The organism is Streptomyces sp. NPDC111516, assembly GCF_055635345.1.
The window spans coordinates 1-57671 of record NZ_JBVKBV010000023.1 but is presented as its reverse complement, the minus strand read 5'-3'; the positions used below and the strand labels follow the sequence as shown (position 1 = coordinate 57671).

Here is a 57671-nt window from a genome sequence, read left to right as displayed (position 1 = left end):
AGGCGATGGTGAACCGCTTCCAGGCGGGCGATGCCCCGGTCTTCCTGCTGTCCCTGAAAGCGGCCGGCACCGGACTCAACCTCACCAGGGCAGGCCATGTCGTGCACTTCGACCGGTGGTGGAACCCGGCGGTGGAGGCGCAGGCCACCGACCGCGCGTACCGGATCGGGCAGACCCAGCCGGTGCAGGTGCACCGGCTCATCGCCGAGGGCACCATCGAGGACCGGATCGCCGCCATGCTGGACCGCAAGCAGGGACTGGCGGACGCGGTGCTCGGCTCCGGCGAGGCGGCACTGACCGAACTGACGGATGCGGAACTGGCCGATCTGGTGGAGCTGCGAGGGGGCACGCGATGAACGACGCATACGACAGTGACGGGTACGCGTCCACGACCGCCGACGGAGGTGACGTTCCGGCTCCGGTGCAGGAACGTACCTTCGCCGCGCTGCCGCCCGCGCGCGGCCGAGGCTTCGCGGAGACCTGGTGGGGCCGGGCATGGCTGAAGGCCCTGGAGGACACCGCTCTGGACGGCGGACAGCTCAAGAAGGGGCGCAGGTTCGCCCGCGAGGGCCAGGTCGGAGCGGTTACCGTGCGGCCCGGCCGGATCACCGCGGTCGTCCGGGACCGTGACTCGTCCACGTACCGCAGTGATGTGCTCCTCCAGGAGCTGAGCGAGGAGGACTGGGAACGGTTCCTGGTCATGGCCGCCGGCCGGGCCGGGTACATCGCGGCGCTCCTCGACCGCGAGATGCCGCCACACCTGGTGGAGGACGCTTCAGCGGCCGGTGTGGAACTGCTCCCAGGGATCGGCGACCTGGACCCGGAGTGCACCTGCGAGACCTGGGACCACTGCCCGCACACCGCCGCCCTCTGTTATCAGGTGGCGCGGCTGCTGGACCAGGATCCGTTCGTCCTGTTGCTCATGCGGGGGCGCGGCGAGCGGTGGCTCCTGGACGAGCTCCAGGAACGCATCGCGGCCCGTGCCGAGGGGCGGGCGCCGGCCGGGCCGGCCGTCTCCTCCGACGGGTCCGGTGCCTCGGCCGCGAAGGCGAAGGACCGCGGTGTGCGGGCGGACGAGGCTTTCGCCGCGCGGGACATCCTGCCCCCGCTGCCCGCTCCCCCGCCGCTGCCCGCGGAACCGGGCCCCGCGCCGTCGCTGGACGCGGAGACGGAACCGGAACCCGGAGTTGATCCGGCGGTCCTGGAGTTGCTGGCGAGGGACGGTGCGGCACGCGCCCACCGGATGCTGGTGGACGCCCTCTCCCCCGGCCATGAACGGCAGCCGCCGCGACCCGGGTTGACGCCGCAGCAGGACGCCGTGCGGCTGGTCGCGGACGCCCGGCCCGAGCCCTGGATCGCGACGCGGCTGGCCGCCGGATCCGGACGGTCGCGGGCCGGACTCGACGCGGCGGTGCGTGCCTGGCAGTACGGCGGGGTGGCCGCGCTCACCGTGCTCGACGAGGAGTGGACGCCGGATCCGGAATCGCTGGCCAGGGCCCGGGCCCGGCTCGCCGCGGCGTGGGAGGAGGGCGAGCAGCCACGGCTCCGGTCCGCGGGCAATCGCTGGACCGCCGTGGAAGTCGGTGTGCAGCTCAGGTACGGGCGGGACGGACGCTGGTGGCCCTACCGCAAGGAGAACGGGCACTGGGTTCCGGCAGGCCCGGCGGACGACGATCCGGCAGCGGCACTGGGAGGTTCGAGCGGGTCGGACGACTGAGGTCGTCACGCGACCGCGGTCATCCGTGAACAGGGCCGCTCGATGGCCGACGGGCGGGGGCCGGACAGGACGTCCTGGCCTCCGCCCGTCGTGTTCCGCCCCGGTGTTCAACTCGATGTCACCGCGCGTCGAGGGTAGGGGCGAAACCTGACGGGCAGCCGAGCTGATCGCACCTCAGGAGACCTCATTTCCAGGCAAATTGTCCGCCCTTCTCTTGCCATCGGGCTGCCGCTCGCCCTGCTCGGAACGGTGTGTGCCGCCGGAACGGCGACGAGAGCGCAGGCCCCCGCGACGAGGCCCCGTACACACATACGACGCGAAGACGCCGCTCCCTCCCCGCCCCACGCAACCGTTTCGGCTCCTGCCGTCTTCCGTCGCCCGCGCGACGCCCGTACGGTAGGGCGAACGCGAGACGCTCGGCCGTACATCGGACAACGCCTTCCGATTGTCGGACAGAGGGGGCCACGAGGTGTCGGGGGATTCGGGCAGCGGACTGCAGAAGGGTGTCACGACACCGTGGCCGCGCATCGAGTCCGACACGCATCTGATGTCGACCGGCTCCGCGCGTCCGCACGAAGACGCCTTCCGCATCTCCCAGTTGGACCGGGTGCAGTGCCTGGCGCGTGACTACGGTCTGTCGGAACTGGACGCTCATCAGCTGATCGGCCAGGCCGGCGATGCACCGTTGGCCAACGCGTGCGACACCAACTACACCTGTGTGGCCGAGATCCGCAAGGAGTGACTGCCCGCAGGCGATCCTTGTCGCGGACTCCACCACCATCTGCGAGAGACCGCGACGTTGCTGTCCAGTCCCTGATCCCACCCCCCACAGGAGTGTTCATGCACCGCAGAAGGATTCTTCAGGGCGCCGCCGTGACGGCGGCCGCCGCGCTGCTCCCCGCCTCGGCCCGCGCCGCGGCTTCCGCGGCGGCGGGCGAGACGGACTATCCGCTCGCCCACTGGACGCCCGCCTCCACGTCCAACTTCACGGCGTCGACCCGTCCTTCGGCCTATCCGATCCAGTACGTGGTCATCCATGTCACCCAGGAGACGTTCTCGAACACGATCGGGATCTTCCAGAATCCGGCGAAGCAGGTCTCCGCGCACTACGTGGTGCGCTCGGCGGACGGCTACGTCGCCCAGTGCGTCCGGGAGCAGAACATCGCCTGGCACGCGGGCAACTGGGACTACAACACGCGCAGTGTCGGCATCGAGCACGAGGGCTGGGTGGACCAGCCGTCCTACTTCACCCACACCATGTACGAGAAGTCGGCGCTCCTGACCGCGTCGGTCTGTGACCGTCACGGCATCCCCAAGGACCGTGCGCACATCCTCGGCCATGCCCAGGTCCCGGGCACCGACCACACCGATCCCGGCCCGAACTGGGACTGGGTGCGCTACATCCGTCTCGTCAATCTCTACTCGGCCGGCTGACCCGCCCGCACCTCCGGTCGCTCTCCGCAGCACGGTTGTCACAGACGTTCGCGGCGGCCACGATGGGTGTGCACGACGCCCCTGGACGGGAGGGTGAGTTGACGGACCCCTGGGTGGCTCTCACGGCCGACGCGGACCCCGGTGAACGGCTCGGCCAACTCCGGCATGCGCACGAGGTGTTCACCACCGCCGGACGGTTGGAGCGGCCGGTGCGTCCGATGGTCGGCGAGTCGTGGCGGCGCTCGGCACAGGCCCGGGTCAGCCCGGACGGTACCGCCCTGGTCGAGCTGGGCGCGGACGACCTCGGGCCGTACCGGGACGGGCACCCCCTGGCCCCCGCCATGCCGGTGATCCGTGAGCTGATGAGCGCGTACGCGACGGACGGCGAACACCTTCTCGCCGTGTGCGACGCGCTCGGCAGGCTGCTGTGGGTCGAAGGACACGCGACGACCCGGCGGGTCGCGGGCCGGATGAATTTCGTGGAGGGCGCCCGCTGGGCCGAGTCCGTGGCCGGCACGAACGCGCCGGGTACGGCCATCGCCGTGGACCGGCCGGTGCAGGTCTTCGCCGCGGAGCACTTCCTGCGGCCGGTCCAACAGTGGACCTGCGCGGCGGCGCCGCTCCACGACCCGCACACGGGCCGGGTCCTGGGCGCAGTGGACATCACCGGCGGGAACCGGCTCGCGCATCCGCACAGCCTGGCGTTCGTGCAGGCGGTGGCACGCGCCGCCGAGTCACAGCTGGCGCTCCTCGCGCCCGCGCCCGCGCCCGCCGGAGAGACCGCGCGGCTCAGTGCACTGGGCCGGGACGAGGCGCTGCTCGTTGCCGGAGGCCGCAAGATCCGGCTCAGCAGGCGGCACAGCGAGCTCCTGGTGAGCCTGGCACGCCATCCCGAGGGGCTCTGTGGCGACGAACTCCTCGTCGAACTGTACGAGGACGAGTCGGTGACCCCGGTGACGCTGCGGGCCGAACTCTCCCGGCTGCGACGACTGCTCGGCCCCGAACTGCTCCTCTCCCGCCCCTACCGTCTCTCCGCGCCGGTCGACGCCGACTTCGACACGGTGGCGCGCAGACTGGCGTCCGGCGCGGTGGCGGCGGCGCTCAGCGCCTACGCGGGTCCGCTGCTGCCCGGCTCGCAGGCGCCGTCCGTCGTCCGCCTGCGGGGCCGGCTCGACGAGCAACTGCGGGCCGCACTGATCGCGCGCGGTGACCCGGGCCTGCTGGCCGACTGGGCGTACAGCCCCTGGGGCGAGGACGACCTCCCGATCTGGCGGGCGCTCGCCGCGGCCGTCCCCGCAGGTCGGCGCCCGGCACTGCTCGCCAGGGTCCGGACGCTGGAGACCGAACAGGGATAACGGTGTTCCCCGTGCAACGGGGTTGCAACGTGCCGCTGTCTACCCTCGTCGCGAGGGCCGTCCAACGGCGGGCGGCACCGGATCCGGGAGGCCACAGAGATGACCCGTTACGCTGCGCCGGGGACCGAGGGCGCCATCGTCTCGTACGAGTCCCGCTACAACCACTGGATCGGCGGCGCGTACGTCCCGCCCGCCCGTGGCCAGTACTTCGAGAACCCCAGTCCCGTCAACGGCCGCCCCTTCACCGAGATCGCCCGCGGCAGTGCCGAGGACGTCGAACGGGCCCTGGACGCGGCACACGCCGCGGCCCCCGCGTGGGGAGCGACCGCGGCGGGCGAGCGCGCCTCGGTCCTCAACCGGATCGCCGACCGGATGGAAGCTCATCTGGAGGAGCTGGCGGTCGCCGAGAGCTGGGACAACGGTAAGCCGGTACGGGAGACCCTGGCCGCGGACATCCCCCTGGCCATCGACCACTTCCGCTACTTCGCCGGTGCGCTGCGCGCCCAGGAGGGGTCGCTCAGCGAGATCGACGACGACACGGTCGCGTACCACTTCCACGAGCCGCTGGGCGTCGTCGCGCAGATCATCCCGTGGAACTTCCCGATCCTGATGGCGACGTGGAAGCTGGCCCCGGCACTCGCTGCGGGCAACGCGGTGGTCCTCAAACCGGCCGAACAGACCCCGGCCTCCATCCACGTATGGCTGAAGCTGGTGGCCGACCTCCTGCCGCCGGGCGTCGTCAACATCGTCAACGGCTTCGGCGCGGAGGCCGGCAAGCCCCTCGCCTCCAGCCCGCGCGTCGCGAAGATCGCCTTCACCGGTGAGACCACCACGGGGCGGCTGATCATGCAGTACGCCTCCGAGAACATCAAGCCGGTGACGCTGGAGCTGGGCGGCAAGTCGCCGAACATCTTCTTCGACGACGTGTGGAACGCGGACGACGACTTCCGCGACAAGGCCCTTGAGGGGTTCACCATGTTCGCCCTCAATCAGGGCGAGGTCTGCACCTGTCCCTCGCGCGCGCTGATCCAGCGCGGCCACTACAGCGAATTCCTGGAGGCGGGCATCACCCGCACGGAGAAGATCGTGCCGGGGCACCCGTTGGACACGGACACGATGATCGGCGCCCAAGCCTCCAACGACCAGCTGCAGAAGATCCTTTCGTACCTGGACATCGGCCAGCAGGAGGGCGCGAAGGTCCTCACGGGTGGTCAGCGGATCGAGTACGACGGGGAGCTGGCGGGCGGCTACTACGTCCAGCCGACCATCTTCGAGGGCGACAACCGGATGCGGGTCTTCCAGGAGGAGATCTTCGGCCCGGTCGTGGCGGTCACGTCCTTCTCCGATTTCGACGACGCGATCGCCACGGCGAACGACACCCTGTACGGCCTCGGCGCGGGCGTGTGGACCCGCGACATCAACACCGCGTACCGGGCGGGCCGCGCCATCCAGGCCGGCCGGGTCTGGACGAACTGCTACCACGCGTACCCGGCCCACGCCGCTTTCGGCGGGTACAAGCAGTCAGGGATCGGCCGCGAGAACCATAAGATGATGCTGGAGCACTACCAGCAGACGAAGAATCTTCTGGTGTCGTACTCGGCACAGAAGCTCGGCTTCTTCTAAGGGTACGAGAAAAGGCGCCTGACCTGGGCTTTTGTACGCCAGGCGCCTTCCGCTCGACCCACTCAGACCTGAGCCTGATTTGTGTCGTGACTCCCAATTCATCACGCTGGTATCCCACGCCTGACCAGCCGTTCCGGACCAGTCGCGGACGGCGGATCACGCTGCCCGGCGCCTCCGTTTAGCCGCTCCGATACTCCCCAGCTGAGATGCCTTGACTGGTGCGCGGCGAGGCGTCACATCATGACGAGGCAAACGTTGCCTGATACGGCACTGGACTCCAGCAACTCGACTCCACGTAAGCCGGGGCACATCAGTCCGGGCGAGCAAGGTGCTGGCGGCTGAGGCATGGCGGGATTGCGGACGGTCGCTTCAGCTTGAGGGCATGGCTGGCACACGACGTCGTGTGTCAGGGTTGCGGGTATGGATTGGCAGTCTGAGAGCCCGGAACTCTGGGCGTTCCTGGAGTCCCTGCACCGCGGCGACATCCTGTCCGGCACCGTCGCGGCGATCGAACGGTTCGGGGTCTTCGTGGCCCTGGACGACGGGCCTGGCCACCCCACCCTGCCCGGTGTCGGGTTCCTCGGTATTCCCGAACTGTCCTGGCGGCGCTTCGATGATCCCAGCGATGTTGTTCAGGTAGGGCAGCGTGTCTCGTGCGAGTTCCTTGGGTCCGACACCTACAACGCTGAGGCCAGACTCTCTTTGAAGGCACTGGAGCCGGACCCCCTCCAGGCTTTCGCCGACCGCACAGTGGTGGGCCAGGAACTCCGCGGGACAGTTGAGAAGGAGCTTCCCATCGGCATCTTGGTCGACCTCGGGGATGGGGTTTTCGGACTGGTCCCCTTCAGAGAGGTCGACGGCCGCCCTGCGGCGAGTCCGGCAGAAGACTTCGAGGTCGGAGAGGAGATTGCCGTCGTCGTCGTGGAAATCGAGCTGCCACGCCGCCGGGTGTTCCTCTCCAGGCCAGAGAGCGGCCAGTACGCGGGTGTCGTGCTGCCTACGTGACGGCCGCCGTGCCCGAATCGTTGAGGTGAGCATGGGGCGGGGCGATCTAACGGATGCCGAGAGGGCACGGCTGTGGCCGTTCCTGCCGGTCAGCAAAGGGCGTTGTGGCAGGTGGCGGGATCACCGGCAGGTGATCGACGGGATTCTGCACCGGGTGCGGACCGGGGTGCAGTGGCGTGATCTGCCCGAGAGGTTCGGACCGTGGAAGACCGTCTATGAACGCCACCGTCTGTGGTCGGCCGACGGGACTTGGGAGCGTCTGCTCCAGCAGGTCCAGGCCGAGGCCGACGCGGTCGGGGAGATCGACTGGGACATCTCTGTCGACTCCACCGTCGTGCGTGCGCATCAGCATGCGGCCGGCGCCCGCACCGACCAGCCGCCAGCCCCCGCTTCAAAGGGGGCCGCGAAGGCAGAACATCAGGACGAGACGCCGTGGCAGGGCCTTCACGGCCGCCTGGTGGAGGTGGTGCTGGAGACAAGAGCTTGGGCCGCTCGCGGGGCGGTTTCACCAGCAAAATCCACCTGAGTGCGGATGGCCGCTGCCGTCCGCTGTCCCTGGTCGTCACGCCAGGGCAGCGGGCGGACTGCACCCAGTTCATCGCGGTCGAAGTGGGCGAGCTTCTCGATCAGCCACAGGTCCTGCAGCAGCAGCGGGCCCCTGGAGCCGGCGCTCATGCTGTTCTCGTTGTCGACGACCGGTGCTCCGTGGTCAGCGGTGTGGTGTTCTCCTCGAAGGCCATCGTCCCTTCCTCTGCTGCAGGTGACGGTGCGGGTGGATCGGGGTGGGTGTGCTGTGAGCCGCCTTCGCGGTCGCAGCCTCACTCCGGCCAAGGGTTGTTCCGGATGATCTCGACGAAGTCCTTCCGGCGGAACGAGGCATCGAAGTGGGCCAGCACGTCGTCGTTCATGGTTCCGAAGGTGGTGTCGGGGCGGTCGGCCATGCCCTCGTAGAACGCCTTCAGGATGCGGTTCTTGAAGTCGGGGCGCGGGTGCGTGGCCACGACCTCGGCCCGCTGCTGCTCGGTGATCTCGGTGAGGTCGAGGCCGAGGACGTCGGTCTCGACACCGAGGCTTACCACGGCGACCTCCGGCGGCAGCTGGTGCGGCACCTCGGGGGTGGTGTGCAGGGCGATGGCGAGCCAGACGTTGCGGGCGTCCTGCTCGGTGCGGCCGTGGTCGAGCAGGAAGGAGCGTGCGGCCTCGGCGCCGTCGAGCTCGAAACGCCGGTCCTTGGTGGCGTAGGTCGGGGTCAGGCCGAGATCGTGGAAGAGGCCGCCCACATAGGCGAGTTCGGGGTCGACCTCGAGCCCGCGCGCGGCCGCCTTGAGTGATCCCCACAGGTAGACGCGCCGCGAGTGGTTGAAGATCGTCTCGTCGGCGGCGCCACGGACGAGGTCAGTGGCCTCGCGGACCAGCCGGGTGTCGGGAATGGCGATCCCCGCGATGTTCTCCGACATGAGCTCTCCTTGACTGGGTGTGGAGTGGACTGCTTTCCAGCCTTCCTCCCGATCGCTGTCCGGCCCACCGCCCAAACTGCCGGGTATCCCACAGATCCGGACCCGATCGGATCCGGACCGCGGCCGTGCGAGGGTTCAGCGGGCGCGGGCTGCAACGTCGTCCTCGCCAGCGCGCCGGGCGGTGGCGAACCGGGCCCGGTAGCCGCTCGGCGCAACACCCAGACGGGCCACGAAGGTACGTCGCATCGACTCCGAGCTGCCGAATCCGGCGGCTCGCGCCGCCTCGGCCACCCCACAGCCCGAATCGAGCAGCGCTTTCGCATGGTCGAGACGGATCTCCTCGACAAACTTCGCCGGAGTGGTGTCCATCTCGGCGTGGAACATCCGCGCCAGGTGGCGCGGGCTGACGCCGATCAGGGCGGCCAGCGAGCCGGCGGTGTGAGGGAGCCCAGGCTGCGCCGCTACCAGGTCGACCACAGAACGCAGGGCAGGTGTGCGGGGAGGGCGTACCTCCAGGGGCGCCGAGAACTGGGACTGGCCCCCGGGGCGCTGCATGAACACCACGAGGTTGCGGGCGACGTTCCGCGCCAGGTCTCCACCGTGGTCCTGCTCCACCAGAGCCAGGGCCAGATCGATGCCAGCCGAGACGCCTGCCGAGGTGACGATGCCACCGTCCTCGACGAACAGGGCGTCGGGCTGCACCTGGACATCCCGGTATGTGCGGGCGAGCAGCTGGGCGTGCCGCCAGTGGGTGGTGGCACGCCGCCCGTCCAGCACCCCGGCGCCGGCAAGGACGAACGTGCCGGTGCAGATCGACACCAGCCGCCGGGCGCGGGGCTGCAGGACTCGGATCGCTTGGGTCAGATCGGCCGGGATGGCCCGGGTGACCAAGGCGTCGCCGCCGGAAACGACGACCGTGTCCGCCTCGGCCACGTCGGCCGCTGCCCCGTCTACCGGCAGACGCAGGCCCACGGAGGTGACGACCGGTTCTCCGGACGGCGAGGCATAGCTGAGCGCGTAGCGGGCGCCGAACAGGTTGGCCTCAGCGAACACCTCCGCCGGGCCCGCCACATCGAGCATCTTGATGCCATCAAACACGACGAACACGATGTGCCGCCTGGGTTCCATGACTGCTCGCCTTTCACGCGCCGTGCCACCAACCGCATTCCGGGAAGCCGGGCCGCGGAATCTGACTGTCTCCCATCGTGTGCGGCAGTTGCCGGGCCGCGCCCATGAGCGACGGGACAAATCTCCCACAGGTTCGGACACCAGGCGGCCACCCGCCTGAGCCGCATAGGCCGTGCAAAGGCGCTCGGCATCCACCGGTCCGTGTGCCGGGTTCTGCCCCCAGGGGCGTTCGGCGGAATGTCCCCCAGTTGTGAGGCCACTCGAATTGTGCGGTATCGAGCTACCGGCTCAAGAACTGTCTCCAGGCCATCGAGCGTGAGCAGGAACTGCACGTCCTTCAGCTCCGCTCTCGGTGAGGCGCTCCAGCCCGGAGTCTGGGGAGTACCCGGGAAGCGACCTCGTTCGCCCGGGCGGGCGTGCCGTCAGTCGGTACCGGCCGTGACCGGTGCCCAGCGGGCGTACTCGTCCATCAACTCGGCGAAACGGTTACGCACGGCTGGATGCCCGCCCCTGGGCCGACCGCACCGCCGCGGAACTGCGGGCGGCGGGAGCCCTGGCGGAGACGGCCTCGAGTCCGGCGAGCGAACTCACCCCGCAGGAACGGCAGATCGCCGAACTGGCCGCACAGGGCCTGACCAACCGCGACATCGCGGCCCGCCTCTACCTCTCGCCCCGGACCGTCGGCTACCACCTGCACAAGGTCTTCCCTAAGCTCGGCATACGCACCAGAGCCCAACTCCGCGACGCGCTCTCGCAGGATCCGGAGCAGTGACCGTACGCGAGGGGCAGGGGCGGCGGGTTCGGCCGTCCGCCGGGTGAGGCGGCCGGTTCGACGCGTGCGGGTGGTCAGCCCAGTTCGGTCCGCAGCCAGCTCAGGACCTCGGGGGTCACCCGGTCGGTGATGTCGGCGAAATCCTCGTGCTTCTTCAGGAACTTGGCCACGTACGGGCAGACCGGCACGATCCGCTTGCCGGCGGCGCGTACGTCGGTGAGCGCCTGCTGGACCAGGGTGGAGGCGAGGCCCTGTCCGGCGAAGGCGTCGTCGATCTCGGTGTGGTAGAAGACGCGCTGGTCACCGCGGTCGCGGTAGGCGGTCAGTCCGGCGCGCTTGCCGTCGACCAGGATCTCGTAGTGGTTCTTGGTGTCGACGCGCTCGACAGTGGGCGCGGCGGCGGGCTGGCTCATGGGATGCCTTTCGGAGGAAGGTCGGTGACGTGTCGGAAGGGTTAGGAGCGCGGGGGATTCCTGCGCGGCGTGATGACGGCGTTGGGCAGGGCGGGGGCGGGCAGGCGGTCTCCCGGATATCCCTCGACGGCACCGAAGCGATCGGTGGCGTTCTGCCACTCCTCCCGGGCCTTGACGATGTCCTCGTGGCTGCGCCCGATGAAATTCCACCACATGACGATCTCTTCCTCGAACGGGGTTCCGCCGAGCAGGACCGTGCGTGCGACGTCGTCCGTCTCGTTCGTCAGGGTCAGGGTGTCGACGCCTGGGTGGGCGTAGCCCAACTCCGCGCGGCCCACCAGGGTCTCGCCCAGGCACACTTCGCCCTGGTCCACGAGGAGGCCGTGCTCGAAGGCGGGGTCCACGGCGAGCGTGAGAGTCGCGCGCGGCTGGAGGAGGATCTCGGCGCCGAGGAGGGGAGTGAAGGTCCGCACCGGAGAGTCCTGGCCGGCGAGGGAGCCCAGGAAGACCCTGATCTCGGCAGCGTCGATCTGCGCGGCTTCGGGTGCGTAGTGCTGGAAGTCCCGTTCGGTGTCACGGTGCTCCTGCGGCAGCGCCACCCACAGCTGGACACCGTGCAGAATCGTGGTCCGCGGGGTGGAGACCTCCGAGTGGCAGATCCCGTACCCGCCCGTCATGAGGTTCAGCTCTCCGGGCCGTACGTAGGCGTGGCTGCCCAGGCTGTCCCGGTGCTCGATCTCCCCGCTGAACAGCCAGCTCACCGTCTGCAGCCCGGTGTGCGGGTGCGGGGCGACGTCCATGCCTCCGGAGACCGAGACGTCGTCGGGGCCGTAGTGGTCGGCGAAGCACCAGGCGCCGATCAGGGTCCGGGAGCGCTGTGGCAGCGTGCGCCGCACGGTCATGGCCCGGGGCCCGCCGAGGGGGACGTCACGCGCGGTCAGTACGTCGACCCGCGCGGCCCCGGTCGAGTGCTCCCCGTCCGCCGGTGCGCCGCACCGCATCTCCGTGGGCTTCGTCTCGACGTTGCTCATCGTGGACCACCTCCGCAAGACATTGAGATATTGTTTTATATTCAACCACCGTGTCGCGATAATAGATCCGCGACACTGCCAGGTACACACCGCACACATGTACACGCCACACGACAAGGGAGCCGCACCGGCCCCCGGAGGAGTCCCAGGTTGAGCACGCACACGACCGGATCCGCGCCGCAGCGGATCTACATCGACAAGCAGAGCCCCGCCGCGTACCAAGCCCTGATACAGACCTCGGAAGCGGTCCGCACGGTCGCCGCCGAGGCGGGGCTCGACCGCAGGCTCGTGGAACTGGTCGATCTGCGCGTGTCCCAGATCAACGGCTGCGCCTACTGCCTCCACGTCCACACCAGGGCCGCCGTGCGTGCTGGTGAGACCACGCAGCGGCTCGGCGTGCTGGCGGCCTGGCGGGACACCGAGGTGTTCACCCCCGACGAGCGCGCGGCCCTCGCGCTCGCGGAGGCGACGACGAACCCCGCCGACGCGGCCCTGCAGGAGGCCGCCTACGACGCGGCCCGCGAGGTGCTCACCGACGACCAGATATCCGCCGTGATCTGGGTGGCGATCACCATCAATGCGTTCAACCGCGTCTCGATCATGAGCAAGCATCCGGTCCGGCCGCAGTAGACGGTGTGGGCGATGCGCGTCGGCATCTTGGCCCTCGTCGGAGCCGCCGGCGCGGCCGTGGCCCCGCTGGCCGGACGCTGGGGCGACCGCAGGCTGACCCGGTCCATGACCGGCGCCTCGTTCGCCCTCGCCGCGCTGGCCTTCGTCCTCGCCGGTCTCGGCCGGCACCACATCGTCCTGATCGCCCTCGCCGCCATCCTGATCGACGTGGCCGTCCAGGCCACCCTCATCCTCGGCCAGCACACCATCTACCAGCTCGACCCCCACGCCCGCGCCCGCCTCAACAGCGCCTCCATCGCCACCTTCTTCCTCGGCGGCGCGGTCGGCTCCCAACTCGGCTCGCTCACCTACCACTCCGGCGGCTGGACGGCCGTGACCACCCTGGGCGGCGGCCCTGCCCGTCCTCGCACTCCTGTACTGGCTCAGCGAGCACCGCAAAAGGCGAACCGTCACGCCACCCGTGACGCCGCGTAGGAGCCCACCCGCCGCCGCCACTGTCGCACGTCGCCGTGGTACGGCGGTGGTCGCGTTCCCTCGCCGACAACACGTCCTGCACTCGTCGGCAACCCACGCCCCCCGTCCCGCCCTACGGTCATCAGCGACACGGAACCGTCGGCGTCCGGCCCGTCGAGCGAAACCACACGCCACGGTCGCTGACAGGGGGCGGCATGCGACATCCTCTTCCACCACTTCCACCGCCCGGTGCCACGGGTGCGGGGTCGATCGTCTTCAGGACGGAGATCCGTGTGACCGTGACCGGCGAACTGCCGGTACGGCTGCCCGCCGAGCTCCGGTACACGAGGACCGATCCGTACGCCGTGTGCCTGTCCCTGGGCGCCCCGGCGGCCCGCCCCGTCGACTGAGTCTTCGCCCGCTCACTCCTCGCGGAGGGACTGCGCCGGACCGCAGGGCACGGGAACGTGGTGGTGTTCCCGCGGCACGGGTGCCGTCCGGACTCGATGCTCATCCTTCTGCGGACACGGCACGGGGCGGCGGTCCTCGAGGCCGCGCCCGCCGCCGTCACGGCCTTTCTGCGCCGGACCGACGCGCTGGTGCCGCCGGGCACCGAGCACGGCCAGGGCCTGGGTGATGATCGCGTCGCTGAGCGCGTAGGCCAGGTCCTGACGCGGGAGCATGGCGTGCACCTCGCCGGCGAGGCCAACCGGAAGGCTCTCACGCTGGGTTCCGAAGATGTCGGTGCCAGTGCCCGCCTGGGCCAGCGCCACCTCCGTGCCTTTCCGTGAGGCGATGCCGTTCGAGGTGTGCAAGGCGATGGCGTCCCGGGTGAGGCTCGTGTCGGGGAGGTCGGCCGCTCGAAGACGGACACGTGTGCGTCGGTGGTCATGATGTGTCTCCTACATTTGGACCCCGGTTCGGGGCAGTTCGGTACGGTGGCCTGGCGGTGCGCTCACGCATGCTGTGTACGGGGGGCGCGGCTGCACGGCACGTGGAGCGACGGCCGATCGCCCCACGGGGGGATGTGCGGCTTGAGTGCTGTGAGGGCTTACAGCTGGGCGACGAATGCGCCGATGTGCACGGCCACTTGGTCGGGCGCCTCAAGGGGCGAGAGGTGGCCGGTGTTGCAGGTGGTCGGCGAGCACAGTCGGCGGGTCGACCTTGTCGTGGCTGCCCGCGAGGACCAGCACCGGCACCTCGAGGGCTGACAGATCTAGCCGGGCCAGGCGTCCGTCTCCCAGCCGTGCTCCGTCATGTCGGGCCACACGCCGGTGGCGATGTCATGGTCAACGGCCCGGACAACGTCGACGTGCACCCCCTGTGCGCCCATGATGGCGGTGCTGCGGTCGATCAGGCCCTGGGTGTTGCTCGTATCCGGCGAGCGCTTGAGGGTGCAGTTGATCACGAGAGCACGTAGGTCGTCGTACCGGGCCGGCGGAGCCTCAGTGGCGGGCAACGAATGGGTCACACGGTCCTCCCGGAGTCCTGCCGCCGCCCTTGCACGGCGACCCGTCCACATGGCCCAGCATGCGGACCGACCGCGGCAACCGCCAACACAACGCCGCCGAATGGCGCCGTCGGTCCGCGCCCCGGTCGGCGGCCGAAGAGTGGCTGGCGCAGGAGGGCGTGCCTACGTTCGTCGCATGGGTAACGAGGACGCGACGGAGTCGCGCAGCACGACGGTGGTGGAGGATGTCGCGCATCTCTTGGTGCGCTGTCTGCGTGCCGAGGGCGTGGAGTATGTCTTCGGGATTCCCGGTGAGGAGAACATCCGGTTCGTCGACGCGCTGAACGGCTCCGGGATCCGGTACGTCCTGGTGCGCCACGAGCAGGCTGCCTCGTTCATGGCGGAGATCTACGGGCGGCTGACCGGCCGGGCCGGGGTGTGCTCGGCCACGCTGGGGCCCGGCGCGATCAATCTGCTGCTCGGCACTGCGGACGCCATGACCAACAGCGCGCCGATGGTGGCCTTGGCGGCCCAGGGTTCGCTGCGCCGTATCCATAAGGAGTCGCACCAGGTCATCGACCTGGTGACCATGTTCGCTCCCGTCACTCAGTGGTCTGCCCGCATCGAGTGTCCGGACGCGGTGCCTGAGATGACACGCAAGGCGTTCAAGACCGCCCAGAGTGAGCGGCCCGGCGCCGTGTTCCTGGCGGTGCCGGAGGACATCGAAGCGGAGCATCCCGCCGAGCCGCTGGCACCCTTGCAGATCGACAGAGTGCGCGCCGACGCGCCGTCACCCTCCCAGATCGCACGAACCGTCGAGGTGCTCTCGGCCGCCCGGCACCCGGTGGTGCTGGCAGGCCACGGTGCCGTGAGAGCCGGGGCCTCGGCCGCCCTGGTGCGGTTCGCAGAACGACTGAACCTCCCGGTCGCGACCACCTTCCACGGCAAAGGAGTCTTCCCCGACGACCACCCCAACGCGCTCGGAGCGGTCGGCTTCATGCGCCACGACTACAGCAACTTCGGCTTCGACGCGGCCGACGTACTGATCTGCGTGGGCTACGAAATCCAGGAGTTCGACCCCACCAAGATCAACCCGAACGGCGACAAGCGGATCGTCCACATCCATCGCTTCCCCGCCGAGGTCGACGCCCACTACCCAGTCACCGTGGGCGTCGAAGGCGACCCCTCGCAGGCACTCGACGCACTGGCGGCGGCGCTGCCCGAGGGACTCACCTACGGCTCGGGAAGCAGCGAGAAGATCCGCACCCTGCTCGACGAAGAGCTCCGGTACGGACGCGACAACGACGCGTTCCCCCTGGTTCCCCAGCGCGTGGTGTCCGACGTCCGCACCGCACTGGACCGCCAGGACATTGTGCTCGCCGACACCGGTGCCGGCAAAATGTGGATGTCCCGCCTCTACCCGACCTACGAGCCGGACACCTGCCTGGTCTCCAACGGCCTGTCCACCATGGGTTTCGCGCTACCGGGCGCCATCGCCGCCAAACTGGCCCGACCGGACCGACGCGTCCTGGCCATGATGGGCGACGGCTCCTTCCTGATGAACTCCCAGGAACTGGAGACCGCCGTCCGCGAACGTATTCCCCTGATCGTCCTCGTCCTCGTGGATGAGGAATACGGCCTGATCACCTGGAAGATGCAACTCGAACTCGGCCGCCACAGCCACACCCGGTTCACCAACCCGGACCTGGTCGCCTACGCCGAGAGCTTCGGCGCACGCGGCGACCGGGTCGAGTCCGCCGGCCAGCTGCTGCCTGCACTGCGCCGCGCCCTCGACGACGAAGGCGTCTCCGTGATCGCCTGCCCCGTCGACTACTCCGAGAACCTGCGCCTGACCGACAGACTCGGCGCTCTCCACGGCCCCTTCTGACCTGACGGCCCCGAACTGGCGCAGCGAGCTCCGTGCCTTCTGTCGAGCGCCCACGCCGCCAAGATCCGGACCACGCGCGGGCCAAACCACGGCTCCCGTACCGAACGCAGGCTCTTCCCCCTGATCAGGGCGGTACTCACCGCTGCACCACCAGCAGACGAAGAATCTACTGGTGTCGTACTCACCGAAGAAGCTGGGCTTCTTCTAGACGCATGCGAAAAGGCTCCTGACGTGGGTTTTCACCCGTCAGGCACCTTTCGCTCAGCCCGCTCTCGACCGAGCCCGGCTTGCGCGCTAAGTCCCAATTCATCCCACGATCGTACCCCTCCTGACCAGTGCTTCCGGACCGGTCACGGACCAAACCCCCGGTTCAGCCCTCCGGTCCTTCACCTTGGCTGACGCGCTGCCACTCGTTCACGGACTGCTCGATGAGGCGGTTCGCCTGCTCTCGAAGGCCGTCGAGGGCGGGCACCCGCCGAGACCGGCACGCCAATCCGGTGGAGAGGCCGCGCTTACGCTGTGCGGCCGTTGCCATCGTTTCGCACGCTGACAAGCCGCGTCTCCGCTCTGTCCAGGAGCGTGTCCAGCACGACCGGATAGGCGCTGAGATTCATCCGGTCCGCCAGCAGGTGTGCTGTGGCGGCGATGTGTGGATGGGTCTCGGCGGGCAGCCGGGCGTAGGTGGATGTCCACATTTCCTCGTCCACCTCCCTGGCCTCGTCCTTGATGGCCAGTGCACCCGCGTCCAGGGCGGCGAAGGCAAGCGCCAGGTCGATGAAGGCGTGGTATGTACCGACGGCGTCCACGTCACCGAAGCCCGCGCCGCGAAGGATGCCGAGAATCGTCTCATCCACCTCGATTTCCCGGGGGCGCCCGGTGACTCGGCTGGCGGTCAGCAGGGCAGCCTGGGGGTGGGCGAGATAGGAGGCGTGGATGGCCAGGCCGAGAGCGTGCAGGTCGGCACGCCACTTCCCGGTGGCTGTCCAGCGATCCAGGGCACGCCCCATCAACTCCTCGCCGATGGCCCGGGTCAGATCGTCCAGGCCGGCAAAGTATCGGTAAAGGGTGCTCGGGTCGGCGCCGAGGGCACTGCCCAGGCGGCGGGCGGTCAGTCCGGCACTCCCGTGCTCGCGCAGCATACGCAGCGCCGTCTGCACGATCAGCTTCTCCGACAGCACGGTGCCCTGCCGGGTCGGCCGCCGCCTGCGTCGTTCCGCCTCCGGAACCACCTTCTTGGGCATCGCGCCCTCCCTGCTCCTTATGCCAACGCCGTAGACCTTAACTGCCGGGATCGTGTTGCATCGAGGCGTCCTGGGGCACTCGCCGGGACCGTCTCAACGAAATGGTGTGTGACATGCGTGTACTTCTCGTGGGTGCGGGCGGCGTCGGAACCGCCGTCACCCGTATCGCCGCCCGCCGTGACTTCCTGACCCACATGGTCGTCGCGGACTACGACCTGGCCCGTGCCGAGGCGGCCGTCGCCGCGCACAAGGACCACGAGGGCCGGTTCAGCGCGCGCCGCCTGGACGCCTCCGACGAGGTCGCGGTAGGCCGCGTCCTCCGCGAGGAACGCTGCGACGTGCTGCTGAACGCGACCGACCCGCGGTTCGTGATGCCGCTGTTCAACGCGGCACTCGCCGCGGGCGCGCACTATCTGGACATGGCGATGTCGTTGTCCGCGCCGCACGCGACCGCCCCGCACGAACAGTGCGGGGTCAAGCTCGGCGACGAGCAGTTCGCCCAGGTCGCGGCCTGGGAGCGGGCAGGCCGCCTTGCACTGGTCGGCATGGGTGTGGAGCCGGGCCTGTCGGACGTCTTTGCCCGGTATGCGGCCGATGAACTCTTCGACGAGATCGAGGAGATCGGAGTCCGCGACGGCTCGAACCTCAGCGTCGAGGGCTACGGCTTCGCGCCTTCCTTCAGTATCTGGACCACCATCGAGGAGTGTCTCAACCCGCCTGTGGTCTACGAGAAGGACCGCGGATGGTTCACCACGGCGCCGTTCAGTGAGCCGGAAGTGTTCGACTTCCCCGACGGCATCGGCCCGGTGGAGTGCGTGAACGTCGAGCACGAGGAGGTGCTGCTGATACCCCGCTGGGTGGACGCGCGCCGGGTGACGTTCAAGTACGGTCTCGGTGACGACTTCATCGCCAAACTGAAGACCCTGCACGACCTGGGGCTCGACTCCACGGAGAAGGTCACCGTCCCGAGCGCGGACGGGCCGGTCGAGGTATCCCCGCGCGACGTGGTCGCCGCGTGTCTGCCTGACCCCGCTACGTTGGGAGACCGGATGAAGGGCAAGACCTGCGCGGGCACCTGGGTCAAGGGAACGAAGGATGGTGTCGCGCGCGAGGTGTACCTGTACCACGTCGTCGACAACGAGTGGTCGATGCGCGAGTACGGCTCCCAGGCCGTGGTCTGGCAGACGGCCGTCAACCCAGTGATCGCTCTCGAACTGATCGCAGACGGCACGTGGAAGGGCAGCGGAGTCCTCGGGCCCGAGGCCCTGCCGCCCCGGCCGTTCCTCGACCTGCTCACCGCATACGGCTCTCCGTGGGGGCTGCGCGAGGAGCTCTGACACGCTTGTCGGGGGCGCAGCACGGGCCGCGGCCGGCAGTGACAGAGGTTGCAGCGGACGGCGGATCTGCTGCGGGCGTGGGCGCGGCCAGGGCCGGGACGGCGAGTTTCACCGCGTGGCGATGCTTCGTTGCCTTCACGTCCACGAAGGGCGGCGAGCCGGCGCCCGTGCCGGCCTCTGCTCTCAGTACCTGACGCTGTGGGGAATCTTGATTCCCGCGCTCCTTCCATTCGGCGCCGGCGGACCCGTCACCGAATCCGGCCGATCGTTACGACGGGCCGGGTCAGCCGACGGCTGTCCTGACCACGCCACTGGGCACCGGCCGATGAGCACCATGGCGCGGGTGGCGGTCGGGCCGCCAAGTGGTGACGAGGGCTGCAGCAAGGAAAAGTTCGGCGATATCGCCGCCGTAGTACATGATCTCCGCGCCGCCTTGAACCTGGTCGATGGGTGCGTGAACGTTGATGAGGAAGCCGCCGTAGATCAGCTGGGAGATCGTGGCATGCGCCGCGACGGCGACCCCGAGGACGACGAGCCGGGTGGGGACGCCGGGTCGGGTCGGGGCGGGGTCGGGGCCGGCGATGATCCAGGCGAACAGGCAGCCGGACAAGAGGAAGTGGGCGTGCATCAGCCAGTGCAGTACGGGCTGGTTCATGGTCGCGTTGTACAGCGGTGTGAAGTACAGGAACGCGAGGATGCCGGTGCTCAGGACCAGGGCGGTGAACGGGTGCGCGAGCACTCTGGCCGGGCGGCTGTGCAGAACGCCCATCAGCGCGCGGGCGCGGGCGGCGGGCAGGGTGCGCAGCAGCAGGGTGACCGGCGTGCCGAGCACCAGGGCCAGGGGTGCGTACATGCCGATGAGCATGTGCTGGGCCATGTGCCCGCGGAAGTCGCCGTGGGCGAAGGGGGCCAGCGGTGGCAGCAGTGCTCCGGCAAGCAGGGTGCATCCGGTCAGGAAACTCGCCGTCCGCCGGCGTCCCCAGCCCTGGACGGGGTTGCGGTGCCGGGCCCGGTGTGCGAGGAGAAGGTAGGCGGCGGCGAGCAGGATGACTGCGGCTGGGGGCAGCAGCGTCTCCCACAGACCGCTACCTGCGCCGTGGTCGTGCATGTGGCGATGCATGTCGACGTCCATCAGGCGGGCCGCTCGGAGGTGTCGGGGTCGAAGGTCCGGCCGCTGCGCTGGAGCAGGTAGCCGCCAATGAGCAGGAGGAGGCCCAGGAGCAGGAAGCCCATGTCCCACCAGATCTGGTGGGGACCGCCGTGGACGTGGTGGATGCCGAGGATCTGATGGTCCAGGAGACCCTCGACGATGTTGAACAGGCCCCACCCGACCAGGATCCACCCCCACAGCACCCGGGAGGTCCACACCCGGCGACGCTGGTGAGTGACCCGGGAGTACAGGATGCCCAGGCCCAAGATGACCGCGACCCAGCAGATGGCGTGGAAGATGCCGTCCCACACGGTGTTCATCTCCAGACCGGAGACCGTGTTCGCGGGGTAGTACTTCACGCCGATGCGGTCGTGGTTGGTGCTGGTGAGCATGTGGTGCCACTGGAGGAGCTGATGGAGCAGGATGCCATCGACGAATCCGCCGAGCCCCACTCCCAGCACGATTCCTGGCAGCTGGATGCTCTTGGGCAGCGTGCCCTCTCGTGTCTGACCAGTGGTGGTGGTGGCCATCGCCTGTCCCGTCTGATCTGTCCTTCGGATACGTGAGCCTGAGCCAATACGTCTTCCCGCTCTGATCCGCCCATCACGATCGGGCGTCCTTTCGGCCGAATGACACCGCCATTCGAGGAACGGCGCGCTCGGGTCATGCTTATGGGCGAGGCCGGTGGCGCCCGAGTATCCGGTCCCGGCCTCGGCCCGTGAGCTTCGCCGTGCGCTCGGGATGGGCGGCACCGACGTACGGCGTGGTCCGCTATTGAGGCCCCGCCGTGCTGGCCTGGCGGGTGGCTGGTAGTTGATCAGAGGGTGTCTCGCCGGGCGAGCACCAGTACGGTGCTCAGCTTGCGGTGGGTTGGCCGGTGAGGGGAGCGGTCCGAGACCAGCGAGGCGATCGCGCGATTGGTTTCGACGTAGTCCTCGCATCGGGTGATGTGGCGCTGGAGAGGGCGCCACTGGCGCAGTCCGGCGTTGGTGTGCTCGACGCAGATCCGGGCCGAGGACCGCCGCCGGCGCATTTCCCGCCGTGCGTAGTGCTCGCCGAGCGGCGCGTCGTCCTTCGGCTTCTTCGGCGGGGCGCTGACCTGGTCGGGGAATGCATCGGCCAGTCCCGGTAGCCCTCGGCCTGCACCTCCGGTCTGCGTATCTGTCAGCGACTGACCGTGACCGGACGACAATTCCACCCCCTTCGGGGAAGGGGGCGGAATCGAGTGTCCGGCGACGCATGCCCTCGCTGTACGGGGTGAGTCGGGAGTCCGCCTCTGGCGCGCGGGCCTCCGCCTCGTTGGATGCGGGGGTGCCTGGTGTCGTCGGTGACCAGCGGGCAGGCGGCCTGTGTCACCTGTAATGCCGAAACACCGCCTGTCACTTCCGGTCGAAGGAGAGCCATGTACCGGCGAGGTCCTGCTGCCCCACCCCGGGCCTGGACCAGTCGCAGACACCGTCCCGGAAGATCGCCTTCAGATCCTTGAACTGGCCTTCGGTCACTGACACTCGGTAGTCCGAGCGGATCACGGGACGCTTACCGCACTTGATGATGTCGTTGGCCACATCGGCTCCGGCGACCATCCGCGGCGATGTCCACACCGGGTAGAGGGTGTTGCACTCGGTGTTGTTGATGCCCTCAACCTGGGGCTCCGTGATCTTCTTCGCACCGATGCCACGGGTCCAGCAGGAGTCCGTGAGACCCTGCGGCTTGTGGCGGACGATCTTCTCGATGGGGGTGTCGTTGCCGGAGTCTCCCTTGATGCCGGAGAGCCAATGGTCCATGTCGGACAGCATCCCGGCGAGAGTGAATCCGTGCCCGTCGGCGCGGGTGAGCATGACCTGGTTGGCGTGGGTGCCGTTGGCCTTGTCCAAGCGCGCCCGGGTGGAGAAGGAGTGGAAGCGCATGTGCATGTCGCCGGCCGGCGCGTCGTCCGTGTAGTCGCGGTAGTCGATGATCGGAACGTCGGCGAGGCCGGCACCGCCGTTCAGCATGCGGCCCGTGCGGTAGGCCGTCCGTACCGCCTTGAGATCGGCGACGGTGCGCTCCGCGGCGGGCTTGGCGTCGTCGTCGAGGCCGCCGATACGCCGGTTCAGGTCGATGAACTGGTCCATGCCGATGGCCCCCTTGTTCAGGGCCTCAAGTCCGTACTGGATACCCGTGTTGTCGAGCGGCCTGCGTGCCTTCCCGGTCTCCGGTACTTTGCCGTAGACGTTCACGGTGTGGCTGTAGACGTCACAGCGGGCACCGTCCGGGTTGGTGTCGGGGTCGTAGCGCTGTCCCTCGGGCAGCTGGGGCGGGCAGAACACCGTAGGGTCGATACGGCCGCCGGCCCTGGCCAGGCTGCCGATGCTCTCCCACTTGCCGAACCCGGAGACCGCCCTCTGCTGGTCCTTGGTGAAAGCGTCCGGCGCGACTTCCTTGAAGTAGTGGTTCAGGAGCTGGGCGTCGCTGAGCGTCTGAATCGTCCCGAAGCCGACGTCGGGGAAGCTGCAGCCGGAGAGGATGCCGTCCAGCAGACCCGGGTAGTTGTCGGCGATCTGGTGGGTCTGGTACGAGCCGCCGGAGCAGCCGTTTCCGATGGTGAAGGCCGGGTCGCCGTACGTCTCCACGAAGCGTTCCTTGACCATGCTCATGGTCTCGGCGGCCAGCAGGTCGTTGCAGTTGTTGCCGAAGACGTTCAGCGTGGACGATGCGACGCCGTAGCCCTTGCTCAGATACGTGTCGTTCATGATGCCGACGGTGTTGCGGCCCTGGACGTACCAGCCGCTGTTACAGCCCCCGCCGAAGCCGTACACGAGGCGCCCGTTCCAGCCCGGCCCACGCTGCAGCGGGTCGGGGGTGCCGGACATCGGGTCGTGCAGCACGGCCGTCTCGTAGATGCCGCGGTTGATGGTGCCGGTCTCTACGCGGACGATGTACGGCACCTTCCTGCCCGCGCTCGTCGTGGCGGTCGCCAGGTCGGCGGGACGGACGTTCTCGTCGGGCAGCGGAGCGAACTTTCCGGCTGTGGTGCGATACATGTAATCGACGCGGGTCTTGACCGAGCAGTCCTTGTCGATCGGCTGCCCTAGGGTGCCGCCGGTGACCGTCTTGAACTCGGCGGTGTCACAGACGAACGGCTGCTCGTGCGGCCCGGCGAACACCGGCCCCGTGATGGGGTGGTTCTTCAGGGTCAGTTGTCCGGCGTCCGCGCCCTGAGCCCTGGCAGTGAGCCTGTTGTCGCCCTTGGACAGCTCCTTCACCACGCCCATGAGCGCGTTGTCGCCGAAGGGCCGGAAACTCGAGGTCACGTCCCGGCCTTCCACCTCGACCCGGACATTGTCGGCCGCTATGGAGGCGGGCACCTCGACACGTATCAGGGCGTCGTCTCCCGACACCGTGCCGGGCCGCGACGACACGGCCGTCACCTGGAGCTTCTCGCGTTCCTGGCTGCCGGCCGGCGTCGCCGACGCGCCTACCAGCACGCCCATGAACGCTATGCCGACAAGGCCCAGTTCGACCGGCCTCGCGGCTCCTCTGAACGACACGACGGAACTCGCCTCACTTCCTGAATTCGGAGATCGTGGTCAGTGTGCAGACGCGGGCTGTGGGCCCGCCGGGACAGTGATACGAATGTCCCGTTGTCATGGTGTGCGGCTTCCCAGCCAGTAGCCGGAAGAGGCCCGCTCCCTGTCCGGTACCGGATGGGACAAGAGTTGTACGCTGTCGATTCCGCGGGCGCGGGCCCGCGCGGCCGACCGACCCTGCCCGGCTACCAGTTGGTGAACGCCCCGTCCGCCGTGCGCAAGTGCGGGCGCTCGGCCGCCGCGGCCTGGTACCGGCGCGCCGCCTCCCGGTCGATGTCGACGCCGATGCCGGGCAGTTCGCACAGCTCCACCCGCCCCGGCGAGATCGTCGGCCGCGCGGTGAAGAGGGCGGCGATGGCCGGCTCGGGGTCTGTCTGATGCTCCTGGATCGCCACATTGGGGCAGGCCAGGTTGAGTTGGAGCGAGGAGGCGGCGGTGACCGGGCCGAGCGGGTTGTGGGTAGCGAGCTTGATGTGGTGGGTCTCCGCCATTGCCGCGATCTTCTTCACCTCGGTCAGGCCCGCGGCCACCCCGACGTCCACGCGCGCGTAATCGATGAGGTCGTCCTCGATGAGTGTCCTGAACTCCCATTTGGAGCCGTACTGCTCACCTGCGGCCAGCGGTACGCCGGTGCGGGCCCGCAGCATGCGGTAGCTGTCCGGGTTCTCACAACGCAGTGGGTCCTCGACGAAGTACGGGCGGGCCGCCTCGATCTCCCGGCACAGGGTCAGCGCCTCCGGCGGATCCAGGCGCGTATGGACGTCGAGGATCAACTCCACCTCGTCGCCGACCGCGTCCCGCACCTGATGGAAGAGGTCGACCGAGTCGCGTAGGCAACGACGGGCGTCGAGCGTGCCGTCGGCGTCCTGCGGCGAGGCGAACCGCAGATGGCGCCAGCCCTGGGCGACCAGGTCGCGGCAACGGTCCAGGAACCACGCGCGGTCGTGGTAGCCGTCACCGACATGCACATAGGCGGGTACGTGATCACGCACCCGACCACCGAGGAGTTCATGCACCGGTACGCCGAGCGCCTTGCCGCGGATGTCCCAAAGGGCCACGTCCACCGCTGCGATGGCGGCGCCGAGTATGCGGTCGGCGGGGAAGAACCCGCGCCGGAACATCACCTGCCAGAGGTGCTCGATCCGTCGCGGGTCCTCGCCGACGATCAGCTCCGCGAGGTGCTCGAGACCGCCCGCGACCGCCCGTTGGCGCGACCTGATGCCGACCTCGCCCAGGCCGTGGATGCCCTCGTCGGTGTCGACCACGACCAGCATCATGCTGTCGCCGTGGTCGGGGAGAGTCAGCACTTCCAGGCCGGTGATCTTCATGCCGCTCCTCTATGAAAACGTTCCCGTGATTTCAGTGCAGTTCTTGAGAACACATCATCGGCAGCAGCCGAAGAAAAGCGCAAGACCCGTGCATTCAGAGGGTTTTACTCGACGTAACAGTCTTGACGAGCGTCTTGACACGCCTGGGAACGTTCGCAAACATCAACCGCATTCGCAGGATCCAGGTGCGAGACGACCGGGGTTCCCCGGCTCAAGACGACGAGGAGGCCGTCCGTGGCAGTCACGATCCGGGAGGTGGCGAGCGCTGCGGGCGTCTCGGTGTCGACGGTGTCCCGTGCGTTCACCGCACCCGACCAGGTGCAGCCGACGACCCGGCAGCGCATCCTCGACGCCGCAGCCAAGCTCGGCTACTCCCCCAACCCGGCGGCCCGTTCACTGCGCGGCGGCGGCACCGGAACTCTCGGGCTGATCGTCCCGGACATCGCCAACCCGTTCTTCCCGCCGATCATCAAGGCGATGCAGGCCCGGGCCCGGCGCCTGGGCTACACGGTCCTGGTCGCCGACAGCGACGAGCGCGAGGCGGACGAGCTGGCCGCCATCGCGGCCGTATCGAAGCGGGTCGACGGCCTGATCCTGTGGGCCTCCACCCTCACCGAGCTCCGGCTCCATGAACTCGCTGGTCAGATGCCGCTGGTGGTGGTGAACCGGCATGTGCCGGGCATCCCCGAGGTCCGAATCTCACTGTCCGCCGGCATCGCGCAGGCCGCCGAGCTGTTGAAGGCGTACGGCCATCGGCGCTGCGTCTTCATCAACGCGTCCCGCGCCGAGCTGAGCCGCGGCAAGTCCATCCAGGAGTCCTTCGAAGCGCTCGACCTCTCGCTGTCCGAACTCGGACCGTACGAGCCGCGATTCGAGACGGGCGTGCACGCCGCCACCCTCGTCGCCGCCCACGACGCGACGGCCGTGATCGCCCACAACGACCTGGTCGCCCTCGGCGTGCTGCACCAGATGGCCCACCTCGGCGTCAGCGTGCCGCGCGACGTCAGCGTCATCGGCATCGACGACACGCTGCTCGCCTCCGTCTCCACCCCCAACCTCACCACGATCAGGATCGACCCCGAGGAAATCGCCACGCGTGCGGGGGACCTCCTGATCGAGACGATCGCGAGAACAACAGACCGTGCTGGACGGGGACTCGAAGTCAGCTCCCCCTTCGTGGAGATCGGCTCCCGCCTGATCCCCCGCGCTTCGACGGGCCCCGCACCCGCCCACTGATCCACGACGCACACCACCACAACGAGCAAGGCGCCGCACCGAGCCTACTCCTGCCCTTCTTGGAGCCGATATGCCCAGAAACTCCCGCTGTACGGCCATACTTGGCTGCATGGCGCTGACCGCGACCCTCGCGGGCTGTTCCTCCCTCACCCCGAGCAGCGCCGGCGGGAACGGCGATCTCGTGCTGCGGGTGCAGGGCATGCCGCCGGCCACCGACAAGCCCGGGGTCGCCCTGTTCAAGAAGCAGGTGGCCGACTTCGAGAAGGCCAACCCGGGCATCAAGGTCAAGGGTTCGACCACGGTCTTCGACCCGCTGACGTTCTCCGCGAAGCTGTCCGGCGGCAATGTCGAGGACGTCATCAAGGTGCCGCTGACCGAGCCGCAGCGGCTCATCCGGCAGAAACAGGTCCAGCCGATCACCGGGCAGCTCAAGGAGTGGAAGCACTTCAAGGAGTTCAACCCTCAGGTCCTCCAGCCGCTGACCGACAGCGCCGACGACGTGTACGGCGTTCCGCAGAATCCGTACGCCCAGGGCCTGGTCTACAACCGCGAGCTCTTCGAGAAGGCCGGCCTCGACCCCGACAGACCGCCGACCACCTGGGCGGAAGTCCGCACCGCCGCCAAGAGGATCAGCGACAGGACCGGCAAGGCGGGCTTCGTCCACGAGTCCAAGGACAACCAGGGCGGCTGGCAGCTGACGATGCTGTCCTACGCCTTCGGTGGCGAGCTGGAGAAGGAGCAGGGTGGCAAGTACACCGCTACGCTCACCGGGGAGCCGACGAAGAAGGGGTTGCGGCTGCTCAAGGACATGCGCTGGAAGGACGATTCGCTCGGCAAGACCCTGCTCAACAACCAGAACGACGTGATCAAGCAGTTCGCGGCCGGGCAGGTCGGCATGTTCATGGGCAGCCCGGGGACGTACCGACTGGCGAAGATGCAGTTCGGCATGGAGAACACCGACGCCTTCGGAGTGGCCCCGATGCCGCAGTCCGGCGGCGACGCGACACTCACGGGCGGCGACATCTACATGGTCCCGAAGTCCGCCGACAAGAAGCACACGGCAGCCGCCGTCGAGTGGCTGACCTTCGCCTACGCCAAGCCGCAGTACAGCACCGACATTGCCGCCGAACAGGCCAAGGCGCTCTCTGCCGACCCGAAGTCCGCGGTGGGCGTGCCGACGCTGCCGGTCTTCGACAAGAAGCGGCAGACCGAAATCGACGCCGCGATCAAGCCGTACATCAATGTGAAGCTGCAGAACTTCAAGCCGTACATCGACGGTCTCTCCACGCTGAAGCTGAAGCCGGAGCCGCCGTACCAGGCGCAGAAGGTGTACACCGCGCTCGACCCGGTGGTCCAGGCGGTGCTCACCAAGCGCGACGCCGACATCGACTCCCTGCTGGCCTCGGCCGAGAAGGACGTCAATGCCAAGCTCGCCGCGGACCAGAAGTAGCCGCCCCATGGCCCTGCTCACTCCGTCCCGGCGCCCGGCCGCTGTATCCAATGAGCCCGCGCCGCGAACCCTGCCGCACCGGCGGCGTGGCACCGGCGCCCGCAAACAGCTCACGGCCTGGCTGTTCCTCGTCCCCGCCCTGCTGGTCTTCGGGCTCTTCGCCTGGTGGCCGATCGTCCGCAGCCTGCTGCTCAGCTTCCAGAAGACCAACCTGGTCGAGCCCGCGGTCTGGGTCGGCCTGGACAACTTCCGTACCCTGTTCGACGATCCGCTGCTCGGAACCGCCGTCGGGAACACCCTGTTCTTCGTGGTCCTCGGCCTGCTGATCGGCTTCCCGGCGCCGCTGATCCTGGCCGCGATCATGTCGACGGTGCGGCGCGGCGCGGGCGTCTTCCGCTTCCTGGTGTATCTGCCCGTGGTCATCCCGCCAGTAGTGGCGATCCTGCTCTGGAAGTGGTTCTACGATCCTGGGAGCGGGCTCTTCAACAATGTCCTCGGAAAGGTCGGGCTCGGCCCGTACTCGTGGCTGGAGTCCTCCGACAGCGCAATGCTCTCGCTGGTCCTGGAGGCCACCTGGGCGGGCATGGGCGGCGCCGTCCTGATCTACCTCGCGGCGATGGTCGGCATCCCCGGCGAACTCTATGAGGCCGCCGAGGCGGACGGCGCCGGGATCTGGCGGCGGATCTGGCATGTGATGCTGCCCCAACTCCGTACTGTCATCGGCCTGTTGCTTCTCGTCCAGCTGATCAACACGGTGCAGGTCTTCACCGAGCCGTACGTCTTCACCGGCGGCGGACCCGAAAACTCCACCCTCACGGTCCTGCTGTTGATCTTCCGGTACGCCTTCCAGGACGGCGAGTACGGCCAGGCCGCCGCGCTCTCCTTCCTGATGGTGCTCGCCCTCGCCCTGCTCTCCGCGGTCTATCTGCGGGCCACCCGCAGTTGGAGCACGTCATGACCACGCTCAGCACCTTCGTCTCCACCAACGACCGCCAACGCCCCGGCGTACGCGCCGCAGTGCGCTCCATCCAGGTGTTCACCCTGATCCTGCTGCTGCTCATCGGCATCGGACCGCTGTACTGGATGGTCAAGGGCGCGGTCTCACCGCCCACCGAGCTCACCACTCAGCCCCTGGCCCTCTGGCCCGACCGGCCGGCCCTGGGCAACTTCTCGGCGGCGTACACCGATCTGAGTGTCGGCCGCTATCTGATGAACACGTTCCTGGTGGTCGGGGGATCGTGGTTCGTGCAGCTCTTCGTCTCGGCCACGGCGGGCTTCGCCCTTTCGGTGCTCAGGCCGAGGTTCGGCAAGGCCGTCTACGGGGCGATCCTCGCCACGATGTTCGTGCCGTACACAGTGAACATGGTCAGCCTCTTCATGACCGTGATCGATGTGCCGTTCCTGCACCTCAACCTGGGCGACACCTACTGGGCGATCTGGCTGCCGGCCGGCACGAACGCCTTCACGGTGCTACTCGCCAAGCAGTTCTTCGACGCCCTGCCGAAGGAGCTGTTCGACGCGGCGCGGGTCGACGGGGCGAGTACCTGGCAACTGCTCACCAAGATCGTGCTGCCCATGAGCAAGCCGGTGCTCGCCGTGATCAGTCTGCTCGCGGTGATGCACTCCTGGAAGGACTTCATCTGGCCGCTGGTGGCCATCACCGACCCCGAGAAGCAGCCAATCAGCGTCGCTCTCGCCCAGCTCGCCACGCAGGCTCCGCAGGACCAGCTGATCGCCGCGATGGTGCTCGCCGTCGCCCCGCCGGTGCTCGTCTTCGTCGTCTGCCAGAAGCACATCGTCGCCGGGCTCGGCTTCACCGGAGTCAAGGGCTGAGTTCCACCGGAGCCAACGGCCGAGCCCTCAACTCCCCCACCACGCCTTCCGCTTCGGACCATTCGGAGCATCCGGAACACCCCGACCAAGAGAAGGGCACCTCCATGTCAGTCGCCCGCCGCAGATTCATCCAGGGCACGGCCGTCGCCACCGGCGCCGCACTGCTGCCGACCGCTCCCGCGTACGCCGCGGACCCGGTCACCATCGAGGCCGACGGCATCACCCTGGTCGGCCGTAGCGACGGCAGCGTCCTCGTGCAGGACGGTGCGGGCACCGACCGCATCCTGCTCAGCCACTTCATGATCAAGGACACCACGCTCGGCCAGCAGCGCACCTTCGGCGGTACGCCCGCCCGGATCACGCTCCCCGACGGGCGGCCCGCGATTCAGGTCACGTACACGATGGCGAGCGGCACGTCCGGAGTCACAGTACGCGGCACCTTCGACGTCACCCCTCACAAGGCACACATGAAGTGGGAGGTCGGCGGCTCCAGCACGCTCACACCGGCCGGCTTCATGTTCTCCCGCACGGTGTACGGGGCAAGCGCGGCGGAGTCGTACGAAGCGCTGACCGTCTGGGAGCGGGACGCCCGAGGTGGCATTCCGTACGAGGTGAACGCGGGCGGCGCGTACGTGGAGACGTGGGCGGGATCGAAGGGCTTCTTCTGCCTCTCGTCCACCAACCCCGCGAGTACGAACGCCACATGGGTCCATTCCCCCGGCACCTCGACCGGCGCGAGCACCGCGGTCACCGAGGCTGATCTGGTCCTCGGCGATCTGCGGCCGCGCGGGGCGGGAGCGCTCGCTGCCAAGAGGCCCCTCGGCGTGGAGGTGTGGACCGACCAGCCGTTCAACCTCTACGAGGCGGCCGGGCAGACGATGACGCTCAAGGCGCAGGTCGTCAACGGCTCCGCCGCGGCCAGGACGGTGACGCTCACCTGGTGGGCGCGGGACTTCGGCGGCAAGAAGATCGCCGGTGGAATGCTCTCCAAGAACCTGGCGGCGGGCGCCGCCTGGAACGCCTCCTTTCCCCTCACCTCGCCCTCGCAGAACATCGTGTTCACCGAGGTGGAGGCGGTCAGCGGCAGCAACAAGGCGCTGGCCCGCACGAATCTGAGCGTGCTCCCGGAGTTCACGTACAAGGCGGGCAAGGAGTCGATGTTCGGCCTCGCCAACTACCCCTGGCTGCTCGAGCCCGGCAGGGACGCCGTACTCGGGCTGGTCAGGACGCTCGGCATCAAGTGGATCCGCATCGCCTACGCAGACGCCCCGGGCATCGACATCGCGACTCTGGACGCGAACGGCATCGGGCACAACGTGGAGCTGAGCGGCATCCCCGTGGGCGGTGGTCCGGAGCAGATCGCGGCCTGGGCCGACACGAATGTCGCCAAGGCCCTGGACGCCGAGGCCGCGTACTTCGAGGTGAGCAACGAGGTCAACCAGCCCTGGATGTCGGGCCGCGGCGCCGACTCCTACGTCCGGGACGGTCTGCGCCAGGTCACCACGCGCCTCGACGCGGCGGGCTCGCGGATGAGGGTCATGAACGCCGGCCTCGGCGGCATGGACTACGTATGGACCAAGAACTTCCATGACGCGGGCGGCTGGGACCTCATCGACGCCTTCGCCTTCCACCCCGGTCGCGGCAACTTCACGCCCGACTTCGCGCCGCCGCCCGAGGAATGGACACAAGGGTCGTCCGGCTCGTACTGGAACTTCCTCGGCGCGCTGCGCAAGGCGAACCAGGTCCTGGAGGAGTACGGCGGCGACAAGGAGCTGTGGCTCACCGAGGCATACGCCCCGACCCGGCCCAACGCGTGGTGGAGCGACACCTACCGTCACGCCGCCGAGAACACGCTGCTCACGCTCGCTCTCGCAAAGTCCGAGAAGGTGCGCGCCGTCAACTGGTACCAGCTGCACGACTCGACGATCCACCACCCCCGGGAGGCCGACCCGTCCAACCCCGAGTACCACTACGGCCTGATGAACCGCGACACCAGCGCCAAGCCCTCACTCCTCGCCTTCGCGACCGCCGCCCGGGTCCTGGACGAGGCCGAGTTCGTCCGGCATCTCGCCTTCGCGGACCAGGACATCAAGGGGCTCCTCTTCACCACTCCCGACGGACCGGTGTCGATCATCTGGAGCCGCAAGGACGGGTACATCCTCAACTCCGAGCACGGCGAGGATCCTTGGTACGCATCGCCCGAGCCCTGGATCGACACCTGGACGACCAAGACCGCGGTTGTCGCCCACTCGGGGACGGTCGACGGCACGGTGCGGGAGCTGAACTGCATCGGCCAGGAGCGCTCTCTGAAAGCCTCCCGCGGCAAGATCACCCTCACCCTCGACGGTGCTCCGCGCGTCTACTACGGTCTCGCCGCCAATCCCGACTGGAAGTAGGTGACGTACGACATGAGGAATGAAACCGCACGGCACGACATCACCGTCGTCGGCGGCGGCCTGGCCGGGGTCTGCGCGGCGATCGCCGCAGCCCGGCTCGGCCGGAGCGTCGCGCTGATCAACAACAGGCCGGTGCTCGGCGGCAACGCGAGCAGCGAGGTCCGGGTCTGGGTGTGCGGCGCGACCGGCCACGGCAAGAATCACCATGCCCGTGAGGGCGGCATCATGGGCGAGTTGCTCGTGGAGAACCAGTTCCGCAACCCGGACGGGAACCCCTACTACTGGGACGCCGTGGTCCTGGACGCCGTGCGCGCCGAGCCCGGAATCACGCTCTACCTCAACACCGACGTGCGCGAGGTCGACGCCGAAGGTCCCGACGAGGCCCGGCGGATCACCTCGGTCACCGGCTGGATGATGGGCTCGGAGCGGCGGATACGCTTCGAGAGCTCCCTCTTCCTCGACTGCACGGGAGACGGCCTGATCGGCCACCTGGCGGGCGCCCACCACCGCATCGGCCGGGAAGCCCGTGCCGAGTACGACGAGGCATGGGCTCCGGAGACGGCCGACGACATCACCCTGGGCTCAACCCTCCTCTTCTATACGAAGGATGCCGGTCACCCGGTCAAATACGTACCGCCGAACTTCGCCAAGGACATCACCCAGACCTCCATCCCGCAGCGCCGTATCATCAAGGCGGGCGACAACGGTTGCGCGTACTGGTGGATCGAGTTCGGCGGCGAGCTCGACACCGTCCACGACAACGAACACATCCGCGACGAGCTGTGGTCGATGATCCACGGCATCTGGGACCACATCAAGAACTCCGGCGAGTTCGACGCGGCGAACATGACCCTGGAGTGGGTGGGCTCGGTCCCCGGCAAACGGGAGTACCGGCGCTTCCTCGGCGACTACGTCCTGCACCAGGGCGACATCCTCGGCCAGACCGAGTTCGCCGACCGGGTCGCTTTCGGCGGCTGGTCGATCGACCTGCATCCGCCGCAGGGCATGTTCGCCACCGAGGCAGGCGCCAGACAGCTCTACGCTGACGGCATTTACCACATTCCGTACCGCAGCCTCTACTCGGTGAACACCGCGAACCTGCTCTTCGCCGGGCGCAACATCTCCGCCAGCCATGTCGCCTTCGGCTCGACCCGCGTCATGGCGACCTGCGCCACGATCGGCCAGGCTGCCGGCACGGCGGCGGCACTCTGCGCCACCGGGGATGTCACCCCGCGCGAACTCCCCGTACCCGAGCTGCACAGAGCGCTGCTGCGCCAGGATGCCTCGCTCATCGGCCTCGCCTCGACGGACCCGGAGGACCTGGCCCTGCGGGCGACGGCCACGGCCTCATCCACCTTGAGCGGCTTGGCAGTCGAGGACCCCGACGAGCGATGGCCGCTCGCGGCGGACGCCGGACTCGTCCTCCCCGCGGACCCGGACCTCTCCGGGCTGGAGCTGCTCGTCGACGCCGACCGCGAAACCGAGATCGTCATCGATCTGTACGACCCCGAACTCGGCCAGAACTACATCCCGCGCCGCCTCGTCACCTCCACCACCCTGCCCGTCACCGCCGGTGCCCGGCAGTGGCTCAAGACGGGCGTGGACTGGTCTCCGGAAACCCCGCGCAACGCCTTCCTGGTCGTCCGCGCCAACGACGCCCTCGCCCTGCATCGCTCCGACCGCCCGACCCCCGGCGTCCTGTGCTTCACGCGCGTCCCGCCGCGCCCGTCGGACGAATCGCCGCAGTTGCTGCGCGAGTGGACGGACGCGGGCCTGCTGCGCCGCACATTCTGCTTCCGCACGGAAGAGACCGCGGCCTACTCCCCCGCCAAGGCCATCGACGGCTACGCCCGCCCGTACGCAGGACCGCACATGTGGGTCTCCGCACCACTGGCGGACGTCCCTTCCCCCTGGCTCGAGTTGGCCTGGCCCGAACCGGTCGCCCTGGCACGGATCGAGGTCATCGCCGACGACGACGTCAACGAGGACCTGATCAACTTGCACCACCACCGCACGCCCTTCGACACCCTCCCCACCCTCCTTCGCGACTACCGCGTCGAGGCGCTGGATACTGATGGCACCTGGCGCGTCATCGCCCGCGCGGCGCAGAATCGGCGGCGACGCGAGATGCACACGCCGGCGGAGCCGGTCACCACATCGGCGATCCGGGTCGTCGTCGAAGCCACCAACGGGGCGGCGTCGGCGCACATCGTCGCCGTGCGCGCCTACGAGTAGAAGCACCGACGCAGGAGAGTGACTGGATGGTTGGCAGAGCGATGGTCACCGGGGCCGCCGGGCGGATCGGGCGAGCAGTCCTCGCGCTGCTCGCCGAACGCGGGATCGAGACGAACGCCTTGGTCCTCGATGATCCCGGCGATCTCGCGGCGCGCCTGGTCGTGACCGGTGACGCCGCCGACGCGAAGACCGTGCAGGCGGCTCTGGAGGGCGCCGACGCGGTCATCCACCTGGCGGCGATCCCGACTCCCGCGCGCAACACCGCGCTTGAGGTCTTCGCGGGCAACAGCCTCTCCACCTTCACCGTCCTGGAGGAGGCCGGCAGGGCCGGAATCCGGCATGCGGCGGTGGCGAGCTCATGGGGTGTCACGGGCCTGCCCTGGACGGACGTCGAGGATCCGCATCCGCCGTACGCACCGGTCGATGAGGCGATGGCCTCCCAGGTGGCCGACCCTTACGGTCTCTCCAAACAGGTCGACGAGCTGACAGCGCAGATGATGGCGCGGCGGCACGGGATGAGCGTGGTGTGCCTGCGCTATCCGTACGTGGGCGGATTCGAGGAACGGCTGCACGCGCACGCCGCCCGGCTCACGGCCGACCCGGCCGCGGGGGCACGGGACCTGTGGACGTATCTCGAGGTCCATGACGCGGCGAGGGCCGCGCTGCTGGCCTTGGACGTACCCGGCCGTGCGGCGCACGCGGTACACCTCTGCGCCCCCGAGATCATCGTGCCCTACTCGACGGAGGAGCTGCTGCGCCGCTACCACCCCACCACCGTGCTGCGGCGCCCGCTGCCGGGTCGCGCGGCGCCGGTCGACACCTCGGCCGCGCGCAGGCTGCTCGGGTTCACGGCACGCAATCTTCTCGGTCACGGGGCGGTCACCCCGCAGTGAGATCAGGACGGCCGCCGGACCACCGCAGAACGGAGAGAAACAGGACGGGCGTTGTCGACTTGTCCCGGGCTTGTCCGGCTGAGGACGCGTCGGGATGTGGTGGGGGTCGACTGTGGACCGTGGGCTCAGGCTGCTGTGGGCATGCCGGTGAGCCCCGTGAGTTGGTTCCGGACGCTGAAGGGTTCGTTCATCGTGGTGCGGTAGTCGGGTGCGGTGAGGCGGTGGCGGACGGGACGGAAGTGCGGTGATATCGCGCTGAACGCGGACAGGAACCTCCGCGCTCCACCCGGGGACTGAACTGGACACGGCCGCCGCGCATGTCCGCGGCTTCGGCGAGATACTCAGCGGCCGCCTCGGCGCCACGCTCCCTGACTGCATCGACGCCGTCGGCGCCAGCCAACTACCCCGCCTTACCGGCTTCGCACTCCACCTGCTCCAAGACCTCGACGCCGTGACAGCCGGACTCACCCTGGACTGGAACTCCGACAGCATCGAGGGCGCCGTGAACCGCATCAAGAAGATCAAGAGACAGCTCTACGGTCGAGCCGGATTCGAACTACTCCGCAAAATGATCCTGCTCCAGTAACGCCTCGCGACGATGCCGGTGTGTCGCTGACCGCTGTTTCCTGGGGTCAGAGTTCGGCCGTCCAGACCCCAGTAGGGTGCTCGCTTGGCGGCACCCGCAGCTGAGGCTGTGACTCCGGTGGCTCTGCTGAACCTGCTCTTCACAGTGAAAGCGGTCATCCGCGTCAGGCCACGCAACTTGCAGCATCGAGAAGGGAGGCCGCCGGTAGAACCCGATGGCCCGCCCGAAGAAGGTCCGGTACCAGCGGAGATCCACCTGTCTGAGGGCGACTTGGTAGCTGTCGACCACGCGCCCGCCGCCACGGCTGGGCGTAGGGCGAGTCCGTGCTCCGCGGCCGTCACTGACGGATACCTGTCAAGTCGGGTATCCGCCAGGACAGAACGGTCGACATGCACGTTGCCGCCCCGAAAACTCTTCGCAGCACCCGGAACCACCCATTCACCGGGTGCGCGGAGGAGAGACATCCATGACCAGAGCATCCGCGAGACGGAGGTCCCGGCTGCTGGCAGCCGGGCTGTCGCTCGTACTGCTGCCGGCTGGGCAGGCCGTCGCAGCCGGGGCAATGGGAACGACGTCGGGCACCGACCGTGCCGTGTCGCCGGTGCACGCACCCACCACCGCGAGCACCGTCACCCTGATCACCGGTGACCAGGTGACCGTGACCGACCTCGGCGCGGGCCGGAAGTCGGTCGCCGTGGAGCGTCCCAAGGGCGCGACCGGAGCGGTTCGCAGCGAGATATCCGACGGCCGGATCACCGTCATACCCGACGAGGCCCGGCCCTACCTCCAGGCGGGCGTCCTCGACGCCGAACTCTTCGACGTCACCGCTCTGATCGAGCAGGGGCTCGGTGACCCGTCGTCCGATGGCCTCCCGCTCATCGTGACGTACACGAAGAACGCCCGCAGCGCGACGCCCCACGGAGCCCGCCAGGTCCGTGGGCTGCCGAGTGTGGGCGGTGCGGCCCTGGAGGCGTCGACGTCCGGGGAGTTCTGGCGCACGGTCGCACCGGACGTCACCTCCGGGACGCGCAGCGCGACTTCGGGCCGTGTGCATCTGTCGGGCGGCGTCGAAAGAATCTGGCTGGACGCACGCGTCGACACCGCGATGGAGACCAGCAACGCCCAGATCGGCACCCCCGCGGCCTGGGAGGCCGGGCTGACCGGCAAGGGTGTCAAGGTCGCCGTCCTCGACACGGGCGTGGACCTGACCCACCCCGATCTCAAGGACCGGGTGAGCGAGACCAAGAGCTTCATCGACGGCCAGGAGGTCGCCGACCGGAACGGGCACGGCACGCATGTCTCCTCGACCGTCGGTGGCAGCGGTGCCGCGTCCGACGGCAAGGAGAAGGGCGTCGCGCCCGGCGCCACGCTCGCCGTCGGCAAGGTCCTCAGCGACCAGGGTTCCGGCACCGAGTCGCAGATCATCGCCGGCATGGAGTGGGCGGCCAAGGACGTCCACGCCAAGATCGTCTCCATGAGCCTCGGATCGTCGCAGGGCAGTGACGGCACCGACCCGATGGCCCAGGCGGTGAACACCCTCTCCAAGGAGACGGGCGCCCTGTTCGTGATCGCGGCCGGCAACGCAGGCGCTCCCGGCAGCATCGGCTCCCCCGGCGCAGCCGACTCCGCACTGACGATAGGCGCGGTCGACTCCGCCGACAAGCGTGCGTCTTTCTCCAGCCAGGGCCCGCGCTTCGGCGACAAGGCCCTGAAGCCCGACCTGTCCGCGCCGGGCGTGAACATCCTCGCGGCGCGCTCGCAGCTCGTGAGCGGCAGCGGCCCTTACACATCGAAGAGCGGTACGTCCATGGCCACCCCGCACGTCGCGGGCGTGGCGGCGCTGCTCGCCGAGAAGCACCCCGACTGGAGCGGACAGCAGCTCAAGGACGGGCTGATGAGCACGTCCAAGCAGATCAGCGGCACGTCGTACGAGGTGGGTGCGGGCCGTGTCGACGTCCCGTCCGCCATTGCCGCGCAGATCACCGCGACCGGCAGCGCCGACCTCGGCTTCATCAGCTGGCCCTACGAGGCGAACAAGCCGGTCACGAAGACGCTGACCTACACCAACGCCTCCGACCGGCCGGTCACCCTGGCGTTGACCGCCGAGGGCGCTCCCGCCGGCGTGGTCACCCTCGCCGACTCCACCCTCACCGTGCCCGCGCACGGCACCGCGCAGACCACGGTCACCGGTGACGGCACCGCCGCGCGCGTCGGCGCCACCTCCGGCCGGATCGTCGCCAAGGACGGCGACACGGTGGTGGCGCACACGGCCTTCGGCCTGACCAAGGAGGACGAGCGCTACACCCTCACGGTCCACGTCAAGGACCGCAAGGGCGCGGCGTCCGCCGCCAACCTGACCGTAAAGCAGCTGGCCAAGGGCGTAGACCCCTTCTTTGCCACGGTCGACGACTCCGGCACGCTGCGGCTGCGCCTGCAGCCTGGCACGTACACCCTGTCCAGCTTCCTCGACGTACGCGGCAGCAACGGTAAGGACTCGCTGGGCCTCGGCCTTCTCACCGAGCCCGAGGTCACCATGGACCAGGACCGAGAAGTCACCCTCGACGGGCGGATGCTGCGGGAGATCCGGGCCGAGGTGGACCAGCGGACGCAGACCCGTCAGCTGCTGATGAAGTTGAACCGGGCTGTGAACGGTGCGTCCTTCACGCAGGCCGTGCAGGTCCCGCCGAAGTACGACAGCGTCTTCGCCGCGCCGACCCGCAAGCCCGCCGCGGGCACCTTCGAGTACCGGACCGTCTGGCGGCTCGGCAAGCCGCAACTCGATGTCGAAGCAGGCGGCCGGCGGCTCGGTGAGACGGCCGTCCAGTACGGATCGGACCTGTTCACCGGGCACAAGCGGATGTCCCTGGTGGACGCGGGCGCCGGAAGTTCCGCCGACTACGCCGGCAAGGACGTGACGGGCAACGCGGTGGTCGTGCGCCGCACCGAGGCGATCACGCCCGCCGAGCTGGCCCAGAACGCACAGGATGCGGGCGCCAAGGCCCTGTTCGTCACCGACGAGGTTCCCGGGCGGCTGATGGCCAACTTCAGCGGGGCCGACGGGGCGACACGTCCGCTGTACAGTGCGACGGTGAACGCGGAGGACGGGGCGCGGCTGATCGAGGCCGCTCGGCTCGGCCAGGGCGTGGAACTGACCGCCACCGAGTTCACGCCGTTTGTCTACGACCTCAGCAAGGGATACTCGGGGGCGATCCCCGCCGATCTGATGTACCGGCCGGGCAAGAGCGAATTGGCCGTGGTCAACAACAAGTTCCACGCGCCGAAGTCCGCCGACGGCGGCGAGTTCCGCTACTCGATCAGCGACAGCTTCCCCTACGGCATCGGATTCCAGGAGAAGATCAAGTTCCCCGCGGAGCGCACCGACTACATCAGCGCCGGCCCCGACCAGGGCTGGCACGAGTCCATGTCCAGCGGCCCGGGCGCCCTCGAGGAGCGCAGCGGCATCGTGCACTACCGCGGCGGCGCCCGCTCCGGGATCGACTGGTTCAAGCCGGTCTGGCACCCGTGGCTGGGTACCGGCCTCGGTTGGGGCCAGCAGCGCGCGGGCAACGACCTGGAGTTCAACACGCCGGGCTGGGGCGACTCGGGACCGGACCACACCGGCTTCGGTGATGTGTGGAACGAGAGCTCGATGACTCAGTTCACCGAGGTGTACGTGGACGGGGTGCGGGTCGACCGGAGGACCGGCTCGGGGGCGTACGCCCGAAACGTCAAGCCGACCGAGCAGGACTTCAAGGTGGTCACCGACACCACCCTGGACCCGGAAGTCTGGCGGCTCTCCACGAAGGGCCACTCCGAATGGACCTTCAAGTCGTCCGCCACGCCGGCCGACCGGTATACGTATCTGCCGATGCTCAACCTCGGGTTCGACGTCGACACCGACCTGCAAGGTGATGTGCGGGCCGGAAAGCGGCTGGATCTCGGGATCTTCTCCGAGTACGTCAACGGCGCGCCGGACACCGGGAAGATCACCGGCTCCACGCTGGAGGTCTCCTTCGACGACGGCGCGACGTGGACATCCGTCGAACTCGACGGCGTACGCGGTAAGTCCGCCGCCTGGGCCGGCTCGGTGCGGGTGCCGGACGACGCGCAGTACATCTCCGTGCGGGCCTCGGCCGCCGACGACAAGGGCGGCTCGGTCAAGCAGGAAATCATCCGCGCGGTCGGCGTGCGGAAGTAACCGACCGGGTGGGAGCCGCGCAGTCGGCGGCCCGGCTCCCACCTGCCGCGTGCGCGGTGCAAGGGCCGCACCCGCGTCGCCGGTCTGCGCGGCGTAGGAGTTGTGCCGTACGACGGAGGCGTCGAGGGCGTCGACGAGCGCGGTCAGGGTGAGCTCTCGGTGGGCCGCCTCACGGAAGGCGCCGATGACGGCGAACGCGGCGCCGACCGCGGGCAGTCCGCGCCCAAAGGTCCGGGGATTCCCGGCCAGCCGCCGACCGCCATGTCCGATGCCGATGCGATCGCGACCGCGACCGCGACCGCGACGAACGGTTCGTCACAGCGCTCATCGTCAACATCGACGCTCACAACGAGGTACAAGTCATCAACTGCGGGCACATTCCCCCGCACTCCGGGGCCGCCGTGGCGGTCGTGGGACGAGGCCGAGGGCCTGCCCCGTCGCCGGCGGCCGTCCACCTCAGCGCTGCCGACTGGGTCAGGCCTCGTTCGGCCTGTTCCATCACCTCACGGACGATGTCCCCGGCGGGCCGGATGTCGTGCACGAGGCCGACTCCCTGCCCCATCAGCCAGTTCGTCGCGGCCACCGTGGCCTTGGCTTCCGCCCGCTCCGTGAAGATCTGGAACAGCGGCTTGGAGCCCTTCTTGTCCAGGTTCGCGTAGCCGATCTCGTCCAGACACAGAAGGTCGACCTTGTAGCGGGCGATCACCGACGAGAGGCGCTTGGCGGCCTCCGCCTCGGCAAGCTCGTTCACCAGGGCTTGCGTGGCGGTGTAGCGGACGGTCAGTCGGGCCTCGGCGATCGCGGTGCCAATCCCGATGAGCAGATGAGACTTGCCGGTACCTGAGGCACCGATCACGACCAAGCGGCCCTCGCGGACCCAGGAGGTCGCCTTCAGGTCGGCGACGCCCTCGGCCGGGACATTGGGGTTCTTTTCGAACCGGAAGTCCTCCAGCCGCTTGGGCCTTGGGAACTTTGCCGAGCGAATGAGCCACTGCTGGCGGCGAACGTCGCGGTCGGCGCGTTCGACCTGCAGCAGGTCCAGGAGGAACTGCTTGTAGGTCGTCTGCTCGCGCCGGGCGGCAACGGCCGGCTCAACGAACCTTTCACGGCCGGCGGGAAGCCTCAGGTCCCGGCAGGCTTCGTCGATCGCCGCGTCCTCCGGGTCACCGGGCAGCGGCATCCTTGCGGCGGGACCTGACCGTCCGCCATGGTCTCGGCGTCGTCCGCGGTCTTGCTGCGGCTCATGCGGGCGTGCCCTTCTTCCGTTTCGCGTTCGTGCTGGTCACCGGCGCAAACCTCTTCGCATCCGGCGGCATGCAGATCACTGACAACGCAACCGGCACAACGCTGCTGCCGGGCTGCTGCAACGAGCTGAACGAGGGGCGTGACTGGCTTGAGGTCGTCGACGGCAACGGCTGGGCCTCCTTCGGCCACGACCCCTCTCCGTTTGCTGAGCGTCACGGCGAAGTTGTCCGATTGACCGTGGGTCGGCCGACCTGTCTGGCCGCGTCCGGGCAGAACCAACGGCCGTTCCTCACCCGCTGGCTGCTCGCCACGGCCGTCCTGTTCCTGGCCAGCGGCGCCGGCTACGCGCTGCGCCGGTGGTGGGCACGGCACCGGTAACCAGCCGCCCGCCTGGCACGCACGGTCCATGGCACGTCCGCCAGCGCTGCCACGTCACGGATCGCCCGGCCTCTGGTGCTTACTTCCAACGTAGATAAATAAGGTGTCCGCCGACGCCTTGATCCGCCCCGGAAGGAGGAATAGCATCCGGCGCAATCGATCTTGGAAGGGGTCGGAGTGCCGAACATAAAACGCGTGAAGCCGGCGCTGATCGCAGGGCTGATACCGATAGTGGTGCTCGGCGTCGCCGCGCAGCCGGCGATGGGGCAGGTGCCCGTGCCACCGCCGATCAAGACCTACGAGGGAGATCCCGGCCGGCTCGGCGACGCGGCGAGCTGGCGTACCCCTGAGTTCAACCGGGACGCCGGCCTGGTGTCGATGGGAGCCGAATTCGCCTACGCCTCCGGCTACTCCGGCACCGGGATGAACATCGGCGTCGTCGACTCGGGCGTCTTCGCCGGGCACGTCCGGGAGCACGGGAGCCTGGACACGAACTACGCGGTCGGGGACCGCTACTTCTCAGTGGAGGCCCAGGGCGGCCAGACGGGCCCCACGCCGGGGTTCTACGACCCGGCGCTCAACGACAGCCACGGCACCCACGTCAGCGGGACCATCGGTGCGAGCCGCGACGGCGTCGGCGAGACGCAACCGGCCGGGCCGGATGCCAACATGCACGGCGTCGCGTTCAACAGCAACGTGTACATGGGCAACACCGGCAAGAAGGACGGCGTGCTCTACGGTCTCCTGCCGGCGAACGCGACCGCCGCGCAGACGCCGGACGACGCCTACATCGGCAATGTCTACCGGGCCGTGAACTCCGCCAAGACGGCGAACGGCGAGCCCATCAAGATCATCACCAGCAGTTGGGGTAGCCAGCCCAACACGGAAAACTACAACACGTATGACACGCCGCCCGGCAGCCCGGCGGGCTTCGGTCTGAACACGGCATGGCGCCTCTGGTCCACTCCGGACGGCGTCGTCGACGCGAACGGCAGCGCCGCCCACTGGCTGAACGGTGCCATCGAGGCCGCACGTACCGGCACGGTCATCCAGTTCACCGCCGGTAACAGCGGCTACGTGAACCCGTCGCCGCGAGGCGCCGCGCCGTACTTCATGCCCGAACTGGAGGGCAGCTGGTACACGACGTCGGGGATCAACCCCACCCAGGGGCGCACGTTCAACTCTGACGGCTCCGTTCGGGTCCCCGGCCAGCAGACGTTCAACCAGTGCGGTGTCGCGAAGTGGTCCTGCGTGACGGCGCCGGCCAACAGCATCAACAGCACGACCGTGTCGGTCGTCGACGGCGTGCCCGAGCCCCGTTACGGCAGTTCGTCAGGGACGTCGATGGCCGGCCCGCACTCGGCGGCCGCACTGTCGTTGATCATGCAGCGCTTCCCGTACATGACCAACGAGCAGGCGCTCTACACGATGTTCACCACCGGCCGGCAGAACAACACGATCAGTGACGCGGCGGGCGACGCCGTGCTGAACCCCACCGGCGGCCGGATCGTGCAGGTGCCGGACAGCCGCAACGGCTGGGGCACGGTCAGCCTGCGGGAGGCCATGAACGGTCCGGGCCAGTTCCTGGGGCCGTTCGTCGTCGACACGCAGGGGCGCGACGACGTGTGGTCGAACGACATCTCGGACGTCGCGATCCGGGCCCGCCAGCAGGAGGACGCCGCCGAGGCGGCCGCCTGGGCGGCGACCAAGGCCACCAAGGGCTGGACCAAGGGCCTGCCGGCCGGCGCGAGCGACGCTGACAAGTCGGACTACGCCATCGGGGTTCGCCGTGAACAAGCCCGCGAGGCCCGCGCCTACGAGGGCAGCCTCACGAAGCGTGGCGCCGGCACCCTGTTCCTCACCGGCAGCGAGACCTGGCACGGGACGAGCACCGTCCTCGACGGCAAACTCTCGGTCGTCGGCTCGCACGCGAGCGCCATCGACGTGCGCGGCGGAACGCTCGGCGGCAGCGGCACCGTGGGCGGCAGCATTGACGTCGGCGGCGGCGTGCTGCGGCCGGGTCTCACGGCCGACGAGGCCGCGCAGATCACCGGCGCTTCCGGCGCCGCGGGCAATGTCCTGAACATCGGCGGGAACGCGACCATCGGCAAGCAGGGTCGCGTTGCCGTCACGATCTCCGGCGACCGGGACTACACGAGCATCCGGGCGGCGGGGAACCTGGTGCTGGACGGTGAGCTGGACCTGGATGTGCGGGGCAAGCTGACCCCGGGCACCGTGTTCACGATCATGAGCGGTAGCTCGATCAAGGGCGCCTTCCACGCGCTGCCGGAGAACCGGGCCCTGAACGTGGGCGGTTACCTGTTCCGGGTGTCCTACAAGAACAACAGCATGACGCTGACCGTCATGGACGCGGTGCCGAACAACGGACAGTAAGCCGTGACCCGTTGACTCAACTCGGCTCAGGACTCCGAGGAGAGTCCGCTTCGCCCGTTTTGATCACGGCGGACCGGGAGGGGAAAACTCAAACGAGCACGGCACATGTGGATCACGGAGGTGTCTAAGCTTCAAGATCCGCAAGGTTGCCGTGCTCGTCTCTTCATCAGACTCTCTTCGTGGATACCCCGGCCTTCAGGCCGGGGAGGAAACGAACCCCTGCGGAGCAGGGCAGGGAAAGCCGGTTCGCCGTCAGGGCGGACCGGCGTCTTGCCTTCAACTACCCCCAAGCCCATGCAAACTGACGGCTAAAACGTGAGCTGTGGCCGCTCACGTGAAGCGGGCAGACCATCAAGCATGACCGCACGCCGCTCCGTATACGGTCGGCCACGCATGTCCCGGCCCGGCAATGCGAGCAAGTCCCACACGATGAACAGCGCCGGATGCATCTCCGCCAGCCGCCGAGCCCGCTCCAGCGTTGATGCCGCCCGGGACTGGGCGGCCTCGAACTCGATCCGCTCGCCCACCACGACCCCGGTGTTGGGCGGTGGTCCCCGGCGGGGACCACCGCCCAACCGCAGGATGGGCTCAGTCGCAGGCGAACCGGTTGTAGGGGACCTGGTAGGTGGCGTCGAGCTCGTGATCGTTCGTGCCGTTGGGGCTCTTGGCCTTCGCGTGCGCGGTCACCGTCGCGCTGCCGGTCTCGGTGGTCGGCTCGCCGGTGCGGAAGACCGCCGAGACCTTGCCGTCCGGGGGGACGTTCTTGAAGGTCTGCTCGCCGTAGGACGTCTTTACCGTGAGGTCGGCCTGGTCTGCCGACCGGTTCCGGGCGGACACCTGGACCTGCGTCTGATCCTTGACGCAGAGGGTCGCCGCGCTCGATGTGACGGGTATGGAGCCCGGCGTCGTCGGGTCCTTGGGGAGCACCGTGACGGTGAACTTCTTGGGCGGTGCCACGTTGCCGGCGGCGTCGACGGAGCGGTACTCGATCTGGTGGGTGCCGTATCCGGGCAGCCGCTTGGCGAACGGTGAGGTGGACAGGCCTCCGGTGCCGAGGTTGCCGTAGATCAGATCATCCACGTTCGTTCCGGTGGGAGTGAACAGGAACGGCTTGGAACCGTCCGTAGGCCAGCCGAAGTAGTGGTACCATCCGTCGCCGTCGACTCGGAATTCCGAGGTCAGTGCCCCTGGTTGGTCGTCATGTGCCGTGAGGGCGAGGCTGAAGGAGTCCTTGACGGTGTAGTGCGGAGAGCCGTCGCTGTTCTTCGAGACACTGACCGGGTCCGACACAAGGTAACTGGTGGTTGCCGCCGTGTTGTCGACTGTCCACTGTTCGGTTGCCGCAGGCGACGTGGGCTTGCGTGAATCGCTTAGGCTGACGTCGACGTGGTGGGTGCCCTTGCCGAGTCGGAGGCCGCCGAGGTCGAGGCTCGTCGAGTGCCCCACGACATGGCCGTCCAGCCGCCACACCACGTTCAGAGCGTGGTCGCGCGGGTGACTCGGGTCGACCCACAGGACGTCAGTCGCCCCGACGGGCCGCTCGGCGGGCGTCGCCAGGGAAATCTTGGGAGCATCGTTGTCGGCGAACGGTGCGGAGGGTGTCCCGACCGTCCACTCGCGCGTGGCCGTCATCTTGCTGCTGTCCCGAAGGGCGGGATCGCGGACGAAGTCCGTGCCGTCGACGACTTTCACACCGATCGTGTCGCCCGCGCGTGCGTGGAGGTCCCGCACATTGACGCTGCGGGCGTTGGCGGCGGTGCGGACCACTTTGCCGTTGACGCTCCAGGTGGCGTCGAGCTCGTGATAGACCGGGTGAACGGTGTCGATCCACAACTCGTCGTTAGGGCCTACGGGTTCATCGGTGGGCGTCGAGTCCTCGATGAGGTTGACGGCGCCCGACAGGCCCGCCGTCATCTGTTCACGACTCACCTGGTCCATGTAGTAGCCGAGCGTCTTCATCATCGAATGCCGGCTCGGCCGCCAGACGCCCTCGGTGTAGTACATGCCGCCTTCGTACCGGCCGATGGTGCCGCCCGATTCGCTCTTCTCCCCCAGCCAGCGCCACCACTTGGCCTTCTGATCGCGCATCTGCTGCTCGGTCAGCAGGGTGTGATGGACGGACTTGGGTTCACCGCCGCTGTAAGTTCCGCTGGTCTCACCCCGGGAGTAGTAGTCGTACTCGTCCTGGAGACCGCCGAAGGAGTGGCCGAGCTCGTGCGGGGCGATCAGTGCCGACATGGCGTTGCCGCCGGTCGCTGTGGCGTACGAGCCGCCCGCGCCGCCGTAGGTGTCGCTGTTGGCCAGCGCGAGGATCTGATCCGCCTTGGGCGCCAGGGCCGCGTACTTCTTGGCTGCGTTGTTGTCCATCACGAGCAGCCGCTGGATGCCGTTCGTGGAGCAGCCGCTCCAGAGCTTCATCCCCAAAGGGGTGTTGCGCATCGGGGAATCCAACTGAGGGTCGCAGCTGATCCCCGACTCCTGGGAGGGAGTCTCGACGGCGTAGACGTTGATGTAATTCCGGTAGCTCTTGTAAGGCTCAAGACCCCAGAGGACGTTAAGTTGTTGGTCGACCTGGTCGCGGAATTCGGGCATCTCGGACGCGGTGTAGCCGTCACCGAGCACCACCAGGTTCCAACGATTCGACGGGTCGCCGGTCACCTGGATCGGAACGACCGTCGCGTCGTCGGCCGCGGCGCTCACCGGAGCGCCGGCCGCCTGTCTTTCGGCACCCGTCGCGGCGGGCGCGGCGGCCATCGCGCCGAACGCTACAGCCACCGCAACAAGTGGAACCAATATACGTTTCACAAGGAAGCTCCTCGACCTGTGTCCTGATCCGATGGGCCTTCATACGACTGCTTGCCATGAGGAAGTGTCAATCCTCTGACTGCACAGAGATCTTGGTGGTGCGCACGGACTTCTGACACATGACCGAGGAGGAGGCGGTGCGACCCGTGGCTGTGCTGTCGTAGAGGACAGTCGGGAGCGCGACCAGGTGTGAACGACCAGGTACACACGGTTGCGCCGTTCACGGCCGAGGTGGTGAGAACCGCCACACCGCCTCAGGGCAGACAACAGCCCATGAGGCGACACCTCCGGGGACCGAAGGGCTTGGGCAGCTGCAGGAGACATTCCTGCCGAAGCGCATCGGCACAGTGCGGATACGGCCCCGGGGAACAATTGAACAGCGATTGGCGCTAAGGGATTGATCTTGCTGGCTACTCGGTCTCCGTGGGGTGGAGGACCTGGTCCTGGAGACGCTGCCGGAGGTCGGCTTCCTCCGGCGTGAGCGGATCGCCCGGCCGTCGGATGCGGACTCGGCGAGGGCGGGGGATGTCGTCGGCGTTCTGGAAATCGGCGAAGTCGGCGGGCGCCTGGACGACGGCCTCGGGGTACGCCTCCTTCTTCTCGTGCTCGGCGAGCGCGCGATAGACGCTCGCGACACTGGGGGCCTGACCCTTGCGTTTGCCGGTGGGGTGATCAGGTCGGGCTGGGTCTGCTCGACCGACTCGCCGTTCGCGCGGCGCCGGAGCACGGTGTGCAGCATGTCGTCGGTGATGACGGGTGGCCGGCCGCCGTGCTTGCCCTTGCGGGCCGCCGCGTCGAGTCCTTCGAGGGTCGACTCCCGGATGTTCTCCCGCTCGGTCTCCGCCATCGCGGCGAAGAACGCGAACAGCAGGCGGCCCGGACCGCTGGGGTCGTACATCCCGGGCAGCGGTCCGGCGAGCATCTCCAGGACCAGGCCGTGGGCGGTGAGGTGGTCGGCGAGTGCGGTGAGTTCGGCGGCGTCGCGGCCGAGGCGCTTCATCTCGTAGACGGTGAAAATGACGCGGCAGTGCGGGGCGTGGGCCTTGATCTGGCGGGCGAGCGCGAGCGCGGCCTCGAACTGGGGGCGGACGCGGACGCGGGTGCTGATCTTCTCGGAGAACACCTTGTCGCGCGGGATGCCGTGCTTGGCCAGGGCGTCGAGCTGCGACAACCGACCAGTCCAGGTGGCCGTGGCCGCTGCGGTGCAGCAGGCCGCCTCAGCCGTCAGGTCGTCGCTCACTGGAAAAAATCACCTGCCTGGCCTTTCCCGGCGGGCACTGACACGCGAATACCGGCACGCGCCAAGGTCGCCCGGCCGGGGTCCGGGCCACCTTGGACCGATGAGATCAGGCGGGCTGCGGGGCGGGCGTCGCCGGAGCGGCCGCGATCTTGCGGGTCTCGCGCATCATCAGCAGGCCGTTGACCACCATCAGCGTCGCGGTCAGGCCGTGGACGCCGAGCGCGGTGGCCACTGAGCCGTGGTGGGCCAGCACTGTGGTCATGTCGCCGTACGCGGCGAGGGCCTCCACCAGCAGCACCCAGCCCAGCGCCCGGCGGTGGCCCGTCACCAGCAGGATGCCCAGGACCAGAGCCAAGACGACGTCGCGGATTCCCTTGATGATCAGGAAGCCGCCGCCGTCGCCGGACGGCCAGCTCGGCAGGCCGAAGCCCGGCGCCGTCGTCTCCGGGTTCAGGATGAACTCCACCCCGAACCAGAGGACGAAGAGGATGAAGGCGGCGACCAGGACGGTGTTGATCTTCTTCAGCGACATTGTTCTTCTCCTTGCGAGTCTTCGTGAGCTTGGTAGAGCCCGGTGAGTCGTATGGGGCCTGGTCAGGCGGCGCGGACGCGGCTGATGTGGCGGGCGTAGCGAGGGCGGCCGATGATGTGCCGGATGTCGCGGATCGGCGCGGGGAGGGCGGACAGGAGCGTGGCGCGCTCGGCCGGGTTCGCGTCCTCCAGGACGAGGCCGAAGAGGGTGAGCAGGGTGAGCTTGGGCGTGTTGGCCACCAGGTGGTCGCCCAGGGACGCCCATTTGGCTACGCGTGGTGGGGTGCTCGGTGGCCTTGGCGACCCGGCACGGTGCATGGATGCGTGACTGCCCGGGGGAGGGCAGGGCTTCTCCGGCTGCCCTCCCCCGGCTACAGCTGCCGTGTCATGCGTCGATCTGCTCGAAGATGTGCGGGTACGACACGATGTCGTCGGGGAACTCGGCCGCCATGCGCTGGAACTCCGGGCTGCCGAACGCCGTGGCGAGCGCCTCGGTCGACTCCCAGACCGCGAAGTTCATCAGAAGCTGACTGTCCGCCGTTCCCTTGTGCATCTGCAGGGAGACGAATCCCGGCTGAGCCTTCATGAACTCGGCCTGCCTCCGAAAGAGGGCCAGGAACGATTCAGTCCTCTCCTTCGGAACGACGAAGGTGTTGGCCAGGACGATGGGCCCGGTCTTCTCCTTGAACTGCGCGAACATCGGCGTGTGCGGGTCGAGACTCTGCAGCTTGGCCATTTTCGGCACTTCCTCTATCGGTCAGTGGGTGTCGCTGGGGCCCGCGTCCCGCGGATACCAGCAGGGTTCGAGGGTGTTGGTGTCCGGGTCCTGGATGCAGATGGAGGTGGCGGTGCCGCACTTCGGGCGCACGGCCGAGCGGTTGCGGCTGGCGACCGGGCGGATGAGCCCGTGGGCTCAGGTGAGGGCGGTGGCCAGCAGGGCGAAGGCGGCGATGATGACGGCGACGCGGACGTAGTGGAGGCGGTCCCAGCGGTTCAGCTGCTGCTTCCAGTCGGCGGGCCGGTTGTCAGGGGTCCACGTCTTGCTCCGGTTGTTGATCGGAACGAGCAGCAGGAGCGACATGACCACGCTGAGGATCAGCAGCGCGCCGGCGGTGACGACGAGGCCGGTGCCGTGGTGGTGCCATCCGGCGATGGCCCAGACCGCGGTGAGAACGAGCGAGGTGATGTACCAGACCGGCATCACGGCGCCGAGCATCCGGCCCCCGTGGGCGTGGCCGAGTTGGCCGCTGTCCTCCGGGAGGGCGTTGAGGATCGGGTTGATGACGAAGGCGACGCAGAACTCCACCCCCACCATCACGCCGACGACCACGATGGTGACGACCTCGAGTGCGTTGAGCATGATGACCCTCCGGACATCTAGTGCTGCTAGCTGATGAGGCAACGCTAGTACTGCTGCCGCTCTCCTGTCTAGCGGTGCTAGGATCGGACTATGTCGGTACAGGAACGCAAGGAACGTGAACGGGCGGAGCGCGAGCGCCTCATCGTGGCGACAGCCCGCGAACTCGCCGAGCAGCAGGGCTGGGACGCGGTCACCACCCGCCGGCTCGCCGAGCGCATCGAATACAGCCAGCCCGTCCTCTACAGCCACTTCCGTGGCAAACGCGAGATCATCGGCGCCGTCGCCCTCCAGGGCGCCACCGAAATGGCCGCGGCGGTGCGGGCCGCGACCGCCGCCGCGGACGGCCCGCGCGCCCGGGTGTACGCCCTCGCCTGCGCCTACCTCGACTTCGCCGTACGCAACCCGGCGGTCTACGACGCCATCTTCCAGCTCGACGGCGGCCTCGCGTACGCACAGGAGGAAACCCCGGAACCTCTCAAGGACGCTTTCGCCGCGCTGCTGGAGTGCCTCGGCGAGGTCGCCGGGGACGGCGTCGCCCCGGGGCTGTTCACCGAGGTGTTCTGGGCGTCCCTGCACGGGGTGGCGACCCTGACCCGGTCGGGACGGCTGCCGCCGGAGGACACCGAGCCGAGGGTGGAGCTGCTGGTGGACCGGCTCGCCATGGTCTGACACACCATCCCGGCAGTTTCACGCAGCCGGGGCCCTCGGGCCCCGCCGCTGCCTGCCTGCGGCCCACACGGCGCAGCCGCGGATCGCCGGGCCCCGTACCCCAGACGGGCACCCGCCCCGGAAGCTGCGATGCTCATTGATCACGACCCGATACGCGCCCTAACGCCGCGTCATTCGCCGGTGCCCTCGTCGTCCTCGTCGAGGTGGACGGTCGCCGGGTCACGCAGTGGGCGCAGGCCCTCGCGTGGCGGGCGGGCGGGCGGCGAAGCTGTAGCGGCCCAGGCACTTGAGGTTGGCGTGCTTCAGCGGGGAGACCCGGGCCACGTCCTCGTCCAGGACGTCATGCTCCCGCTCCTCGGGCGGCAGGGCCCGCAGGTGGTCGACGGCGGCGTCGAGGTAGCGGGTTGTCCAGAGCACGGCGGCATTGAGGACCAGGCCGAGCGCGCCGAGCTGGTCTTCTTGTCCCGTCCGGTATGCCTGCCTGATCTGGCCGCGCTTGCCGTGGCAGATGTCGCGGGCGAGCTTGTGACGGGACTCCTGGACGGTGAGCCGCCGGTTCATCTGCCGCCGGTAGGTGTCGTCGACCGGGTCGACGACCCGCAGGAAGCTGCCCTGGGCACAGGTGCAGGTCAAGAAGATCCCGAACCTCTTCCTCTTCCTCTTCCTCGTCGGCCAAGTCCGATACGGCGGCCTGCGCCAGGACGCCTGACCACCAGCCCGACGCACGCAAGCCCTGCCCTTGCCGAATACTCATCCATCCTAGTGGGAGCCGTGTGCGGGGTCTGGGGCATCCCGGCTGCGGCTGATGGCACCGAGGCCCTCACGCGGTCAGCGCGCCGAGCACCCTGAACGCTTCCACGTGCCCTTCCATGAACGCTTCCTGGGCCTGCGATGCGAACACGCGGTGGACAGCCTTGCCCGAGTGCGACAGCCGCAGCGTGAACAGGTGGCACTTCACCGCCGTCCCCGCCAGACGAACCCAGACCTCGGCGAAGTCGACCTCCGCTTCCTCACCCGGCAGATGAACCTGGGGCACCATGCCCTCCATGTGCTGCCGACCGCGGCGGGCCTCGGCCTCGATCTGCGGCCGACGAACGATGAGGTAGTCGCAGATCGTCGAGTACGACGCGCTCTCGAATCCGTACTCGGTCGCCAATCGCTGCTGGACACGGCGAGCAGTGTGCTTCTGCTTCCGCGGAGCGGTCTGGTCCTCCCAGAGCATGGTGTCGATCCACCGATTCGCCGGATCGAGCACCGTCACCCGCCGCTTGGGGGTCTTCCTCGGAGGAGGCACGGCCGACTGAAATGCCTGGCGCACAGTCCGCCGGTGCGTCCCGTACTTCTCAGCCAGCGCACGCTGAGACTGTCCTTAGACAACGAAGTTAGTCGGTAGGTGGTGCGCTGATCTGCGACGACTATGTTGAATGACAGAGCCTCGAACGGATCTGCGGCCTGGGCCTTCTCTTTCGGATCCCTCTCACGGGTCTGCGATAGGTTGCCCGCCATGACTGCACTTGGACCCGTCGCCTGGCCACCTGCCCCGATCAAGACCGAGCGGCTCGTACTCCGCGAGTCCGAAGCCCGCGACCGTGAGGCGGTCATCGAGCTGAACGCCTCACCAGAGGTGGGCACTTACCTCGGTGGTCCTCGACCGCGTGCCGAGCTCGAACGCACGGTGCCCGAGGTGCCCGGGCGGCGCCCCGGCTTTTTCGTGATCGATCTCGACGGGGTGATGATCGGCACGATCATGCTCGATCCGCACGCAGAGCGTCCGGGGCACGTCCGTCCGGACGTCGGAAAGACCGAGCTCGGCTACCTGTTCCTGCCGCAGGCGTGGGGATTCGGGTACGCCGCCGAGGCGTGCGCAGCGGCACTTGACTGGTTCGCCGACGCGCGTCCCGGCAAGCCGGTGGTGCTGCGCACCCAGACCGCCAACGAGCGCTCGATGCGCCTCGCGGCAAAGTTGGGGTTCACCGAGGTGGAGCGGTACGAGGACTACGGCGCCGAGCAATGGTTCGGCGTGTGGTCCTCGGTCACGCCGTCCGGTTGAGGCTTGGACTGGGTGGCTTCGTTTCCAGGGCGGACTCCCCGGTCCTGTTGGCGCTTGAGGTGGTAGCGGATAGATGCGTAGGAGACCGAGTAGTCGTGGTCGTCCATGAGCTTGGTCCAGACGCCCCTGACGTTGAGGTTGTCGGTGCTCATGCTGTCGATGAGACCGATGAGCCTGCCTCTGAGCGGGTCCCTTCCCCGGGAGACTTCCCTTTCGGCTGGGCGTGAGGTGTCCAGCGCGAGACGGATTGTCCAGGGCGGGACTTTGTAGTGCTCGGCCAGTGAGCGGACCGTCATGCCCCTGCGGGCATCGTTGGCGATGAGGACTGGCAGGTCGAGGCGGTCGCGGAAGGGATGTCTGCTGGGGTAGCGAGGGTTCGGCTTGGAGCGTCCGCGTGGTGAGCTGGCGTCTGCAAGTGCCCGTTCCAGGGCTGCGGGAGACCGGCCCGAGACGATGGCGAGGCTTTCGAGACGGGGCTTTCCGAACCACTGAGGCGGACCTCAGAGGAAGCAGTGCAGGTAGCTGGGCTTGAGGTGGTTCGCGCGGGCCAGCCGGCGGATGTAGGAGTCGGTTGACTCTCCGAGTCGTGGCGCGACCTGGATGGGAAGCCGGGCCAGACTCCGGGGGAACGCTGTGGTCACCGATGTGCCGCCTTCTTCAGCGGAGTCCTGGGGGTTTCTGCCGTGTGGTCCAGGGGGATCGCGTCGAGCCCTTCCTTGGTCACGCGTTCGGTGCCGTTGAGGATGGCGTCGATCGCGGCCCCCCGGATGGCGTGGGAAAGCGCGCCGATCATGCCGTCGGTCCGGTTGTGGAGATAGCGGTCCAGTTTGACCAGCGTGCCTGCTGGATGATCGTGCAGGAGCAAGGTCTCCTCCATGGTCGCGACCAGCCCCTTCCACTCGTCGCCATAAGGAAATGGGCGGGTGGGGACCAGCGTGAAGCGGCCCGCGATCTGTGCGCCCCGAGTGCCCGCCAGAAGCTCGCTGTTCTCGATGTCGATGCCCGCGTAGACAAACGTCGCGGGGATGCGCTCGGAGAAGTACTTCAAGGTGTCGGACACTTCGGCGCCTGCCCGGGTGACCTGCGAGATGTTGTGGATCTCATCTACCAGTACCAAGCCGGTGCGGGTGTCGGTGCAGACGCCGACCACGGCTTCGATGATGTCCGTCATGTTCGACCGGTGCCGGACCGGCAGGCCGAGAAACCGGGCGAATTCCGCCGCGACCATGCGGGCGGTCGCTGCGGGCGGGACGGTGACGTAAAGCACCGGGATGCGGTCGGGAACGTTCGGATGACGGGCCCGGTCGAGGAGTTCGTGCGCGCGTCCGAGCTGTGTGATGGCGCTGGTCTTGCCCGTTCCGGGGCGCCCGGAGACCATCAGGCCGCGGCGAGCGCTGATCGCATGGCGGTTGAGCAGAACCAGACGACGGCCGCAGACCACGGTCTTTTCGACGAACGAGGTAGCAACCACAAGCAACCGGGCGTGATGGTCCAGCCGGTCTTCGTCGTAAAGGTCCCGTTCGACCGGCGTCCGGAGTCGCAGATCGCGGGGCGACAAAAGCACTGGGGGTGCGGGCGGTCCCTCGATGAACTTCCGCCAACCGTCCAGTGTGGTCAGCTGCCGGTTGGCCTCGGCATCGACCTTGTGCAGCGCGGGGTGTCGGGTCGCTGGTTCGGCCAGGGTCACGTGCGTCTCCAGGGATTGGCGAGCGGATCGAACAGGCCCAGCGGGATGGCCTTCGCCACTTCGGTGCCGGTCGCGTCGCCGGACACGGGTTCGGCGACGCGTGGCTCAGGGGGTGGCCGGTCGGTGGTGGTGGCGCGGGTGCGGGCAGCGATCCGCCGGTCGCGCCGTGAGCGTTTCGCCGGGCGGTCCGTTTCCGTGGCAGGGCCGTCGTGGGCCCGCCGCAGCAGGGCAGCGGCGGCGTCGGCGATCTGTTTTTCGGTCCCACCTGGAACTTGTTCGCGAGCGTGGTCCCAGGCCATTTCGCCGAACGGGACGCCAACGCGGTGAAGGTGTTTCCAGAACACTGTGATCCACCGGGCCGGTTCGCTGCGACGGTCGCGTACCCAGATGCGGGAGACGTCGTAGGGGTCGTAGTGGATCTCCCACAACCCTTTCTTCTCCACCACCCCGGAGTGCTGACGGCGCAACGGGGTCAGCTCGCTGTCGTCGTAGGTGCGGTGGTTGATCCGGATGCCGTAGGAGTTGATCGCCTGCCAGCGTTCGGGCAGCAACTCGATGTAGTCCTCGCCGCTGAACCGGGCCGGCACATAGCCGCACGACTCCAGCAGCATCGCGTACTTCTCGTTCGGCGTGAACGCGCGCTTCGGTGAGTCAGGGTCCCGCAGTGCATCATACGGACGGTTCTGCCAGATGACGATCCACTCGTCCAGCAGGCCCTGCAACTCGGGCAGGGACCACAGCGGCCCGTTCTCCAGGCCCCGGCCCCGGCGGTCCACCGACCGGCCGGTGTAGCCCGCGACGAACTGCGCGAACAGCGTCGCCACCGAACCCAGCGTTTTCTCGATCGCACCCTTCTCGAAAGGCGACGCCTTGTGAGTCGGCTGAAGGCTGATGCCAAGGTAACGGCACGAGGCGCGGAAGTTGTTCGAGATAAAGACCTTGCCGTGGTCGCAAACGATCGTGTCCGGCACGATCACGGGCCTCGCAGCCGCGTGTTCCAACCGCTCATCCAAAGCCAGCAGCCGCCGGTGTGGCATCACCGATCTCGACATCCGAAGGGCGTCCGACCAGCCAGGACGCATCGTCTCAGGGGTGATGCTCCGGGCCAGAAGAGCAGAGGCGTCGGCAGCCTTCGTCGACGGCCGCAGCACCGCAGCGGCCAGCGACCTGGTCGCCAAGTCGATCATGGCCGTCAACTCGACCTTCTGGGCAATGCCCTCATCCAGCCGTACCAGGACATCCAACGGCGTGGAGTCGATCTGCATCCACTCGCCCGGCGCGCAGGCCGGCACCTCACCGAACGGCCCGGCCGGACGCGCGTTCACCGAACGGCGCGTGGTCGCCGAGCCCGTCGCATGAGTTCCAGTGGCCAGCCTCTCGAACAGCCGGTAGAGCGTGCGCTGCGAGGGAAGCTCGATGCCCTGCGCGTTCTCGCGGGAGGCCAGGATCTGCGTCGCCCGCCAGACCACGAAGCCGATCGTCTTCGACGACGCCTCGGCCGTCTCATCGATTGCCTCTCTCATCGCCTCGACCACCGCCGGGGCCACCCGGCCGAACGACGGCATCTGCTTGGCCGACCGGCCGTCGGCCAGTCCGACCAGCCCGTCGCGTTGGTAGCTGACGCCGCTGCTTGATCCCGCTGGCCGTCATCGCATGCCCGGCCGCCGTCAGCTCAGCGGCCTTGGCCCGCTCCCGCTGAGCCAGAGAGTTCCGTCTTGGGTCGAACTCCGGGCGTGGCACCGTCCCCGCAGGAGCATCCGGACGTAAACCGTCCAGGACCTCCAGAAAGTGCCCCTCCCACCAGCGGGCCTGTTCGGCAGCGGTCGCGGGAAACTCCGCGATCCGGGCCGTAGGAGGCACCCGCCACCCTTTCCCCACCCCCGTCACCGGACACCTCCATCCGCCAGACGCACGATCGTGGACGGCCCCAGCAACTCGACCGCCAGTCCCTCGGCGGATATCTCCTGGAGCCACAGGAGGTGGAACAACACGGGGAGCGTCTCAAGCCGCTCGCCGGCCGCATCCGCGCCGACCAGCAATGGGGCCGGGGTCGCGAAGACCTCCAGGAGCTGGTCCACGACCAGTCCGCGTCGGCACCGGGGATGCCGGTAGCGCGACAGCCACCGGACATTCGCCAGCAACACCGCCTCTGGCACCCCGACCCGCTCGAACCCCCACCCCGCCTGGTCGCAGGCCAGGCGGGTGACGTCGAACGCCTCCGCGTCCTTCGGTTCGATCCGTTCATCGGCCCGGACGTCGACGACCACCGCCGAGCCGTCCGTGCGGCGTACGAAGTAGTCGGGAGCATGCCGACGCTCCCGCTCGCCGTCGTGCCAGTGCAGCCAGAACGGCTGCGAGGCGACCCCTGCTACCCCGGGATCGAAGTCCAACAGGATCAACCGGTCCCGCTCCAGCCACGATTCGAAACCGACGTGCCGCCCGGTCGTCGCGGTCCAGTACCAACCGGAGAAGTGACGCTCACCACGCGACCAGCGAAACGGCCGGACCGCGGCCGCGTCCTCGAACCGGGCCGTCGCACAGTCCAGTAGCGGACGGCGTTGTCGCTTGCGTACGGCATCTACGTACGACAGCTCGACATACGGCTCTGAAAGATCCACCCCGACCGGTACAGCCACCCAGCACCCCCCAGTACGACCCCTCGTACGACTAGGTTCGCTGGCAAGAAAGCCGAAACGACTGGGTTCGCTGTCAAACGCCTCGATTGGATGACAGCGGTCATGAGACATCAAGGGATCAAGACGCCTGTCCCTGCGGGATATTTGCGAACAGTTCGACCCGCGACGAACCCACCCGGCCTCCCGACATGACCATGCATCCGAACGACACGGCCTCCGACATGACCGTGAACAACGGACCACACCCGGTTGTCGCGAGGCGGACGGCCCAGAGCATTCACTCCAACGTGGGCACGTCGGCGAGCGAACAGTCCGGATAGTCCAACGACCCTCGCCACGTCAGCAGAAGTGAGGGGCTAGGAACAATACCGGTGACTTTGGTGGTGCTGGCTCGTTGAGTTGGTGTGCCAAGGCCCGGACAGTTGAAGGAAGTTCAGGGCGACCGGTTTTCGGATCGCATCGCCCTCGGAGTGCTCACGCGTGCGTTTCCGCCGGAGCTGGTGGATGAGGTGGTGGCGGAGTGCGGACGCACTGAGGAACGTCGACGCCTGCTTCCCGCACGGGTGGTGATGTATTTCGTGCTGGCGATGTGCCTGTTCTCGGGGCAGGGATATGAGGAAGTCGGACGGCTTCTCACGCAGGGCCTGGAACGGGAACGTCGCTGGTCGAAGACGTGGCGGGTACCCACCAGCGGGGCGATCGGACGGGCTCGGCTCCGTCTGGGGGCGGAACCGATGAAGGCGTTGTTCGCCCGGGTCTGCCGGCCCGTGGCGGTCCCGGCGACGCCGGGAGCCTGGTTTCGGGGTCTGCGGTTGGTGTCGGTGGACGGGACGACCTTTGACCTTCCCGATACGGAGGCGAACGCCGC

The 57671-nt window shown here is 68.4% G+C and carries 48 protein-coding genes and 7 pseudogenes (1 of these 55 running past the window's edge); 29 read left to right on the top strand and 26 right to left on the bottom strand.

Going from position 1 to position 57671, the window contains the following annotated elements:
- From ACZ7L9_RS30905 to ACZ7L9_RS30870, 8 genes and pseudogenes are all read left to right on the top strand, one after another.
- Positions 1 to 356: the end of a DEAD/DEAH box helicase gene (locus tag ACZ7L9_RS30905; RefSeq protein WP_471420366.1), read on the top strand. Its footprint begins 2545 nt before the window's first position; the window shows 356 of its 2901 coding nt (coding positions 2546-2901); the start codon falls outside the window, past its left edge; it ends in the stop codon at positions 354 to 356.
- Positions 353 to 1717, top strand: a complete 1365-nt coding sequence (locus ACZ7L9_RS30900) for an SWIM zinc finger family protein (protein ID WP_471420364.1) — start codon at positions 353 to 355, stop codon at positions 1715 to 1717. The genes ACZ7L9_RS30905 and ACZ7L9_RS30900 overlap by 4 nt, the downstream gene beginning before the upstream one ends.
- A gap of 493 nt (positions 1718 to 2210) precedes the next feature.
- Positions 2211 to 2534, top strand: a pseudogene (locus ACZ7L9_RS30895) (acetamidase/formamidase family protein); the annotation flags it as partial.
- A 23-nt stretch (positions 2535 to 2557) separates the two neighbouring features.
- The gene (locus tag ACZ7L9_RS30890) at positions 2558 to 3151 is read left to right on the top strand and encodes an N-acetylmuramoyl-L-alanine amidase (RefSeq protein WP_471420362.1); all 594 of its coding nucleotides are present in this window, start codon (positions 2558 to 2560) and stop codon (positions 3149 to 3151) included.
- Between the two features lie 98 nt (positions 3152 to 3249).
- Positions 3250 to 4506, top strand: a complete 1257-nt coding sequence (locus tag ACZ7L9_RS30885) for a winged helix-turn-helix domain-containing protein (protein ID WP_471420452.1) — start codon at positions 3250 to 3252, stop codon at positions 4504 to 4506.
- Positions 4507 to 4605: 99 nt separating this feature from the next.
- Positions 4606 to 6129, top strand: coding sequence for an acetaldehyde dehydrogenase ExaC (exaC, locus tag ACZ7L9_RS30880; protein WP_471420361.1), 1524 nt, complete (start codon positions 4606 to 4608; stop codon positions 6127 to 6129).
- A gap of 420 nt (positions 6130 to 6549) precedes the next feature.
- The gene (locus tag ACZ7L9_RS30875) at positions 6550 to 7134 is read left to right on the top strand and encodes a S1 RNA-binding domain-containing protein (protein WP_471420359.1); all 585 of its coding nucleotides are present in this window, start codon (positions 6550 to 6552) and stop codon (positions 7132 to 7134) included.
- 31 nt (positions 7135 to 7165) lie between these two features.
- Positions 7166 to 7740, top strand: a pseudogene (locus ACZ7L9_RS30870) (IS5 family transposase); the annotation flags it as partial.
- Between the two features lie 212 nt (positions 7741 to 7952).
- Here the strand turns inward: ACZ7L9_RS30870 and ACZ7L9_RS30865 are convergent.
- Both ACZ7L9_RS30865 and ACZ7L9_RS30860 read right to left on the bottom strand, forming a co-directional pair.
- A complete protein-coding gene (locus ACZ7L9_RS30865) occupies positions 7953 to 8591 on the bottom strand; it encodes an HD domain-containing protein (protein WP_471420357.1) in 639 nt (212 codons plus the stop codon).
- A gap of 135 nt (positions 8592 to 8726) precedes the next feature.
- A complete protein-coding gene (locus tag ACZ7L9_RS30860) occupies positions 8727 to 9719 on the bottom strand; it encodes a GlxA family transcriptional regulator (protein WP_471420355.1) in 993 nt (330 codons plus the stop codon).
- A gap of 445 nt (positions 9720 to 10164) precedes the next feature.
- Between ACZ7L9_RS30860 and ACZ7L9_RS30855 the strand changes: the two genes are divergently transcribed.
- Positions 10165 to 10491, top strand: a complete 327-nt coding sequence (locus ACZ7L9_RS30855; protein ID WP_471420353.1) for a helix-turn-helix domain-containing protein — start codon at positions 10165 to 10167, stop codon at positions 10489 to 10491.
- 74 nt (positions 10492 to 10565) lie between these two features.
- Here ACZ7L9_RS30855 and ACZ7L9_RS30850 read toward each other — a convergent pair whose 3' ends face one another.
- Positions 10566 to 10904 (bottom strand): GNAT family N-acetyltransferase, encoded by a 339-nt coding sequence (locus ACZ7L9_RS30850; RefSeq protein WP_471420350.1) that lies wholly within the window; start codon positions 10902 to 10904, stop codon positions 10566 to 10568.
- 41 nt (positions 10905 to 10945) lie between these two features.
- Positions 10946 to 11935, bottom strand: coding sequence for a pirin family protein (locus ACZ7L9_RS30845; RefSeq protein WP_471420349.1), 990 nt, complete (start codon positions 11933 to 11935; stop codon positions 10946 to 10948).
- Between the two features lie 150 nt (positions 11936 to 12085).
- Between ACZ7L9_RS30845 and ACZ7L9_RS30840 the strand changes: the two genes are divergently transcribed.
- The 3 genes from ACZ7L9_RS30840 to ACZ7L9_RS30830 all read left to right on the top strand — a co-directional run bounded on the left by ACZ7L9_RS30840 (position 12086) and on the right by ACZ7L9_RS30830 (position 13809).
- The gene (locus tag ACZ7L9_RS30840) at positions 12086 to 12565 is read left to right on the top strand and encodes a carboxymuconolactone decarboxylase family protein (protein WP_471420348.1); all 480 of its coding nucleotides are present in this window, start codon (positions 12086 to 12088) and stop codon (positions 12563 to 12565) included.
- A gap of 12 nt (positions 12566 to 12577) precedes the next feature.
- Positions 12578 to 13039 (top strand): hypothetical protein, encoded by a 462-nt coding sequence (locus tag ACZ7L9_RS30835; protein ID WP_471420347.1) that lies wholly within the window; start codon positions 12578 to 12580, stop codon positions 13037 to 13039.
- A gap of 446 nt (positions 13040 to 13485) precedes the next feature.
- The gene (locus ACZ7L9_RS30830) at positions 13486 to 13809 is read left to right on the top strand and encodes an SsgA family sporulation/cell division regulator (RefSeq protein ID WP_471420344.1); all 324 of its coding nucleotides are present in this window, start codon (positions 13486 to 13488) and stop codon (positions 13807 to 13809) included.
- Positions 13810 to 14240: 431 nt separating this feature from the next.
- Here the strand turns inward: ACZ7L9_RS30830 and ACZ7L9_RS30825 are convergent.
- A pseudogene (locus ACZ7L9_RS30825) lies at positions 14241 to 14489 on the bottom strand (flavodoxin family protein); the annotation flags it as partial.
- A gap of 175 nt (positions 14490 to 14664) precedes the next feature.
- On the opposite strand from ACZ7L9_RS30825, the gene ACZ7L9_RS30820 reads away from it, so the two are divergent.
- Complete coding sequence (locus tag ACZ7L9_RS30820) at positions 14665 to 16356, top strand: acetolactate synthase large subunit (RefSeq protein WP_471420342.1); 1692 nt, start codon at positions 14665 to 14667, stop codon at positions 16354 to 16356.
- Between the two features lie 512 nt (positions 16357 to 16868).
- Here the strand turns inward: ACZ7L9_RS30820 and ACZ7L9_RS30815 are convergent.
- Positions 16869 to 17597 carry a TetR/AcrR family transcriptional regulator gene (locus tag ACZ7L9_RS30815; protein WP_471420341.1) on the bottom strand — a complete coding sequence of 243 codons (729 nt, stop codon included), beginning with the start codon at positions 17595 to 17597 and terminating at the stop codon, positions 16869 to 16871.
- Between the two features lie 113 nt (positions 17598 to 17710).
- On the opposite strand from ACZ7L9_RS30815, the gene ACZ7L9_RS30810 reads away from it, so the two are divergent.
- Complete coding sequence (locus tag ACZ7L9_RS30810; protein WP_471420339.1) at positions 17711 to 18934, top strand: saccharopine dehydrogenase family protein; 1224 nt, start codon at positions 17711 to 17713, stop codon at positions 18932 to 18934.
- Between the two features lie 283 nt (positions 18935 to 19217).
- Here ACZ7L9_RS30810 and ACZ7L9_RS30805 read toward each other — a convergent pair whose 3' ends face one another.
- The 5 genes from ACZ7L9_RS30805 to ACZ7L9_RS30785 all read right to left on the bottom strand — a co-directional run bounded on the left by ACZ7L9_RS30805 (position 19218) and on the right by ACZ7L9_RS30785 (position 24981).
- Positions 19218 to 20054 (bottom strand): cytochrome c oxidase assembly protein, encoded by an 837-nt coding sequence (locus tag ACZ7L9_RS30805; RefSeq protein ID WP_471420337.1) that lies wholly within the window; start codon positions 20052 to 20054, stop codon positions 19218 to 19220.
- 11 nt (positions 20055 to 20065) lie between these two features.
- Positions 20066 to 20614, bottom strand: a complete 549-nt coding sequence (locus ACZ7L9_RS30800; protein WP_471420335.1) for a DUF2243 domain-containing protein — start codon at positions 20612 to 20614, stop codon at positions 20066 to 20068.
- A gap of 287 nt (positions 20615 to 20901) precedes the next feature.
- The gene (locus ACZ7L9_RS30795; RefSeq protein WP_471420333.1) at positions 20902 to 21276 is read right to left on the bottom strand and encodes a hypothetical protein; all 375 of its coding nucleotides are present in this window, start codon (positions 21274 to 21276) and stop codon (positions 20902 to 20904) included.
- A gap of 187 nt (positions 21277 to 21463) precedes the next feature.
- Entirely contained in the window at positions 21464 to 23614 is a 2151-nt protein-coding gene (locus ACZ7L9_RS30790) for a DUF6351 family protein (RefSeq protein WP_471420331.1), read from the bottom strand.
- Positions 23615 to 23838: 224 nt separating this feature from the next.
- Complete coding sequence (locus tag ACZ7L9_RS30785) at positions 23839 to 24981, bottom strand: mandelate racemase/muconate lactonizing enzyme family protein (protein ID WP_471420329.1); 1143 nt, start codon at positions 24979 to 24981, stop codon at positions 23839 to 23841.
- A 234-nt stretch (positions 24982 to 25215) separates the two neighbouring features.
- Here ACZ7L9_RS30785 and ACZ7L9_RS30780 point away from each other — a divergent pair, with 234 nt between their 5' ends.
- The 8 genes from ACZ7L9_RS30780 to ACZ7L9_RS30745 all read left to right on the top strand — a co-directional run bounded on the left by ACZ7L9_RS30780 (position 25216) and on the right by ACZ7L9_RS30745 (position 35610).
- Positions 25216 to 26217 (top strand): LacI family DNA-binding transcriptional regulator, encoded by a 1002-nt coding sequence (locus ACZ7L9_RS30780; RefSeq protein WP_471420328.1) that lies wholly within the window; start codon positions 25216 to 25218, stop codon positions 26215 to 26217.
- Positions 26218 to 26326: 109 nt separating this feature from the next.
- On the top strand, positions 26327 to 27667 hold the full coding sequence (locus ACZ7L9_RS30775) for an ABC transporter substrate-binding protein (RefSeq protein WP_471420326.1): 1341 nt from the start codon (positions 26327 to 26329) through the stop codon (positions 27665 to 27667).
- Positions 27668 to 27674: 7 nt separating this feature from the next.
- Complete coding sequence (locus ACZ7L9_RS30770) at positions 27675 to 28625, top strand: carbohydrate ABC transporter permease (protein ID WP_471420324.1); 951 nt, start codon at positions 27675 to 27677, stop codon at positions 28623 to 28625.
- The gene (locus tag ACZ7L9_RS30765; protein WP_471420322.1) at positions 28622 to 29500 is read left to right on the top strand and encodes a carbohydrate ABC transporter permease; all 879 of its coding nucleotides are present in this window, start codon (positions 28622 to 28624) and stop codon (positions 29498 to 29500) included. The genes ACZ7L9_RS30770 and ACZ7L9_RS30765 overlap by 4 nt, the downstream gene beginning before the upstream one ends.
- 104 nt (positions 29501 to 29604) lie before the next feature.
- Complete coding sequence (locus tag ACZ7L9_RS30760; RefSeq protein ID WP_471420320.1) at positions 29605 to 31896, top strand: hypothetical protein; 2292 nt, start codon at positions 29605 to 29607, stop codon at positions 31894 to 31896.
- A 12-nt stretch (positions 31897 to 31908) separates the two neighbouring features.
- Positions 31909 to 34131 (top strand): FAD-dependent oxidoreductase, encoded by a 2223-nt coding sequence (locus tag ACZ7L9_RS30755; RefSeq protein WP_471420318.1) that lies wholly within the window; start codon positions 31909 to 31911, stop codon positions 34129 to 34131.
- 26 nt (positions 34132 to 34157) lie between these two features.
- Positions 34158 to 35024 carry an NAD-dependent epimerase/dehydratase family protein gene (locus ACZ7L9_RS30750; protein ID WP_471420317.1) on the top strand — a complete coding sequence of 289 codons (867 nt, stop codon included), beginning with the start codon at positions 34158 to 34160 and terminating at the stop codon, positions 35022 to 35024.
- Positions 35025 to 35475: 451 nt separating this feature from the next.
- Complete coding sequence (locus ACZ7L9_RS30745; RefSeq protein ID WP_471420315.1) at positions 35476 to 35610, top strand: hypothetical protein; 135 nt, start codon at positions 35476 to 35478, stop codon at positions 35608 to 35610.
- Here the strand turns inward: ACZ7L9_RS30745 and ACZ7L9_RS30740 are convergent.
- A complete protein-coding gene (locus ACZ7L9_RS30740) occupies positions 35581 to 35865 on the bottom strand; it encodes a DUF4262 domain-containing protein (RefSeq protein WP_471420450.1) in 285 nt (94 codons plus the stop codon). The two genes, ACZ7L9_RS30745 and ACZ7L9_RS30740, sit on opposite strands and share 30 nt — an antisense overlap.
- Before the next feature lie 211 nt (positions 35866 to 36076).
- On the opposite strand from ACZ7L9_RS30740, the gene ACZ7L9_RS30735 reads away from it, so the two are divergent.
- A complete protein-coding gene (locus ACZ7L9_RS30735; protein WP_471420313.1) occupies positions 36077 to 39808 on the top strand; it encodes a S8 family serine peptidase in 3732 nt (1243 codons plus the stop codon).
- A 75-nt stretch (positions 39809 to 39883) separates the two neighbouring features.
- Here the strand turns inward: ACZ7L9_RS30735 and ACZ7L9_RS30730 are convergent.
- Positions 39884 to 40033 (bottom strand): annotated as a pseudogene (locus tag ACZ7L9_RS30730) (serine/threonine-protein phosphatase); the annotation flags it as partial.
- A 77-nt stretch (positions 40034 to 40110) separates the two neighbouring features.
- Here ACZ7L9_RS30730 and ACZ7L9_RS30725 point away from each other — a divergent pair.
- A pseudogene (locus ACZ7L9_RS30725) lies at positions 40111 to 40197 on the top strand (PP2C family protein-serine/threonine phosphatase); the annotation flags it as partial.
- A 164-nt stretch (positions 40198 to 40361) separates the two neighbouring features.
- On the opposite strand, the pseudogene ACZ7L9_RS30720 reads toward ACZ7L9_RS30725, so the two are convergent.
- Positions 40362 to 40988 (bottom strand): annotated as a pseudogene (locus ACZ7L9_RS30720) (ATP-binding protein); the annotation flags it as partial.
- 2 nt (positions 40989 to 40990) lie between these two features.
- Here ACZ7L9_RS30720 and ACZ7L9_RS30715 point away from each other — a divergent pair.
- Positions 40991 to 41431, top strand: coding sequence for a hypothetical protein (locus ACZ7L9_RS30715; protein ID WP_471420311.1), 441 nt, complete (start codon positions 40991 to 40993; stop codon positions 41429 to 41431).
- A gap of 195 nt (positions 41432 to 41626) precedes the next feature.
- Entirely contained in the window at positions 41627 to 43825 is a 2199-nt protein-coding gene (locus ACZ7L9_RS30710; protein WP_471420309.1) for a S8 family peptidase, read from the top strand.
- Between the two features lie 588 nt (positions 43826 to 44413).
- Here the strand turns inward: ACZ7L9_RS30710 and ACZ7L9_RS30705 are convergent.
- The 6 genes from ACZ7L9_RS30705 to ACZ7L9_RS30680 all read right to left on the bottom strand — a co-directional run bounded on the left by ACZ7L9_RS30705 (position 44414) and on the right by ACZ7L9_RS30680 (position 49761).
- The gene (locus ACZ7L9_RS30705; protein WP_471420308.1) at positions 44414 to 46600 is read right to left on the bottom strand and encodes a M64 family metallopeptidase; all 2187 of its coding nucleotides are present in this window, start codon (positions 46598 to 46600) and stop codon (positions 44414 to 44416) included.
- A 250-nt stretch (positions 46601 to 46850) separates the two neighbouring features.
- Positions 46851 to 47870, bottom strand: coding sequence for a recombinase family protein (locus tag ACZ7L9_RS30700; RefSeq protein ID WP_471420306.1), 1020 nt, complete (start codon positions 47868 to 47870; stop codon positions 46851 to 46853).
- 106 nt (positions 47871 to 47976) lie between these two features.
- Positions 47977 to 48402, bottom strand: a complete 426-nt coding sequence (locus tag ACZ7L9_RS30695; RefSeq protein WP_471420303.1) for a DUF4267 domain-containing protein — start codon at positions 48400 to 48402, stop codon at positions 47977 to 47979.
- A 62-nt stretch (positions 48403 to 48464) separates the two neighbouring features.
- Positions 48465 to 48641: a hypothetical protein gene (locus ACZ7L9_RS30690; RefSeq protein ID WP_471420301.1), complete on the bottom strand. Its 177-nt coding sequence runs from the start codon at positions 48639 to 48641 to the stop codon at positions 48465 to 48467.
- A gap of 145 nt (positions 48642 to 48786) precedes the next feature.
- On the bottom strand, positions 48787 to 49137 hold the full coding sequence (locus ACZ7L9_RS30685) for an antibiotic biosynthesis monooxygenase family protein (RefSeq protein WP_471420300.1): 351 nt from the start codon (positions 49135 to 49137) through the stop codon (positions 48787 to 48789).
- A gap of 177 nt (positions 49138 to 49314) precedes the next feature.
- Positions 49315 to 49761, bottom strand: a complete 447-nt coding sequence (locus ACZ7L9_RS30680; RefSeq protein ID WP_471420298.1) for an anthrone oxygenase family protein — start codon at positions 49759 to 49761, stop codon at positions 49315 to 49317.
- 90 nt (positions 49762 to 49851) lie between these two features.
- Here ACZ7L9_RS30680 and ACZ7L9_RS30675 point away from each other — a divergent pair, with 90 nt between their 5' ends.
- Entirely contained in the window at positions 49852 to 50430 is a 579-nt protein-coding gene (locus ACZ7L9_RS30675) for a TetR/AcrR family transcriptional regulator (protein ID WP_471420296.1), read from the top strand.
- A gap of 170 nt (positions 50431 to 50600) precedes the next feature.
- On the opposite strand, the pseudogene ACZ7L9_RS30670 reads toward ACZ7L9_RS30675, so the two are convergent.
- Together ACZ7L9_RS30670 and ACZ7L9_RS30665 are read right to left on the bottom strand one after the other, a co-directional pair.
- Positions 50601 to 51033: pseudogene (locus ACZ7L9_RS30670) on the bottom strand (Tn3 family transposase); the annotation flags it as partial.
- Between the two features lie 217 nt (positions 51034 to 51250).
- Positions 51251 to 51652 (bottom strand): hypothetical protein, encoded by a 402-nt coding sequence (locus ACZ7L9_RS30665; RefSeq protein WP_471420294.1) that lies wholly within the window; start codon positions 51650 to 51652, stop codon positions 51251 to 51253.
- A gap of 282 nt (positions 51653 to 51934) precedes the next feature.
- Between ACZ7L9_RS30665 and ACZ7L9_RS30660 the strand changes: the two genes are divergently transcribed.
- Entirely contained in the window at positions 51935 to 52480 is a 546-nt protein-coding gene (locus ACZ7L9_RS30660; protein WP_471420292.1) for a GNAT family N-acetyltransferase, read from the top strand.
- A gap of 500 nt (positions 52481 to 52980) precedes the next feature.
- On the opposite strand, the gene ACZ7L9_RS30655 is transcribed toward ACZ7L9_RS30660, so the two are convergent.
- From ACZ7L9_RS30655 to ACZ7L9_RS30640, 4 genes are all read right to left on the bottom strand, one after another.
- A complete protein-coding gene (locus tag ACZ7L9_RS30655; RefSeq protein WP_471420290.1) occupies positions 52981 to 53121 on the bottom strand; it encodes a hypothetical protein in 141 nt (46 codons plus the stop codon).
- Complete coding sequence (locus ACZ7L9_RS30650; RefSeq protein WP_471420288.1) at positions 53118 to 54167, bottom strand: ATP-binding protein; 1050 nt, start codon at positions 54165 to 54167, stop codon at positions 53118 to 53120. Before ACZ7L9_RS30650 ends, ACZ7L9_RS30655 begins: the two co-directional genes overlap by 4 nt.
- The gene (locus ACZ7L9_RS30645; protein ID WP_471420286.1) at positions 54164 to 55732 is read right to left on the bottom strand and encodes a Mu transposase C-terminal domain-containing protein; all 1569 of its coding nucleotides are present in this window, start codon (positions 55730 to 55732) and stop codon (positions 54164 to 54166) included. Before ACZ7L9_RS30645 ends, ACZ7L9_RS30650 begins: the two co-directional genes overlap by 4 nt.
- 318 nt (positions 55733 to 56050) lie before the next feature.
- Positions 56051 to 56785: a TnsA-like heteromeric transposase endonuclease subunit gene (locus ACZ7L9_RS30640; protein WP_471420285.1), complete on the bottom strand. Its 735-nt coding sequence runs from the start codon at positions 56783 to 56785 to the stop codon at positions 56051 to 56053.
- 440 nt (positions 56786 to 57225) lie between these two features.
- Between ACZ7L9_RS30640 and ACZ7L9_RS30635 the strand changes: the two genes are divergently transcribed.
- Positions 57226 to 57671, top strand: a 446-nt coding sequence (locus tag ACZ7L9_RS30635; RefSeq protein ID WP_471420283.1) for a transposase domain-containing protein, incomplete at its 3' end; no start/stop codon positions are given.

Coding starts and splice junctions, on each gene's coding strand:
- ACZ7L9_RS30665 (WP_471420294.1), bottom strand. CDS start 51,652: ATGCTCTGGGAGGACCAGACCGCTCCGCGGAAGCAGAAGCACACTGCT.
- ACZ7L9_RS30685 (WP_471420300.1), bottom strand. CDS start 49,137: ATGGCCAAGCTGCAGAGTCTCGACCCGCACACGCCGATGTTCGCGCAG.
- ACZ7L9_RS30660 (WP_471420292.1), top strand. CDS start 51,935: ATGACTGCACTTGGACCCGTCGCCTGGCCACCTGCCCCGATCAAGACC.
- ACZ7L9_RS30820 (WP_471420342.1), top strand. CDS start 14,665: ATGGGTAACGAGGACGCGACGGAGTCGCGCAGCACGACGGTGGTGGAG.
- ACZ7L9_RS30900 (WP_471420364.1), top strand. CDS start 353: ATGAACGACGCATACGACAGTGACGGGTACGCGTCCACGACCGCCGAC.
- ACZ7L9_RS30775 (WP_471420326.1), top strand. CDS start 26,327: ATGGCGCTGACCGCGACCCTCGCGGGCTGTTCCTCCCTCACCCCGAGC.
- ACZ7L9_RS30815 (WP_471420341.1), bottom strand. CDS start 17,597: ATGCCCAAGAAGGTGGTTCCGGAGGCGGAACGACGCAGGCGGCGGCCG.
- ACZ7L9_RS30755 (WP_471420318.1), top strand. CDS start 31,909: ATGAGGAATGAAACCGCACGGCACGACATCACCGTCGTCGGCGGCGGC.
- ACZ7L9_RS30810 (WP_471420339.1), top strand. CDS start 17,711: ATGCGTGTACTTCTCGTGGGTGCGGGCGGCGTCGGAACCGCCGTCACC.
- exaC (WP_471420361.1), top strand. CDS start 4,606: ATGACCCGTTACGCTGCGCCGGGGACCGAGGGCGCCATCGTCTCGTAC.
- ACZ7L9_RS30785 (WP_471420329.1), bottom strand. CDS start 24,981: ATGAAGATCACCGGCCTGGAAGTGCTGACTCTCCCCGACCACGGCGAC.
- ACZ7L9_RS30765 (WP_471420322.1), top strand. CDS start 28,622: ATGACCACGCTCAGCACCTTCGTCTCCACCAACGACCGCCAACGCCCC.
- ACZ7L9_RS30760 (WP_471420320.1), top strand. CDS start 29,605: ATGTCAGTCGCCCGCCGCAGATTCATCCAGGGCACGGCCGTCGCCACC.
- ACZ7L9_RS30875 (WP_471420359.1), top strand. CDS start 6,550: ATGGATTGGCAGTCTGAGAGCCCGGAACTCTGGGCGTTCCTGGAGTCC.
- ACZ7L9_RS30800 (WP_471420335.1), bottom strand. CDS start 20,614: ATGGCCACCACCACCACTGGTCAGACACGAGAGGGCACGCTGCCCAAG.
- ACZ7L9_RS30850 (WP_471420350.1), bottom strand. CDS start 10,904: ATGAGCCAGCCCGCCGCCGCGCCCACTGTCGAGCGCGTCGACACCAAG.
- ACZ7L9_RS30680 (WP_471420298.1), bottom strand. CDS start 49,761: ATGCTCAACGCACTCGAGGTCGTCACCATCGTGGTCGTCGGCGTGATG.
- ACZ7L9_RS30735 (WP_471420313.1), top strand. CDS start 36,077: ATGACCAGAGCATCCGCGAGACGGAGGTCCCGGCTGCTGGCAGCCGGG.
- ACZ7L9_RS30835 (WP_471420347.1), top strand. CDS start 12,578: ATGCGCGTCGGCATCTTGGCCCTCGTCGGAGCCGCCGGCGCGGCCGTG.
- ACZ7L9_RS30805 (WP_471420337.1), bottom strand. CDS start 20,054: ATGCATCGCCACATGCACGACCACGGCGCAGGTAGCGGTCTGTGGGAG.
- ACZ7L9_RS30645 (WP_471420286.1), bottom strand. CDS start 55,732: ATGCCGTCGTTCGGCCGGGTGGCCCCGGCGGTGGTCGAGGCGATGAGA.
- ACZ7L9_RS30695 (WP_471420303.1), bottom strand. CDS start 48,402: ATGTCGCTGAAGAAGATCAACACCGTCCTGGTCGCCGCCTTCATCCTC.
- ACZ7L9_RS30770 (WP_471420324.1), top strand. CDS start 27,675: ATGGCCCTGCTCACTCCGTCCCGGCGCCCGGCCGCTGTATCCAATGAG.
- ACZ7L9_RS30675 (WP_471420296.1), top strand. CDS start 49,852: ATGTCGGTACAGGAACGCAAGGAACGTGAACGGGCGGAGCGCGAGCGC.
- ACZ7L9_RS30890 (WP_471420362.1), top strand. CDS start 2,558: ATGCACCGCAGAAGGATTCTTCAGGGCGCCGCCGTGACGGCGGCCGCC.
- ACZ7L9_RS30750 (WP_471420317.1), top strand. CDS start 34,158: ATGGTTGGCAGAGCGATGGTCACCGGGGCCGCCGGGCGGATCGGGCGA.
- ACZ7L9_RS30845 (WP_471420349.1), bottom strand. CDS start 11,935: ATGAGCAACGTCGAGACGAAGCCCACGGAGATGCGGTGCGGCGCACCG.
- ACZ7L9_RS30865 (WP_471420357.1), bottom strand. CDS start 8,591: ATGTCGGAGAACATCGCGGGGATCGCCATTCCCGACACCCGGCTGGTC.
- ACZ7L9_RS30860 (WP_471420355.1), bottom strand. CDS start 9,719: ATGGAACCCAGGCGGCACATCGTGTTCGTCGTGTTTGATGGCATCAAG.